Source organism: Pararobbsia alpina (assembly GCF_902859895.1).
GTDB lineage: Bacteria > Pseudomonadota > Gammaproteobacteria > Burkholderiales > Burkholderiaceae > Pararobbsia > Pararobbsia alpina.
Window position 1 is genome coordinate 1 of sequence record NZ_CADIKM010000004.1, and the last position, 54,660, is coordinate 54,660.

Here is a 54,660-nt window from a genome sequence, read left to right on the forward strand (position 1 = left end):
GATGACCGCATCGAGCCTCTTCTGGTCACTCGGACCGTCGATCGTGGGAACCGTGTTCGACGGCGGCCAACATGAGGCCAACCTGCGCGGCGCCAACGCGCAATACGACATGGCAGTGGCCGACTATCGCCAGACTGTCCTGACGGCGTTTCAGCAAGTCGAAGACGGCCTGTCCGCGGCCCGCGTTCTGAGTCAGGAGGCGCAAAGCCAGCAAAGCGCGGTCGATGCATCGGGCCAGGCGCTCGATCGCGCGATGAACCGCTTCAAGGACGGCGCAATCTCCTACCTAGATGTCGTCAACCTTCAGGCCATGGCGCTCACCGACAGCCGTATGGCGGTCGACATCGAGAAGCGGCGCATGGACGCCGATGTCCAGTTGCTCGAGGCACTCGGAGGGGGATGGAAGGCGCCCGCGTAAGTGCGGCACGCCCGGCGCAATAGGTCATTGACGTCGTGCCGCAAGGAAGGCATGAGGGAAATAATCTACTGGGCAATTTTTTAATCCGAAAAGAAAACCCGCCATTGACAGCGGGCAGACGGTACCCCACGTCCACTTTCATATCATTCCAAACTGGGCGAGCACGCCATTGCTTCCGCATGCTCGCGTTCCCGCGGAACCGGACAGGCTTGAGGAACTCGCCTCCAAAATTCGCGCGTAGCTGCTGCAGGCAGTCTAGGTCTCTTCGTCGCGCGTCCGGGGCAGCAACGAAACGCCGTCGAGTCAAATTGCGATTGCAGGGGACGCTGGGCTTGTAGGATTCGAACGCGAACGGTTGATTGGGCAGGCGGTCCGAGAACACATCTGTTGGTGTGCGTAAAATCAGCGTTGGTGTTGGTTTCCGCGTTCGGGTTTGTGGACGTACTGGGACAGAGGAATGTCGTCGTCGACCCATCGCGGGTCGCCGCACAAGTCGTCTCTGGCATCGGCTTTCTCGGCGCACGATATTCTGCGGGATGAGATCGTAGGCGGGTCTCACGACCGTGGCGAGCCTATGGTCTCTCGCTGGCGTGGGACTCGCCGTTGGCGGTGGCATGTACACCGTCTGCGGCTAGAGGCAAAAGGTCCCCTTTGGTCTGCGACCTCGCCTTGTGGCATGAAAGACCCGTCTGCCCGCATCTCGGATGACCATAAAAAAACATTCACGGCGGCGAGATGCTTGCGACAGCTGCGTTCAATTAGACTGACAATCAGTTCACCTTAATCCTTCCACCCGGCGGGGTCATCTATCCAGCCAAGCAGGAGGCACGATTGAAACTCATCTTTACTTCCTTAATATGTAGTGGGTTGATGATCTTGAGTACTAACGTGTTGGCGGGAACGCGGCTTACCGCCGCGCAATGCAATGACTATCCATTTACGCCGCTTAAAGGAAAGGTCACGCGTGCTCAACTGGTACAGGTGCTGGCCGAACTCGAATCCGTTGGATATGATCCGGGAGCAGTCAGCGGCTACTATCCTTTGGACCTCCAACGTGCGCAGTCACGGCTACGAGCGAAATATGCCCGCGAATGCACAGATAGCCCCAAACACATTAAAGCACAGAGTTCACAATAAGCGATATCCGATCCTAGCGTGGCCGCCAGGGAGGACGCGATAGCGAAAAAGCAGCTGCAGTCTGCGCTCGACCCGCTGTCGACACGCGAGGAGAACACATAGTCATGTTCGATTGGTTATGCCCTCGATGCAGAGCTTCGCCCGAGCTTCAGGAGTGGACTGCCAAAGCGAAACACCTATACGGTTGCTGTCGCGGCACTCCAAGGTCTCCTTCCCGTGTCACGAACTGGCGGTGCTTTTAAAAGGGTTTCCTGAATCCGTCAGGCAAGAGGTGATCAAACAGGAATGTCGCAGCTAGAGTAAGTGTCCCAATCGCAACAGAGAGGACAAAACTTCAGCCCGGCCGCTCCATGATCTGGGGCAGGAGGCCAACAGCATGCGCCGGTGGAACATGAAGGCGCAGCACACGAAGCGCGACGATTCCGAGCAGGATCGCCGCGACAACCGAGGCTGGGCCTGGACCGACTGCGGATTCGCAGGTCCACCGCCCGTCGTTGCCAGCCAGCTTAAGACTCGCTTGAGAAAAGCGGCACAAGCTCGCTTCGAAACTGAGGTTCTGCCTATCAGCTAGTTCCCGGAGCCTGGGCCTTCCCATGGCATCGCAAGCGGCTTGAGCTTTGAGAAACGACGCACGTGAATGGTCCATAATTTGCATTTTAAACACAGCAGCCGCGTGTCCAGTAGGGGAGAGAATGAAAGATAGAGCGACCATCATATGCAGCCGGGATGGCAAAGTACTTTTGGTCGCCCGCGCGCGGACACGGTGGTCGCTCCCCGGTGGCACCATAAAGTGTTCCGAGTCGCCATTGGACGCCGCCCGGCGCGAGCTTGAAGAAGAGACTTCCCTTGCTGGCGCGGAATTTACGTACCTATTCCAGTTTGGCGGCCTCAGCAAACGGCATTTCGTTTTTTTCGTCGATCTTCCTCAGGACGCGTCCCCCGAACCGCGTAACGAAATTTCGAGGTGTAGGTGGTTCAGCCCGACCAAAATATCGACGCTTGTCACGAGCATACCGACACGGGCAATCGTCGATCTCTTCCTTACGCACGAGAATCGCGGCGAAACGCCGTCAGCGGTCATTGACAAATTGGACGGGCGCGTTAAGGGGACGGGCCAGCCGTTCGTTGGTGTTGCCGACACGGCTTCACAAGGGGTTTGACACCAAGCTATCAAGGAGTAATTCGTGATCGGCAATATCGAGCTTCTATTTCGCCTCGTCCTGGCGGCTCTACTTGGCAGCGTCATCGGCTTTGAGCGCGAAAGAATGAACTGGGCGGCAGGGTTGCGGACGCACATGCTTGTATGTGTCGGTTCGGCGTTGATCATGCTGGTTTCTGCGTTCGGCTTTGCCGATGTGCTGGGAACGAAGAACGTCGTGCTCGATCCTTCCCGGATCGCCGCCCAAGTAGTGTCGGGCATTGGTTTCCTGGGAGCGGGGTCGATCCTTTTGCGTGGCGAAATCGTGCGTGGTTTGACCACCGCCGCCAGCCTCTGGTCGGTCGCAGGAATCGGTCTGGCGATCGGTGGCGGGATGTACATCGCAGCCCTCGGCGCGACAGGTATTATCCTGACCATTCTTGCAGGGGTGAAGCCGCTCGAACGTCGCTTCATTTCGGTCAAACAGCAGCGCAACATAACCCTGCTGGTCGAACGCGGCAGCGTATCACTCGACAGTGTTCATAACGCTCTGGGTATGGGAAGTGTTCGAGTTAAGCAGTTTATCGTCCAGCAATCTGAAGACGACCCAGAACTCGACGACGTGCAGATTGGGCTATCGCGCGCGACAGCCAGCGAGTTCGCGACGATCCGTACGCGGCTGGCAGCAATGTCGGGAGTCCGTGAGTGCCGGAATGGCAGTTGAAAGCAGAGTAGGCCATGACGGGTACATATGAATATCACGGCTATACCCTTGTTGTGGCCGTCGAATCCGACTTAAGCTGGCGGCAGGCAGGCGGAACCGCGGCGCGCGTGGGCTACGTGGCAATAGTCAGAATTTTTTCAGGAGTTAATGCCATGGCGGTATTTTCACCGCTGCGTTTCGGTGAGGCCGGCGGTCACCCGTTTGCGACAGAAGCAGATGCCTTGATCGGCGGTTACAGCGCTGCACGGCGAATTGTCGATGATCTTTTTAACCAGGAAGGCGAATATTGTTCGAGCGCTAGTCTGCGAGCTTTGGGTTAAGGAGGGGCTGAACAATGTGCATCGAGTGGTACGCTTGACGAGCGCATAGACGCGTTAATCGGGAGACGGGTCCCGCGGCTGCTGGGTCCAGGCCGGCACAAGCCTTCGCAGGCTTTTGCGAGAATTTGAGCGCTCAAGACGCACCTCGGGAAGATCAATCCCTTGTTCTCGAACATGAGCGACTCGAAAGCGGGCAACTCGGTGCGGTGCCCTGCGAGCGAATCGCGACGATCAGCTCGCCCGCGTCATTTCGTAAACGTACCTCGCGGTGGATGCCGGCCTGGAGGCAGCGCGCCGCTGGTCTGAGCGGCATGCGTTCTCGGTCCGAGACTGAAGCGCTACAGCAAGCGATGGCCGAGCCACCAGCCGGCCGCGGCGATCACCGCCGAGGCCGGAATCGTCAGGATCCACGCCCAGACGATGCTACCGGCCACGCCCCAGCGTACCGCGCTCAACTTCTGCGTCGCGCCGACCCCGACGATCGCGCCGGTAATCGTGTGCGTGGTAGACACCGGAATGCCGAGCCATGACGCAATAAACAGCGTGATCGCACCGCCCGATTCCGCGCAGAAGCCGCCCACCGGCTTTAGCTTGGTGATCTTCTGCCCCATTGTGCGGACGATCCGCCAGCCGCCGAACAGCGTGCCGATTCCCATCGACAGATAGCAGCCGCCGATCACCCACAGCGGCGGCACATCGGCGATCGACGACGTATAGCCGGTCGCGATCAGCAGCATCCAGATGATGCCGATTGTTTTCTGCGCGTCGTTGCCGCCATGCCCAAGGCTGTACAGGCCCGCCGACACCAGCTGCAGGCGCCGGAAACGCCGGTCGACCTTGCTCGGCGGCGAGCGGAAATAAATCCACGACACCGCCAGCATGAAGAACGAGCCGAGTACGAAGCCAAGCAGCGGCGAGATGAAAATGAACGCAACCGTCTTCATCAGACCGTCGACATTCAGCGCGCCCCAGCCCGACTTGGCGAGTGCCGCACCCACCAGACCGCCGATCAGCGCATGCGACGAACTCGACGGAATGCCGTAGTGCCATGTGATGACATTCCAGCCGATCGCGCCGATCAGCGCGCCGAAAATCACATAGTGGTCGACGATATGCGGGTCGATCGTGCCCTTGCCCACGGTCTGCGCGACTTTCAGATGAAACACGAAAAAGGCGACGACGTTGAAGGCGGCGGCGAACGCAACAGCCTGTTGCGGTTTAAGTACACCGGTCGACACGACCGTAGCGATCGAATTCGCCGCATCGTGAAAACCGTTCATGAAGTCGAACACGAGCGCGACGGCAACCAGGGCGGCAACCACCCAGATGGCAAGTTGTATCGCTTGCATTATGCGTTTTCCAGCACGATGCCTTCGATGATGTTCGCCACGTCTTCACATTTGTCGGTGATTGTTTCGAGCAGTTCGTAGATGGCTTTCAACTTGATGAGCGTCTTGACGTTGTCCTCCTCCCGGAAGAGTTTGGACATCGCCGCGCGCAGCACGCGGTCGGCTTCCGACTCCAGACGGTCGATTTCCTCACAGGCCTTCAGAATCTGGCTGGCCTGCTTCATATCGGACAGCAAGCTGACCGCGAACTGCACGCGCTCGGAGGTCGCGGTGCAGATATGCGCCAGTTGGCTCGCTTCCGAGGTCACCGCCTGCACGTCGTACAGCGAGATGGCGGTGGCGACGTCCTCCATCAGGTCGAGGATGTCGTCCATCGTGGTGATCAGCTTGTGGATTTCATCGCGGTCGAGCGGCGTGATGAAGGTCTTGTGCAGCATATCGATGGTTTCGTGCGTGAGCTTGTCGGCGGCCTTCTCGGCCTCTTGCACGTTCTTCATATGAATATCGGCATCCTGCAGATTGTCGATCAGCAGTTCGAGTTCGTGGCTCGCCGAGACGATGCACTTTGCGTGCGCATTGAAAATTTCAAAGAACTTGCCCTCAGTGGGCATGAATCGACCGAACATTAGGATCCCAGAAATTGGTCACATCATGGATGACATACAGCCGCAATATTGTACCGTTACCGGATGAGGGCATCGGTTCTGCCCTCCTGAAAAAGCCCACCGGCTGCGCCCGTAACAGCTCATCGCTACCGCAGTGACAGCATTCGCAATGCGGGCCACACCGACGACGACACGGTCGAGCTGGAGATTCCGCGAGACCGAAATGGCACGTTCGACCCGGTATTGATTGTCAAGGGGCGAGCGCCGCTTCGCGGGCTTCGACGACAAGACTACGAGGGCGCTTATCGTCCGCAATAGGAAGAAGCATCGGTCATTCGCTTGCGCAGCGCCAATGCCCCTTGATGGCCGAACGCGGTCCCACGGCGAACTTCCGAGATCGACCCACTGCGGCCCTTCGCAATGCACCGAAGCGGACGTACGAACCGACCATGACCAGCTTCGAGGCGACTGACTAAGGTGCGACCTCGCCGGTCAGCTCTCGGGGTCGTACCCGAACTCGCGGAGCTCCTGCGAGCAGCGGCAGGCTTTGGCGATCTTCGCGGCCCATTGGACGGCGGCTTCGCGCGACGGGAGTTCCAGGACACAGAAGCCGCCGTCGAACTCCTTGGTCTGCGGGTAGGTACCGTTCGTGACGGTGCCGTCAGCGGCGACCATCAGCGGCGCGACGTCCTCGTTGATACCACCGCCGAACACATAGACGCCGGCATCCTTCGCCTCGCGTATGACCGCGTGTGCCGCTTCGCCGACCGCAGCTATGTCTTCGTCGGAGATGTCCATCGCCGATCCGGGGAAGGAGATAAGGTACTTCGTCATCGTTCGGTTCTCCGGGTGTGAGTTTGCTCGTCAGTCGGGCTATCTCGCGCCGGAATGCGAGCGGATGATTCGGTACTCCTTTACGGCCAGTTCTCGTCGGTGCTTCTGTTGTCAAAGTAGTCCCCCTACTCGATGTGGCGGGGGCTACTCTGGCGACTTCTGATTGGAGCGTCTGTACGCCGTACTCGCTTACGGATCGTCGGCGATCTACGTCTCCGTGTCGAACGTCTCTTGTTGGCCGAACGCTGCCTCATGCAATGGGCATATGCGGCGCGTGCCTCTCGATGCAACGAGCGGCAGCACGCGACCCCGGAGTGGACCTTCGCATCGGCAATCGCCTTGTCTGAAAGCCGTCATTCGGCTGTTCACCCAGACTGCGTTGCCGGAGCCATACAGGGGACCTCCGGGTGGATCGAGATCGGCCCCCGCAATCCTCAGGATGCCAGTTCGAGCCCGTGGCGTTTCATCACGGACTTCATCATGTCCATATTCGGTGGGCCGCCAGCGCCCAACACACCGGCCACCTCGCGAAAATAGTCAGGCCCGATGTTGGCAGGCGAAAACACCACCAGCGCGCGAGCGGGAACATCGCCCGGATTGGAGAAGTGATGAACGCTGCCGCGCGGTTGAGAAGCAAGAGTCGCCCGCCTTCAGGACGCGTCTGCAGTCGTCGACCCGGTAGGTCAGCGATCCCTCCAGGACTTGGATTGTCTCGTCAACGTCGACGTGGCGATGAGGAGGCGGGACTTTGGCGAGCGGCTGGATGACCATTTCCGCCATCGCCATATGGCCCGCAGTGTCCCGACCATCGACCAAGAACCGCATCGACAGTGAGCCAATGGTGATCAGTTCACTACGTGTCGAATTCATCGCGAAACTCCATCGAGTTGTGGTAAAGTCACTTTACCATATGCGAACCAACCGTCAATCCTTTTCTCCCCGGAGATTTTCCGACGATCCGAACCCCGATGATCCGCTCATCGGGGCCCGGCTGCGCTATTGCCTCGCCCAAGTGGAACAGCGCCTGGGCCAGGCATTGGCCTCGGCCGGCTTTGGCGACATCCAGGTTGCCCACTTCAAAGTGTTGCGTTTTCCTCCTCCCGAGAACGAGCGCCCCATTGACTTGGCACAGCGCGCTGGCATGTCCAAGCAGGCGATGAACTACCTGCTGCTGCAACTTGAAGAGCTGGGTTATGTGGAGAGGGGCGCGATGGGGGGATCGCCTGCGCGCCTTGTTTCTCTAACCGAGAGGGGCTGGAAAGTGGCCGAAATACAGCGCGCCACGGTGCACCAGATCGAACGCGAATGGGAGCGGCAGATCGGCGCACAGCGCTTTCAGACGTTTTACGCGGTGCTCAAGGAACTGACGGATGGTTGATAACTTGTCGGACGTCAGGGGGAAGGCGACAAGCCACAGGGCCGCTGTCAAGCGATATTGAAGTGCCGTATCACCGTCCCCAAAGCAGGCGTTCGCCACCGTCGCTTCATGGCCGGATTGAGAAGTTCACGCCGGATTGGAATTGACCAGGCGTCGCCTCGTGCTGAACTTCCGTTGACGGCCCGTTACGGTCGCTCGAAGGGCACTCGTGAACGACTCAAATTGGAACGCAAGCGGCCGCATTGAGTGGTCACTCGTCCTGTGTTGAGAGCAATCTTCGCAAGGCCGTGCGCGACCCTGTGATCAATAAACATTGCGCCTTTGGCGAGGATTGTCGGGACGCTGCCCAGGAGGGCTAGTACTCGGCACGTGGAGAGATGACTGTCGACACGGTCACACGAGAGGATGCCTACGACGGGTGCTCGATGTATCAACCTTACCCATGGTCATGGAGACCGTTTTCGCATCCTTCATGAAAACCGTTGTCACATCCTTCCTGAGAAAGGCTCCCACACGAAGGGCCCGTACTCCAGCAGAGCTCGACTACTTCTTCCGGGCTCTTCACCCGCTCGTACACGCGCGGACACCGTGCTACCCGCATGCCCAACGATAGTCATGGATGCGGGCAGACTCTCAACCGAGTCTTGAAAGGCGCCTGTCGGCGCCCTTCTAGCGGTCTAACGTCCCACGAGGTATAGCCCGGTAGGGGTTAGAACCGATGGCGCATGCCAACTGCCGCGACCACCTGCTCGTCACCCGAAGACTGCGTCATGTTGTAGATGCCAGCGTTAAACGCCTGGATGCCATTGCCGCCGCTGACTTTCTGATAGGCCGCCGCCAGGTAGATGTCGGTGCTACGCGAAAGGAGGTAATCGGCCTCAACCGTAACCTGATTCCAATGCGGCGTGGCCGCACCGGCCGAGGTCATCGTGCTGCCTAGCCCAGAGGTCCCTCCCGAATACGAAGCCATGGTGTACGTGTAGGCTGCCCCGAGGGAAATATCGGGCCGCACGAAATAGCGACCGTTAATTTCGAAGTTGTCGAACTTCAAGGAGCTGCCCGTGAGGCCGTAGGAGCTACCGTATAGGCTGGTGGTGGCACCGGTACCGGCGGTCGGGTTCATGAGGTCGTACGTAACGGAATGGCTCCATACGAAGCCGATCGACGACTTGTTGGGGAACTTGTACCCGGCACTGACGCTGTAGATTTGTTGGTCGCCACCATACGACAGCGCGTTCCCATCGATCGAGCTCGCTGCGCCTGCCGTGTTCATGGAGCTGGCGTTACGGTTAACTTGGTCGTACGCAGCCGCAACAGTGAATCCGCCGTACACATAGTTGGCGCCCACACTGTACGCGTTGTCGTTACCGGATTCCCCCGCCGCGTCGGAGAACGCATACATCGCGCCGACCTTGATGCCAGCGTATGTGGCGCTGCTGAACTTGATCGAATTGTTCAGGCGCAGGCTGTCGTCCATATTGTCATTGTCGAACGGGTGGGCGAATAAGTTGCCACCCCAACCTGCAGCCGTCGCACTCTGCGGTGCAACGTATTCGAAAATGAAATCGTATTGACGACCCAGCGTAACCGAACCGTACTGGTCGGAACTCAGACCGACCCAGGCCTGCCGGCCGAACAAGTCGGGGGTTTGCCCTGTCTCGGAATTTTTCAACGCGCCACTGTTGAGCGCGAAGCCGTTTTCCAAATCGAACACGGCGTGCAGACCGCCGCCGAGATCCTCACTGCCTCTGATGCCCCAGCGCGAGGTGTTCAGGAGTCCAGAAAACATCTGATATTGAGCGCCACCTTGGGCGGTACCTGTGGAGATGCCCTTGCTCGTGTTCACGCTATTTGTATAGGCCACGCTCGCGTCGAGGAGGCCGTACAGCGTGACGCTGCTTTGTGCATGCGCTTCCCCCGCCAACAGCACGAGCGTCGCAATGGTCAAACCCTGCAGTTTCATAAGTCCCTTTCACTAGCATTTTTATGACAAAGCTTTCACGTCGCCAACGACCCAACGGCCCAGCGACGGAGCGTCGCAGTATAAGAGTTAGGATCGCTCTTCTCGTTTGTGAAGCTGAAAGAGTGTCTTTCAAAAAATTGATGGACTCGTCAGCAAAAAACCATTACCGATGCGCCAGTCAGCGGTTCGGCACGCTGGTCGCCGTCGTGCTGCTTGCCGTCGAATTGCTGCTCTTCGAGCTGCGCCCGCGCAGTCTGCTGCCGGTCTCGCGGGCCTGCTGGCTGGAGGGCTGGCCTCGAGCCTGTTAGTCGCGCTGTACAAGATCGAGGACCTGTTCGCGAAGCTGCCGCTCCATTGGGCATGGTGGCCCGCGCTGGGTGGACTGCCAATCGGTGTCGGCGGACTGATCGAGCCACGTGCGCTCGGCGTGGGTTACGACGTGATCGGCGATCTGCTGTATCAGCATATCGCGGTGCAGGCTGCGCTCGCGCTGTTTGCCGTGAAGGCACTGATCTGGGTCGGCTCGCTCGCCTCCGGCACGTCCCGCGGCGTACTCGCCCCGTTGCTCATGCTTGGCGCCGGTCTTGGCGTCGTGCTGTCACATGCGCTGCCGGGTGGCGAACCGGCGCTATGGCCGCTCGTCTGTATGGCGGCCGTTCTCGGTGCCACGCTGGGCGCACCGCTGACCGCGATCGTGTTCGAGTTCGGCGTCACGCACGACAGCAATGCGCTGCTGCCGGTGCTCGCCACAACACTTACCGCGTACGACTTCGTGACTCTTGCTATGCGCCGTTCGATCATGACCGAGAAAATCGCACGACGCGGCCGGCATATCTATCGCGAGTACAGTGTCGATCCGCTCGAACGTCATCAAGTCGAGGATGTGATGACGACCGAGGTCGAGGCAATTGAGCGTGCGCGAAGTGCTCGCGCGCTACTTCGACAGCGCGCAGCGCTTTCGCGCGCACCCGGTGGTTGGCAACGGCGCGGTGCTCGGCACCGCCGACCGCGCCCTGTTCGAAGACGCGTGCGCAAGTCACGGCACGCCGCTCGACGAGATACCGCCAGCCCACATCATGCCGCCTTACCCAGCCGCATTCGCGCTGCCGCAGGAAACCTGCCGCCTCGTCGCGACGCGGCTTGCGATACAGCAAGCCGAGCGGTTCGCGGTTGTCGACAGCCTCGATACGCGCCGGCTAGTCGGCATCGTCACGCGCAGCGATCTGATCGAACAGGCACGCGCACCATGACGAGGAGCATCGACTCGAACGGATGTTGGATCGGCGACGCCATGCACGCGATGCTGAATGACCTGCTGATCGAGATTGCGGCGGCGAAGGCGCGCGAAGAGTATGAGCTTCGCCGCGATCGAGCGGCGCAAGGGGTTGACCGACGTAAGGCACGCGACGCGGCCGGCGAAACAGACTCCAAGGGCTACGCGGGCCGCAAGGCGGATGCGGACATGCACGTGCGCATTGTCGAGCTTCGTACGGCGGGGTTCTCGTACTCGAAGATTGCGGCGACCTTGAAGACTACGCGACCGACCATTGCACGGGCGCTCCGCGCGGCGGGCATGCTGGAGGGCGGCAAGGCCGAGGCAGGGCCGGTCGATGGGGCAACTGCCGGATTAGTCTGATCCGCCTCAGGCTGGGCAATCGGAACATTCACATCGAGGCCCGCGCATGCGGGCTTTGTCATTTCTGACCCCTTACAAAACCCACTTATGTGATTTCGGTAGCCCTCAGCAGACACACAAACGACACAGCTATAGGAAACTGGGACGGACAAGAGCCGGCCGCGGTGCCCCGGCCGGTTGCACAGCGGATCAGCATTTGTCACGTGCGCTAATCACGCTGTCGAGCGCCGTTATCTGCTGCAGCCGCTTGCGCCCGAACTGCGCCCGAGAAAGAAAGCGACACGCTGAGAACCCCGCCAGCATTACCTTCGCCGCCTCAACCAACACACTATCTGATTTTTAACAAAACCCTTTTTAAACAAATACTTGCCCAACATTTCGCACTTTCATACAATCTGCCGATGCGACCTCCGCGACATTGCGGCCCAACCAAGGAAAGACAGCATCGTGAGCATTATTGAGATAGATATCCCGACAACGATCGAGCAGGACACTGACTACACCTTTGACTGGCGCAAGTACGCACGAGCACCCCAGGAAGGTGCGTCTGCAACGACCGACGAGCCGTACGACTTAGCCCTTCTCGCCATACGGATCGATCGGCTCATTGATGCATTCGAAAGGCCGCGACTCTCGCCCGAACAAACGCTATGGAGTTCCGAGCAGATCGCGAACTGGCTTGGCCTGTCGAAGCAGACCGTAGAGCTACGCGTCGTTACGCGCCCGGGTTTCCCTGCAGCGCTGCGGCCAGTGGATTCAAAGCAGGCGCAACGCCGCTGGTTCGCGGGCGACGTCATGGAGTGGGCGCGCAACACGGCCGGCACGATTCCGGCGTCGCGGCCGGGACGCCGGCGCAAGGCGGCTTAATCGAGGCGCGCTGCCAATTCGGCAGCCGTCTCGTCGTAGTAGATCATCAACGACTGGATGTCGCGGTGGCCGATCATCTTCGCCAGCGCCAGCACATTCAGCTTCCGCGAAAGCCGCGTCGTCGCTTCGTGCCGCGAATCGTGAAAATTCAAATCCGCAAACTGCGGTTGCCCATTCGCTACCTTCTTTCGAACCTTGCGCCAGAGCGCGTCGACGCTCGCTTGTGATACAGGGAAGCAGCGCGGCTCGCCCTTGATGTCCGGCAGTCGATCAAACAACGCCATCGCCCGCGCCGATAGTGGAACGTCGCGCGCATCGCCATTTTTCGATTTCGGGATGTGCACATAGCGCTGAGCCAGATGCAGATTCGGCCGTGTCGTTCCGATGATCTCGCCCTGCCGCATGCCCGTCTCGATGGCGATCAGGAACGCCACAGCAGCGTACTGCTGCGTTGTCTGGATAGCACTGCCATCCGTTAACCCTAGCGCGGCAGTCATTACCTGCGCTTCTTCGTCTGACACGCGCCGCCGCCTCGGAGGCGGATCCTTCGGGCGTTTCACCTCATGTACCGGATTGGTGTGGATCCATTTCCACTCGTTGCGCGCCCCCTCAAACACCGCCGACAGCAGGTTGAGATCCCGGTTGACAGTGGATTCCTTGACGACCTTCAGCCGCGAGTCCCGCCAATCGGCGATCTGCTCGGGCTTTACGTTGCGCACCAAAGCGCCGACGAAGTTCATCTGCTCCTTGAAGAAGGCAATGCGCGTCGTATTCCATTCATGCTTTCCCTTCTCGGGCGAAATCTTTTCAAGGTATTCGTCCATGGCATCGGCCAAGGTCTTCTGCACCTTAGAGTATGATCGACGGCGCCCGGCGTCTATCTCAGCTTCAAGTTTCGTCGCCCATGCGACGGCTTCGGCTTTGGTGTCGAACGTGCCCGACTCGCGGATCCCGGCCTTTGCGACCTCCGCCCGCCATGCCGAGCCGCGTTTCCGGTACGAGGCCATATCCCTTCCACGTTGGCGTAAATTTGGCGTAAAGGATACAGGAAATTTGAAGGATTTTGGAGGTATTAAGGGATCGAATCCACGTCACGGAACCGGCCACAAATCGTTATCGGTAAAGGCTTTTAGCAGTTTTGGTGGATTTTGTCGAAATCTGAAGGATGAGATGGCGATTCCTGCCGGGGGGACCATCTTGGTTCCCAACACTTCCCAAGTTGGCATAGAAAGCCCCGTCCAGCCTTGCGCAAACGGGGCTTTTTTGCTTTTCCGTCAATCAAACGGGTTCAATAGACGAACCCCCGTGTGTGAAAAATCGTCGACGTTTCGCGTCACGACAGTCAGATCGTGAATCAGCCCCGTCGCTGCGATCAGCTTATCCAGTGCATGCTCCGGGTGCGGTACGCGTAGGCGCCCCCACAATTGCCCGATGTCCTCGTCTACGGGAAGGATGTTCTGCGCGAACTCGTTGAGCACCGCCGTCAGCCACGTTTCGAGAGTGGCTGCCTGGGCCGTATCGCCCCGATGCCGAACTATCTCGACGCCGCGCCGCAACTCACCTACGGTGACCACGGACAGATACAGGTCGATGCTCTCTTTCGCCGCTGCGCGGAAAAAAGCGCGAACGCCTTTGTTCGCGCGCTCCTTCTTCCTTATCTCACTGACGACGTTGGTATCAACCAAATACACGCGGCGCCTCATCCAAACCATTCACCCGTTCAAAGTCCGCGTCCTCGCCGACATTCGGCATACTCATCAACGCCTCGGCAAAGCTGCGCTTTCTCGGGCGACTCAACGCACGCGCAAGGATTTCCCGATGCTCTGCCTCCGCGCTGCGCCCATGCGCGGCGGCTTGCTCCCGCAGGCTTTGCACCAGCGCGTCATCCACTCCACGAACCAAAAGATTTGCCATTTCACCCTCCTGCAATGAATGCTATCAATGATAGCGATCGTGCGGAGAAGTGCAAGCATTGATATCACCTCGGCCGTGCTCTATTTGCCCTGTTTATCCGCCACGTTCCCGCATACTTGAGATCGACTCCCGTTGCATCAAGGACAATCTGTCATTGTTCATCGCCTTACGTCGGACTATCGTGGATTCGCAGTCGCCGCACGGTGTGACGTTCGAGGGAGAAATCCATGGCGGCAAGAACCATCCCAGTACTCGGAAGCACCGACAAGACAGGGCGTCGTGCGTCGGATCGTCTGGCGGCACGAGAGACCGCCGCGACCGGCGTCTGGAAGATCGGTCTACGATCATGACGACGACTAGCCTGATCGATCTTGCCGTGTTCCTGTGCGCGCTAGGTTGGGGCCTCATGGCGGGGTTCTTCTTCGCCTTCTCGATCTGAGTGATGAGGGCGCTCGGAGCCATCCAGCCGGCACACAGCATCTCCGCGATGCAATCGATCAATATCGCCGTCATCAATCCCTGGTTCTTGACGCCATTTTTCGGCGTGGCCGCGCTGTGCCTGCTTCTGGTCATCGCGGCGGTCCTGCGCTGGCAAGAGCCGGGGACCGCGTATGTCCTCGCCGGCGGTTTGCTTTATGTTGTAGGGACGCTCCTGGTGACGATGCTCTTCAACGTGCCGCGAAACAACGCGCTGGCAGCGCTTGCTGCGACCAGCCCGGAAGGCGCCGCACAATGGACGGACTATCTCATCGTCTGGACGAAGTGGAATCACGTGCGCACGATCGCGGCCCTGGCTGGCGCGGTCTCATTCATGATCGCGCTCACGCGTTAGCTTCTGTTGGACATAAGCGGTGGCAAATGCACGCCAAACTGGGTGCGCTACGGAAAGATCGATGGACGGGGCTCAAGGCGATGAAACTCACCGGGATGTTGCTGCGCCTCGCCATTGCATACCTGATTGTGATCGCAGGAGTCGCCATCTTGCAGAATCGTTTTCTCTATTTCCCTGAGAAAGCTGCAACCGAGGACGTCGTTTCCGACGGACTTCGCGCATGGCCGACACCTGAGGCGTTCCGGGGCCTCGTGGCCGAGCCTGTCGGATCTGCGCGCGCCACAGTCATCGTCTTTCATGGCAATGCGGGGCATGCCGGACACCGTTCGTACTACGCCGCGGCACTCACCCAGCTCGGGCTGCGCGTCATCCTCGCCGAATATCCAGGCTACGGGCCGCGCGACGGTACGCTGGGCGAAGAGAGTCTGGTCGCTGACGCCCAAAAGACCATTGTGTTGGCGCATCGCCTCTATGGCGCGCCGCTGCTGCTCATCGGCGAGTCGCTCGGGGCCGGCGTGGTGGCCGCGGCCGGAGTGCGGGAACGCGACAAGACCGCTGGCTTGCTGCTCATCACGCCATGGGATCGGCTCGAGCACGTCGCCGCTTACCACTATCCGTGGCTGCCCGTGAAGTGGCTGCTGCGCGACCAATATGACAGCGTGACCCACCTGGCGTCGTTCGGCCGCCCTGTCCTCGTCGTGATTGCGGAACGCGACAGCATCGTCCCCCCGCGCTTCGGCGAAGCGCTCTACAACTCTCTGGCCGAACCGAGACGACTCATGGTGGTGAAGGCGGCGGAACATAACGACTGGATTGGCCGCGTCGACGAAACCTGGTGGCGGGAGGCGATCGACTTTCTGCTCACGCCTTCGCGTTGAAATATGAAATTACGGATCGAAGTCGACCCACTGAGGCCGGTTGGCTCATCAAGATGCAGACGTTCGCGCGACGGACTGACTGCGGTACTGTGGTTCTCGCGTTAGGTTGACGATCTGTAGCCAACTCGTAGCAGCTAAGGCGAGTTGGGAACCGTTGAGGCGGGGCTCCGAAAAAAGAGCTACATGCGATGACGCGGAGCCTTGGGGTTGAGCCCGACGCGCTCTGCTTCTGCTGAGCACGCGATTCTGATTGCGTCCCGGAGGTTTGCCCTCAACATCTCAATGCCGCCGACGTAACCGCCGATCGCTTCGTTGGCTCGGGTCTCAATTTCGTCTGCGGTCGTCAGACCGAGCCTGACGAGTGTCTCGATGTCTTCCCGGTCATTGTCGGCCAGCCGCGCAATCTTGCTGACCGCCAGATCCACAGGCGAGAGAACATTCACCCGGATATGCGCGAGGCCAAGATCCACCGGCTGGGAGTCCGATTGGTAGTCCTCGTGCATCAGCGCGAACGTTGGGTTGTAGTTGGTATCGAGATAGACGAGCTGACTGCTACCGTCCTCGAGGGTTATTTCAACAGCCAGGTCATTCGGGATAAGAACCCGACCAGCGAACTCTGCATCGACGTCAGTTGTGACACGCTTTGCCGTGTAGAGATGAACCGCCATTCCACCGGCCAGGTAAATCTGAAGCGGCTCTTTGAGAGCTAGCCGGTTTTCGAGCTTCTCGAGCAGCTCCCGGAGGCCTTGAGCCAACGCTGTCCGGACTTGGAAAGTAACGATGCCTTCCACGGACGATTACCCTTGACGAAGCCGCAGCGTCAGCATGTCGCGAAGCCGAGGAAAGCTGAAAATCCAGCCATTCCGAACGACGTCCTCCGCAGACAGACGTTCGCCAGGATAACGGCCGAAATAACGGTTACTGGCATCCATCAGGTGAGACGATTCTTGCGGGAAATTGTGCTGGACCACCATCGCAGCGACACGAAAAACATTTGCCTCGCGCTGATTCTGGGCAACCGAAAACTGGCCATGCGCCGCCGCCGCACACCGGGCCAGAAGGTTGCCTTCTAATTCTCGCGAGTCCATGGAAATTCTCCGTATGTCCCAGTGTAATCATGCTACAAGAGCGTGACAAGCCATCGCGTGTTGTCAATCTGTGGTCTGGCGCTGCACGAATCCTTCGCGCCAAAGGACTGCGCCGCCCCCAGTCAGCAGTGGGAGATCCTCATCGCCCAGCCGACTCCACCTTCCGGCAAGCCATCCCGCGAATCCAGCGCGGGTACCGTCGAGCGGCGGACCGGCGCGGCCCTCCACACTCCATCTTTCTAAGATCGCGATTGCGTCCCCGGCGTGCATGATCCGATTCATGCGGCCTAGGTGTTCAAACGACGACCTCGAACACTGCGATCACATCATCGGAAAGCGGTGCATCGAAGTCATCCGCAATGCGGACCTTGCCCTTGAGACCGCCGAAACGCCGCGTGATCTTCGCCCGCTCCATCGGCACCAGGCGGGCGGCCGGCCTACCAGCCTTGGCAAATGACGATTTCCTCGCCGCCGGCTGCGGCGTCGACCAGTCGCGAAAACTGGTTTTCGCTTCATGAAAATTGACCGTCTGCATAGCTGCTCCTAGTGGACTAAGCCCATTAGTGTGTTCGCCGCTCGCGATTAGCTCAACATTGCTCTTGCCCATTCGTATCCTTGAGGATACACTTGTTGCTAACGATCCGGGACTTCCTTGTGAACAGACTCATCGAAACCGAAGTCTTCGCAGACTGGCTCAATGGCCTGAAAGACCTGTCAGCGCGCGGCTTCATCGTGGGTCGACTCAACCGCGCCATCAACGGAAACTTCGGTGATCACCATGATGTGGGTGATGGCGTATGGGAAATGCGCATCGACAAAGGTCCCGGCTATCGCGTCCACTACGCGCGCGAAGGGCGTGTGGTCTACGTGATTTTGTGTGGGGGCGACAAGTCGACTCAGAAAGCCGACATCAAGCGTGCCAAGGCAATCTGGACTGAAATCAAGGAGCAATCATGACCGTCAAACTTCGCTCATTCGATGCAGCGGCCTACCTCGACAATGAAGAAACCATCGCAGCCTATATCAGCGATGCTCTCGAGAGTGGCGACAGCGACGTGCTGATGTCCGCCATCGCCGACGTCGCCAAAGCCCGCGGTATGGCACGCGTAGCTAGTGATGCGGGCGTGGGCCGGGAAAGCCTTTATAAGACGTTGGCGCCCGGATCAAAGCCTAAAGTCGAGACACTTCTCAAGCTTCTGGGTGCTCTTGACGTGCAGCTAATCGTCAAGCCGCGAGCAAAGTCCGCAAAAAACGCCGGGAAGCCTGTAACCACCAAGAAATCGACAAAATCGGCCGCCAAACCGAAAGGTTCTCGCGCTCACATGGGGCCCGTAGCCGCCTGAGTCCTAACGTTAGGAACTCAGCCCCGCTACGGAACAGTTCACCTTGCGCCACGGGGCCTTTTGCTGCCGCCATTACCCCAAACCGGCCCGCCCCCACCATCCGAGTCGCCAGTCGATCAGACCTGGCTCGCACCAAACGCTTTCACCACATTCACCCAATAAGCCGCGCCAATCGACAACGCCTCGTCATTGAAGTCGTAATGCGGGTTATGCAAAGGTGCGGACGGCTGTTCTCCATCCACACCCATCCAGATATACGCACCCGGTCTGGCCTTGGCCATGAAGGCGAAATCCTCGGATGCCATCGACGGCTTGCATCCGAGCGTAACGCCACTTTCTCCCACGGTTGCGCGGGCGGCTGAAAGCGCAATGTCCGCTTCCTGCGTTGCATTGACCGTGGCCGGATATCCATAGTGAAAGTCCACGGTCGCCTTCGCGCCGTGCGCCTGAGCCGTAGCCTCGCTGATCTCACGCAACAACGTGTGAATGCGCGCCTGCACGCTCGCCGAAAAACAGCGCACCGTTCCTCGAATCACCACGCGAGCGGGCAGTACGTTCCATGCATCACCGCCATGAATCTGGGTGACGCTCACCACGCTCGATTCCTTCGGCGACAGGCGGCGGCTGACGATCGTCTGCAAAGCGACCACGATATGACTCGCGCAGACCAGTGTGTCCGTGCCTTCTTCAGGCATCGCGGCGTGCGAACCGCTCCCCTCCACCTGGATCTCGAACGTATCGAGCGATGCCATCATCGGGCCATGATTGATCGCGAAATGGCCGAGCGGCAGTCCAGGCCAGTTGTGCAACCCAAACACAGCGTCACACGGAAACCGCTCGAAAAGCCCTTCCTCGATCATCACGCGGCCGCCGCCCGCCATCTCCTCGGCAGGCTGAAAAATGAGATGCACGGAGCCGCGCCAGTCCTGGTCGCGGCTCAACAATGCCGCCGCGCCCAAGAGCATCGCGGTATGCCCGTCGTGGCCGCAAGCATGCATCTTGCCGGCATTGCAGGACCGGTGTTCAAACGTATTGCTTTCCTCCATCGGCAGCGCATCCATGTCCGCACGCAGACCGATCCGTGGCCCGGCCCCGCGATGCAAAGTCCCGACGACGCCTGTCGTGCCGATTCCTTCATGTACGTCAAACCCCAGCCTCGACAGCACGGACGCCACCAGCCGCGCAGTGGAAACTTCCTCAAAGGCGGTCTCCGGATGCGCATGCAGCGATCGGCGCCACGTGATCATGTCGTTCAGCAACTCGTCATCAATCATCCATAACCTCGCGGTTGAATCGATCAAACAAACAGGAATGCGGAGCAGGCGCTAGCCGGCCGGACAAAATGACGTGGGCGCGAGAAACACGGATTCCTGGTGGACCAGGTAAGGCAGAATCAGCGGGGTGAATGCCTGCCAGCGCGGATCGGCCGCAAGCTTTGCTCGTTGCGCCGAGCGGTGCGCATAGTCTTCATAGGCCCAGCAGAAAACAATGGAATTCAACGTGCCGGACTCTTTCATCCAACAACCTTTCAGGGTGGCGTACTGCGTGATGATGCCAAGGCCTTCCCGCTCGTAGATCGCCAGGAATTCGGGCGCGGTTCCCGGCTTGAGTTCGTAGGTGCGCATTTCAACCAGCATTGTCCTTCTCCTTAACTATCGATTCAGGCAATCGCAACAGCGACCGGCACCGTTGGTGTCCGGTCCCTGCTTGCTTAACGTAACTTTCAGGCCGCGTGTCCGATGAAAAAACCGATCAGCAGGCCCGCCACTCCGGTGCTCGCACATAGCAGCCACACGGGCCAGCGGGTACCCGCCGGTTTGACAAGGCTCTGCGGACGCGGCTCGCGAGCCAGGGCGACCGGTTCCACATTCGCCGGGCTCTCTTGGCTGCCCGGCATCTCACGACTTGAAGCCTGTGCTCCCAATTCGTCCAATGGAGCTGCCGTCTCGGCCGCAGCGCCATTGATTCGATCGATCTCATTCTTGAGCGCATCGAAGAACGATTCCAGGTTTTTGGCAGCGGCGGACTGAATCAGCCGCGCGCCCACCGACATGAGCTTTCCGCCGATCTCGACGTCGGCATCGTATTGAAGCAAGGTAGCGTCGCCCTCTGATTCGAGCTGCACGCGTGCGGATATTTTCGCGAATCCGACCGCTCCGGCATTACCCTGGCCCGTGATGGTATAGGCGCTGGGGGGCACCAGATCCGACAGTTCAACCGTGCTTTTGAACGTCGCGGCAATCGGGCCGACACGGATCTGTATCACCGACTCGAAGTGCCGCTCGTCGGTCATCTCGAGCGATTTGCATCCCGGCAAGCATGCTTGCAGCACCGTCGGATCGTTCAAGGCGGCCCAGACAATTTCGGGGCGTGCGGGCAAGGTGCAGCTATTGGCGAGCTTCATGAGCGAGCTTACGGTTGATACAGTTTGAAGAGCGCTTGCGTGCCGTCGCGCGAGTTGCCTCCGTCAGCCAGCTGCTGGTACAAGCGGAAAGCGAGTTCGAGGCCAGGGAGTTCGCAGCCAATGTCGAGTGCTTCCTCCGTCGCGATACGCATGTCCTTGACGAAATGCTCCACGAAGAATCCGGGCGCGAAGTCTTCGTTCGCGATTCGGGGGCCCAGGTTGTTAAGCAGAAAACCTCCGGCCGCGCCGCCACCGATCGAGCTGAGGACGGTGCGCACGTCCAGCCCCGCGTTGCGGGCATACGTCAGACCCTCACAGACCCCCAGCATGGTGGAAGCGATCACGATCTGGTTGCACAGCTTGGTGTGCTGTCCGGCTCCCGGGCCGCCCTGCAGGACAATATTGGCCCCGAGACAGCGCAACACCGGCTCGATCCGCGCGAACCCCTCGGGCGATCCCCCCACCATGATCGACAAGCGGCCTTCGCGTGCCCCGATGTCACCGCCAGAAACCGGCGCATCGAGCACGTGCAGGTCTCGCTGCGATCCGAGAGCGGCGAGCTCGCGCGCAAGCGACGGGCTGGACGTCGTCATATCGACCAGCGTCGAGCTGGGGCGAGCGTTGGCAATCAGTCCTTCCTCGCCGAGATAAAGCCCGCGCACATCGGCAGGTGTCCCAACGATCGTCAGAACGATGTCGGACGCGGCAGCGAGCGTCGCCGGCGAGTCGTGCCACTTTGCCCCAGCGGCCAGCAACGGCTCGGCCTTCGAACGGGTGCGGTTGTACACATGCAGAGGGAATCCGGCGGCGGCGAGCCGGCCGGCCATCGCGCCGCCCATGATGCCCAAGCCGATAAAACCCACAGACGGCCGGGTGACAGATTCATTCATCGCAATGTTCTCCAATCAAAGTTTTTCGCGTATCAGGCCATGCACGAACATCGGGCTCAGCGGATGCCGGTCGGCTACCGCCCCGAAGGGTGACAGCGCGTCGTTGAGCGCGTTGGTCAACGCGCCGAGCGCACCCATCACTCCGCCTTCGGCCATCCCCTTGATGCCGGCAGGCGTGGTGCGGTTCCGTGTATGCATGGGAATGATTTCGAGGTTTGGCAGATCGGTCGCGGACGCGATCAGATAGTCGGCGAGAGAGCCCGTCAGGTTTTGCCCCGTCTCGTCGTAGATCACCTGCTCGAACAGCGCGCCTGACAGTCCCATCGCCACGGCACCATGCTGCTGGCCCTCGACCACGGTGGGGTTTAGCAGCGTCCCGCAGTCTTCCGTGATGACGTAGCGGGCTATGTGGATGTGACCGGTATCCACGTCGAGTTCGATCTCACAGGCATGCGTGGAGTTCGAATAGGTCATGGCCGGCGGGTCATACGCGAAATGAAATTCAAGCCCCGGCGTCAGCCCCTCGGGCAACGCAGTCGGATCCATGTAGGCACGCCGCGCCACGTCCGCGAGCGCCATGCCACTGTCCAGCCACGCATCACCATCGCGGCGTTCTATGCGTCCATCATTCATACGCAGAGCGTCATCGGGCACATCGAGCCAGCCGGCGGCGATCGCAAGTACCTTGCGCAGCGCCTGTTGCGCACACAGGTAGAGCGCGCCGCCACCAGCGGTTGCGCTGCGTGCCCCTCGGCTACCCATGCCGTAGGGTGCTATGTCGGTATGACCCAGGTGAATGCGCACCCGTGTCGGGTCGACGCCCAGACCCTCCGCGACGGCGTTGGCCATCGCGCTTTCATAGCCCTGCCCGGTCGGCCCGAGCCCGACCGATGCATTGACGACACCGCTCGGCTCGATCCGGATCCAACTTGCCTCGTGGCCGGAGCCGGGGATGCCGGCCGCCTTGTAGAAGCGTGAGCCGTAGGTCGTGGGCTCGACCACCACGCACAAACCGATTCCCAGATGGCGTCCAGAAGCCCGAGCGTCGCGCTGCCGTACCCGGAAACCTTCGTAGTCGATGGCCTTCAACACCGCTTCGAATGTCTCGGTCGGCGTGATGTCCGCGAGCACTTCGCCCGTCGGCGTCTGATAAGGCAATTCTTCCGGCGCAATCAGGTTGCGGCGGCGAACCTCGACAGGATCGAGCTTCAGCTCCCGCGCGATGGCATCGATGGTGCCGTCCATGACCCAGCTCGTCATCGACATCGGCGCGCGCATCGGTGCATTGCCGCACTTGTTGCTGAGCACGATCTTGACGTCGAACGCGTAGTCCTGCACCCGGTAAGGTCCGGTGAGAATCATGGCCACCACGCGGGCCAGGTAGTTGGCCGGAAAGAAGCAGTACGCGCCGAAGTCCTCGCGCATCTCGAGCTCCAGCGAGAGCAGCGTGCCGTGTTCATCGACCGCCGCGCGCGTGCGACAGAAGTCTTCACGCGAATTCGCCGCGGCCGTCAGGTTTTCCAGACGATCTTCCCGCCAGCGCACGGGACGCCTCAGGTGGCGAGCAAGCGCGGCCACAATGAGTTCTTCCCGATACAGCGCAATTTTCTGTCCGAACGCACCGCCCACATCAGGGGACATCACCGTGACCTGGGACTCGTCCAACTTGAGCCGGGCCGCCAGCTGCGTGCGCAGCGGATGCGGCACCTGCGTGCCGATGTGAAAGGTCAAGTGTTGGCGCCCCGCGTCCCAGACCGCGGCGCAACCGCGCGTTTCGATCGGCACATGCGTCTGGCGTTGCTGCGTAAAGGTCGACTCGACCACGCGAAAGGCGGTTTCGGCCACGCCCCGAGGATTCCCGTGCGCGAACGTCTGGTGCGACACCAGGTTACCCGGCACCATCGGGTCGACCTGGGGCGCCTGCGGCTCGAGTGCCTGCCACATGTCCGTCACCGCGCCAAGCGGTTCGAACTCGACCTGCACGCGCTCTGCCGCATCTTCAGCAAGGTATCGATCCGTCGCCACCACACAGGCCACAGGATCGCCCTGGAAACGTGCGGTCTCCACCGGCATGGCCTCGATCTCCACCGCCAGCAGCCCCTCGATGGGTGGCGCGATACGCAGCGGCTTGGTCCATTGCTGGAGGTCGCGCCCCGTCACCACGGCCACCACGCCGGGCATCGTCGACGCCTCGCTTGCATCGATCGAAACGATCCGCGCATGGGCATGCGGCGAGCGCACGAAACATACATGCAGCGCCCCCGGGATCTCAATGTCGTCGATATATCGGCCAGAACCCGTCAGAAGACGGAAGTCCTCCGTGCGCGGGGCCGCCTTGTCGAGGTAGCGAAAGCCCTGTTCAGACATGGGAGGCGCCCTCGCTCATGCGCTGCGCGGCCAACAGCACCGCGCGCACAATGTTCTGATAGCCGGTGCAGCGGCACATGTTTCCGGACAGCACGTCGCGCACCTGCGCTTCCGTCGGCCGCGGATTGTCTTGAAGATAGGCCTCGAAAGTCATGACGATTCCGGGCGTGCAGAACCCGCATTGCAAACCGTGACACTCGTGCAAAGCCTGCTGCAATGGCGAAAGCCGGCCATCCTTCGCGACCGCTTCGATGGTCGTGATCTGCGCCCCTTCGGCCTGCACCGCGTAGGTCAGGCACGCGCGAGTCGGGCGGCCATCAACCAATACCGTGCAGGCGCCGCAGACGCCATGCTCGCAACCCACGTGCGTGCCGGTCAGACGGCAGTCTTCGCGGATCGCATCCGACAACAGCTTGCGAGGCTCACACGTCACGTCGTAGCGAGCGCCGTTTACACTGAGGCAAATTACTTTCTTTTCCATTGGGTCACTCAAGAGTCTTGCAAGGCACACTGGATCGCGCTCGTCAGCGCGCGCTGCGTGAGCGTCTTTACCAGATCACGGCGATAGGCGCTGCTGATCTCACGGTGATCCTCCGGCTCGATCGCCTCCGCGGCATGCACGCCGAGCTCGGCCGCGGCAGCCGCGTCGGCCTGCCTGCCGGCATAGGAAGCCGCGAGATCGTCCAGCACGAGCGGTACGTCGGCGATACCCCCCAGGCCAATGCGAATATGCGCGAAGGTGTCCCCCGCCAGCACCACTGAAACGGCGCAGGATGCGATAGCAAAGTCTCCGTGACGCCGGCTGAACAGTTCGAACGCATGTCCCTCGAACTTCCGTCTGCATGGGAAGCGCACGAGCTGGATGATTTCGTCCGGCTCCAGCGCCGTCGTCATCACGGAGACAAGAAACTCCGCGGCCGGTATCTCACGGATTCCGTCCGGTCCCAACACCTCGATTCGTGCGTCGAGGGCGCAGGCGACGAGCGGAAGCTGCGCTGCGGGATCGGCATGCGCCAGGCTTCCGCCAATCGTTCCGCGCTGGCGGATCGCATAGTGGCCGATCGTGGCAGCCGCACAGGCCAGCAAGGGACACAGCTCGCGCACCTCAGGATTGACCGCCAGTTCGTGATGACGCGTCATCGCGCCGATCTCGAGCATGTCGCCGTTACGACGCACACCGGCGAGTTGCGGCAGCACATTCAGATCGATGAGATGAGTGGGTTGTGCGAAGCGCATATTCATCATCGGCACGAGACTTTGCCCTCCCGCGATCACCTTGGCGTCGAGCTTGTAACGTGCGAGCAGGGTCAAAGCCTCGCTCAGGGAAGTCGGCCGGTGATATGAAAATGCAGCAGACTTCACGATGCGTTCCCTCTCAGGTTCATTCCGCTCACCTGATTGCAGACTCCGGTGGCCGCAAGACCCGCACCGGCCGACAGACGCAGGAACCGCCGACGACCCTGCCTGAAAATTGTGCGTTCACTCATGATTCGCTCTTGAGCGCCTGCGCGGCGCTATGCTCGGTTGAGGTAGCCATACTTCATGGCGGCATGGAGCGAACGATATTTGCAAAACTATAAATCGTCAACTGACGACTTACGAGCACCCATTTTTTAAGCGAACGTATAAAAATTAGCGGGCGGGTCGATGAGGGGGGTGATTTGACGATGAAGGCGGCCGGAATGCCGCCTCACGCGTGATCTGCAGATCACGCTTATTCCAGGGTTACTTCGAGGATTCGATCTCGGGAAGTATCGCCGGGATGCTCGCGAGGAACGCTCTCACGTTCATTGCAATCACCGCTTCCGGAGGCGTGGCGCTGTCATTGGCATAGATCCGGCGGCGGATTGCCAGGTGCGAGACCGCGCCGTGCAGCAGCCAGCCAATTTCGGTCACTTGCGCCTTGTCGGTGGGGACCGCGCGCCCAGCGTCGTGCGCAGCCTCGGCAACCACAATCTCCAGCGCATGAGTGACGATCGCGTTCGTGTAGGTCGGGGCCATGCGTAGTCCGGCCAGTGACGAGAAAAGAAAGAGCCTGAGCCAGCGCCGGGTCAGCAGCGTTTCATAGTAGTCCCGGTAGAACGTGTTGAGCCTGTCCTCGAGCGCTACGCTTCGATCCTTCAGGGTGACAAACCACATGGCCTTGAAAAGCCCTGCAATCTCGCGGTTGTAGACCTCCTCGATCAATGCGGCTTTGCTGTCGAACAGGCTGTAGAGCAGTCGTTGCGACACGCCGCAGGCATCCGCGATGGCACGGGTCTGGGCGTCGAGGCCATGCTCGGAAAAATACTCCGCAGCCTTCGCGAGAACGCGCTCCTGTCGCTCAGCGCGAGGAAGCCGGCGAGGTGTTTTCTTCGGCGGCGGCTTGACCTTGCCGGGGCTGGATGCTTCGGTCCGAGGCGGCTGTGCCGCTGCACTTTTGGTGACCTTCATGGTGCTCCTGTGCAATCTCCCATGCGAATTTGTCGTCATCCGACGACTTATGTTTGTTGGAGTATAACTCGCATGTCCCGAAGCAAGCGCAGGCGGTGAACGCTCCGACAGACCGCTTTCTGCGGCGCCCGTACGCTGAGCTCCTCCCCCCATGCGTGCGGCCAACCCTGCCAACGCAATCCCGCGGTCCGTAGCGATTTTCAATCGTGCGTCGAGCGGGTCGGCGGCGTCGACAACGACGCTGCCGACCCGCCTTTGGCTAGCCCCCCCCCCCGACTGCTTAGGTGGCGCGCCGCACGGCTTTATCGCTCACTTATACCAGACCCGTCGAATAAAACACCGCGATCACGAGGAATGACGCCGCGATCTTGATGCCCGTCATGAAGAAGATGTCGCGATATGACTCCCGATGAGTCAGCCCCGTCACCGCCAGCAGCGTGATCACGGCGCCATTGTGAGGCAGCGTGTCCATGCCGCCCGCTGCCATCGACGCCACTCTGTGAAGCACCTCGGGGGGAATATTCGCCGCATGTGCCGCAGCGAGGAATTTGTCGGCCATGGCGGCTAGCGCGATGCTCATCCCCCCTGACGACGAGCCCGTGATACCCGACAGCAGGTTGATGGTGACCGCTTCATTGAGCAGCGGATTCGAGATTGTCTGTAAGGCCTTTGCCACGATCATAAAGCCGGGCAGCGAAGCGATGATGGCGCCGAAGCCATATTCGGAGGCAGTGTTCATCGTCGCAAGCATGGCGCCGGCCACGGCAGCTTTTGAACCCTCGGCGAACTTGTCCTTGATCGCCGAGAACCCGAAAATAAGCGTCACAAGGATGCCGCTGCATAGCGCTGCGAGCACCGCCCAGATCGCGGTGAGCTGAGCAATCTCAACGTTGACGGGGGACTTCATGCCCGGCAGAACGAGGCTATACGACGCCGGATACCAACGCGGAATGAGGAAGGTGAACGCCAGGTTGACGACACCCACGAGCACCAGCGGAAGCAAGGCAATCAACGGATGGGGCAGATTCACGCCTTCGGCAGTTGCGGGTTCGTTGCGCAGATTCGTTCCATAGCCCTCTCCTGCGCGAAACGCTCGACGCCGCTGATACTCCAGATACGCGACGCCGCTCGCGAAGACGAATAGAGATCCAATAATGCCGAGCCACGGTGCGGCCCAGGCGGTGGTCTTGAAGAAGGTGGTCGGAATGATGTTCTGGATTTGCGGCGTGCCCGGCATCGCGTCCATCGTGAACGTGAACGCGCCTAGCGCAATGGTCGCCGGCATCAGACGTTTCGGGATGCTGCTTTGCCTGAACATCTCGGCGGCGAAGGGATAGACCGCAAACACCACCACAAACAGCGAGACGCCACCGTAGGTCAGCAGCGCGCAGACAATGACGATGACGGGAATCGCACGCTGGCGGCCCATCACGTTGATGACGGCAGCGACGATCGAGCGTGAGAAGCCGGACAACTCGACGAGCTTGCCGAAGATTGCACCCAGCAGAAAAACAGGGAAATAGAGCTTGATGAACCCGACCATCTTGTCCATGAACAGCCCCGTGAAGGCGGGCGCCACGGCGGAAGGATCTGTCAGCAGGACGGCTGCGAGCGCAGCGATCGGGGCGAAGAGAATGACACTGTAGCCGCGGTAGGCCGCGAACATCAGAAAGCCCAGTGCCGCTAGCGCGATGATGACACTCATGGTGTTTCCTTCTTCTTCTCTTAAACACGAGCACGCCCAGCGAACGGCTTGAGCCGTCCGCTGAAGGCGGGTTCCCGCGTTTGATTACTGGCGCGCTACCGTCTATCGCGGCCGATCAGGCTCGCACTACGGTAGCGCTCGTCTCCGTTGCGCCAGGTACCGGTTTAGACGGCGGCGCCGCCGTAAGGCACGTCCTTGTGCCCATAGCGGCGCACGCGCAAATTGGCCTGCTCGCCGTGTCCGGCGAAGCCTTCCAGCGCGCACAGTCGCGATGTGTACTCGCCGACCATCGCGGATGCCTCGTCGGTCAACACCTTCTGGTAGGTGCAGGTCTTGAGGAATTTGCCCACCCACAGGCCACCGGTGTAACGCGCGGCTTTCTTGGTAGGCAGTGTGTGGTTGGTGCCGATGGCCTTGTCGCCGAATGCGACGTTGGTGCGCGGGCCGAGGAACAATGCGCCGTAGTTCGTCATGCGGCTGAGGAAGTAGTCCGGGTCCTTCGTGAGGACCTGGACGTGTTCCGATGCAATCTCGTCGGCGATCTTGACCATTTCCGCATCGCTCTCCGCGACAATGACCTCGCCGAACTTGTCCCATGATTTACGGGCCATGTCGGCCGTCGGAAGGATCTTCAGAAGACGTTCGACTTCCGCCATCGTCTCGCGCGCGAGCTTCTCCGAGGTCGTGAGCAGAATGGCCGGGGAGTCCGGACCGTGCTCGGCCTGACCGAGCAGGTCGGTCGCGCACATCTCGCCATCGACGCTTTCGTCGGCAATCACCAAGGTCTCGGTCGGCCCCGCGAACAGATCGATACCGACCCGGCCGAACAACTGACGCTTGGCTTCAGCAACGAACGCATTGCCGGGGCCCACCAGAATGTCGACGGGAGCAATGCTCTGCGTACCGATGGCCATGGCGCCGACTGCCTGAATGCCGCCGAGACAATAGATTTCCTTCGCCCCGGCCATGTGTTGTGCCGCGACGATCGCCGGAGCAGGCTTGCCGTTGAAAGGCGGCGCGCAAGTGATGATGCGCTGCACACCTGCAACCCTCGCGGTGATCACGGACATGTGCGCCGACGCGAGCAGCGGGTATTTGCCACCCGGTACATAGCAGCCGGCCGCATTCACCGGGATGTTCTTGTGACCGAGGATCACGCCCGGCAAGGTTTCGACCTCGATGTCGCGAATGGAATCGCGTTGATGCTTTGCGAAGTTTTCGACCTGCGTCTGCGCAAACTCGATATCGGCGATATCGCGGCGCGAGAGTTGCGACAGGCACGCGTCGATTTCCTTCTGCGACAGCCGGTAGTCCTCACGATCCAGCTTGTCGAAGCGAATCGACAGTTCGCGAATGGCCGTGTCGCCACGCGCCTCGATATCAGCCAGCGTTGCCTCAACCGTCTCGCGGACTTCCTTCGCCGCCGATTTGATGACTTCGACCTCAGCACCGCGTTTGAGCCATACAGCCATGCAACCTCCCCAAATGATTGAATCGCGTCGATTGAATGCGTGTACTCAATCGACGATGCATACGTATGCAATGCAGACAAAGATTAAGAGCATCTCGACGTCGCTGCAAGTTAAAGACGGATATGGTTAACCCTGAGGTTGGGCTTCAACCCGCGCGGGAAGCCGTCTGCGGGAGCGTCCAGATGCAGTTTCCATCCTGGGTGGACAAGCCGGATTTCGGCTTTCTGGCTGAATCGCGGACGATGAGTTGGCCACAGGTAACTTCCTGGACCGAGAGCGCGGCGTCTCCCGCGAGCTGACGAGCAACGATGTCGACCGTCCGTTCGACCATGCTGCCGACGGGCTGGCTGTACGTGGTCAGGCTGAACAGCGGCCAACTGCCCATGTCGATGTTGTCGAAACCCACAATCGACACATCCGAACCGAGCTGGAGTCCAAACTCCGCACGCGCGACGCTGATGGCCGCGAGTGCCATGTGGTCATTCGCGCAGAAGATGGCGTCAGGGGGTTGCTTCGAGCCCAGCAGTGCGCGGACGGCCTTTTCCGCTCCCGAGGCCGAGTAGTGACCGACCTGCCGCTCGACGTGCTTCACGTTGTGCCGGGCAAGACATTCCATGAAGCCCTCTTCCCGGTCACGACTCGTCGAGGATTGTTCGAGACCGGCTACGTACGCGTAACGGCGATGCTTCGCCGCAAGAAGAAATTCAGCGATGAGCTCAGCACCCAAACGGTTCTCGCCCGTCACGCTCGACGCCGCATTGCTATCCGTCTTTCGGTTGAACATGACAACCGGCAAGCCGACCTGGACGCACTCTTCCGCGAAGCGGGACGAAAGGCTCGTGGAGATGAGCACGAGCGCATCGACCCTGTAGCGCAAAACATCGTCCAGGATGGGATCGGAGTTTGCCAGCGGATCCGTGGTGAACAGCAACACCCCGTACCCCAGTTTGGCGAAGGCGACGGAAAGTGCCTCGAGAGCACGCTGATAGAACGGGTTGCCGTTACCGGGAACCACGACTCCGATGAGATTTGAACGCCGCGTAATCAGCGAGCGGGCGACAAGATTCGGCCGGTATCCCAACTGGCTCGCCGCGGCGACTACACGCTCTCTTGTGGCCGGTGCGACGCTCGCACCTGGGGTAAAGACGCGTGACACCGCTGACTGGGATACGCCAGCCAATTTTGCGACTTCGTGCGCGGTCGCGGGACGCCGGCCAGGCGCGCCATCAGTCATAGAGGACCGTCCTCTGCAAGTGTGACCCTTCACGGGCCGCGTTCGGTTTCACAGTCGTCTGGGATACACGTTGGCCAACCAGTACTCGGCCGGCGATAATACTACAGACGGGGTTGTCAAAAAGCCTGAGGCTCGCCTCGCGAACGTGATCTCGACGCATAAGCGGGAACATCAGCAGAGCATTAAACTGCCGAGTCATCGTCAAGCGTAACGCCGCTAAACAACGGAAGCTAGTAGTAATGGTATCGACGAGAGATACGCACACGTGAAGCTGATTTAGTTGCTTAGAAAATTGGACGCGCCACGATGAAATGCTGCCACGATGATGCGACTAACATCAACTCAGACAGGGCCGATGGCCCGACCGGCAGAGTGAATGGGCTGATTGGAAGCAATCGCCACCGCCCCCGGACATGACTTGATGCGGACCTATGACATCTCGGTAGCAAGCTATGGCATCTGAACGAGGCACGAGCGGCAGATTGATTGCACTGGTGGCGACACTTGCATCGCTGCTGACCGGCTGTGTGCCGGCCGGATACCGCTACGAAGGCGGAACCTTCATCGCCAATCCAGAAAGTCCGAGCGAATCAACCGCCGAACTGTTGGTTTGGTGCCAGCCCGCGGGGTTCGACCGGCCCGTGCCGAGATCTGTCTGCCAGGCGGCAACGGAGCGTTTGCCGCAACCATCGATTGAAGCCGTGGACGCGCAGAAGCTGGCTATCAGACAGTGCGTAGACCGAGTCACCGCCAGTGGCTACGTCGAGAACCGTGCGGGCGAGATCTATGGCCTTTGCACACGGGCCACGCCCGTTCAATGACCGAAGTCCACCGCGACCAGTCAAACCCACGCCTTCTCCGTGCTAATCTGCTCGTCGCCGAATTTGATCAGCCCAAAAGGTAAACCATGCACTTGAAACTTGTGAACGTGACGGTGAATCGCGAGGCGCATCCCCACGCTGTATTCGCTGTGCTGGAGAACGAAAAAGGTGAATCGATCAGCGTCAGGATCCATCTTGCCGCGAGCCAGAACGTCGACCATCTGACTTTGGAAGGGATCGAGACATTGGCCCACGAAGCGGCGCGACAATTGGTGCCGTGAAACGTTGGGCCGACCGTCTCGGACACCCTGCCCACCTCGACACATCAACCTCAATTCCCTGAAGCCTGCGTCCCGGCCGCCCAGCGTTCCGGTTCGCTCGACTTGCCGAATTGCAATTGATAGATGGCCTTGTTCTCGGCGATCTCGTCGGCGGTCAGGGGATACTGGGTGGGCGTATCTGGAATCACGCCGGCACGTTCCGCCGCGACCAGCTCCATGCGCACTTGAGCGCGAGTCAGGCCTGTGGGTGCGTCGGTGTCGGCAATGGCGCTGCCAGCGAAAGCGGAAATAAGCACAGCAACAGTGGTGATGGCGATGGTCTTCATGGCGTTTACCTCACAATGGGTTGGAAAGCGCGACCCTTACAATTTGCCTGGATCGCAACAGTCGTTGAAACTGTGAAGCCATGATGAGCGCCGGACCCCAACCCTTTTCTGACGCTCGAATGACAATTCGGTCATTCTACATCCATGCAATGCACCGCGATGTTTTGAGAAGGATACCTCATGATTCCATGAAAAACATAGGCATTCTCAATAGTCCAAAAACGGCAATCCCCTACCGACTGCCCGCCGCTGCATAGTAAGCAGCCGCCTCATCGATTTCAGCAGCGCTCATCTGACGCGCGACGTTACGCATCTGCCCGCTGATATCGTTGCGCCGCGTACCGGCCTTGAACGCCTCGAGCTGCGCTTTTGTATAGGCAGCGGGCAACCCGTATAACCAAGGACTGCCGACCTTGTTGTCGATGCCGCCATGACACGACGCGCACGGAGCGATATTGCGCATCGGCGCGCCGGTCATCACGATGTCGGGCCCACGATCCTCAGCCGACCTACGGGCTGCCGCCGGCCTCGGCAGATACGCGTAATAAGCGGCCAAGTCACGCATGTCCTGGTCGCTGAGGTTCACCACCATCGGACTCATGACCGCACTGGTCCGCGCGCCTGACTGAAAATCGAGCAGCTCTTTGTAGATCACCACCGGATACTGCCCGGCAAGATTCGGCGAATTGGCCTCGCTCATGCCCCGCTCGCCATGGCACATCGTGCATCGCATCGCGAGCGTCGCGCCACGCCCGATCGAAATCGGGCTGGCATCGCCGAGCAGACTCGATTTGAGCTCCACCTGGCTGGTCCGTACCGTCGAGGTCACGGGTGTACCAATCAGCCAGGTCTGGGGCACGCCGGCCGCGCTGCAGATGGCATTCCACAGGCCCTGGAACTGCGCGTCGGTCTGCGCCGACGGCAGCCAGACGAACCCGACGAGCGCCGAGAAAATGGCGACGCCGACGGTGGCTCCCACGCTAGCCGTGAACCACGGATTTCTCAGCGAGAACAGGCGTTCTTCACTCATCGCCCCGACCCTCCAATATGTACCGCCGGCACTGACGTTTGCGGCAGCACGAGCAACTGCGCAATCGGATAACCGTAGTTGACGAGGGTCAACGCAACCATCAGGGTCAGCCAGAGCGCAAAGCCATTGAGCGCAATCGGCAACGACGTCGCCTGGTGAACGGCTTTGCTGAATCGATACTCTTGCACGACGATCCGAGGTCCTCGATGAGCGCTGATCAGAATGATGAAGAACAGGATGGCGGAGATCACGAGCAACGCCCCGCCCACCACGGATAAACTGACCGAGACCGCCTGCGCGGCGATCTCGGGATGCGTGTAGTCGAAGTAGGCCATGCGCCGCGGCATGCCGAGAATCCCGACGTAGTGCCACGGGAACGTCAGGACGATCATGCCGATGAACCATAGCCACAACTGCCAGCGCATCATCTGGATACGCGTGACCGCGCGCCCGGTCAACTGAGGCCAGAGATCATAGGCAATCGCGAAATACATGATCACGATCGCACCGGCAAAGATCAAATGAAAATGGCCTGTGATCCACTGCGTATTGTGAATCGTCGAATCAAGCTGATAACTCATATTGATGATGCCGCCCGCGCCGCCGAATCCGAGCATCACGAATGAAAATGCGAGCGAAAGCATCATCGGGTTATCCCACGGAAGCGCCTTCACCCATCCGAACGCACCCTTGCCGCCACGCAGTCGTGCCGCGATCTCGACGGACGCACAAATCGTAAATACGGTCAGCAGCGTGGGCACCGCGACAAGCGCCGTGAACACCGACTGCATGAACTTGAAACCCGAGCCGACCTGCGGATCGGCAAACAGGTGATGGATCCCGATCGGCATCGAGACGACGAGGAACAGGATGAACGAGATGCGCGCCATCGAGTCGCTATAGAGCCTGCCACCGATCGCGCGCGGAATGATGGTGTAGTACGCGATATAAGCCGGCATCAGCCAGAAATAGACAATCGCATGCAAGGTCCACGAAAAGAATACGCGCGCGAGTCCTGCATCGATGGTCGACTTGAAACCGAACGCCACGGGCAGGATCTGGAACAGAATCTCGATGGCGGCGCCGACCGCGGTCCAGCCCCAGAGATACGCGCCGGCCACGCTCGCGAACATCGCCAGCGGCACGGGCTGCCCGGGGTGCTCGAGCTTCCACGCGCGCAGGTTGATCGCCATCAGCGCGACCCAGATCCACGAACCGACCACGACCAGCACGATGCCGAGGTAGTAGAACGCATTGCCGATCATCGGCGGATAAAACGTGTAGAGAACCGAAGCGAGTCCCATCGCCACCGGCACCATCGCCATCACCGTGCCCGCCACGACAAGCCAGAATCCCGCCCACGCCCAGACCCGTCCGAGCAGCGGCCTCTTGAGCGCGAGTTCGACGACGGCATAACCGAAACCCATCGCGACCAGGGTCGGAAACACATAGCCCATCGCCGACCCGTGCGCCGTCACCGAACGATAGTAAAGCTCAGGATCGCGCAACCACGCATGAAGCGGGCTGCGGATAAACATCTGCCACTCGCCGAGCAGCAGCGCGAGGCCGAATGCAACGAACGCCACCCAGAAATGCGCGAGAACCAGTCGTTTATTGAACACAGCTGAGCCTCCGCGCATTGACCGCCAACTTGTCGAACGCGTCTCGCTCGATCACCTTGACGTGAGCCCACATTCCTTCATGGCCGACGCCGCAGAATTCGTGGCAAGGCATGAGGTGATCACCGGGTTGATCGAATGTCGTCCGGAACGTCGAGACATAGCCAGGCTCGAGCATGGAATTGATATTGGTCCGGGTAATGAGGAAGCCGTGCACGACGTCAGCACTCGTCGCTCGGAATGTGATCGGCGTACTGGCCGGCACGAGGACACATTGCGGGGTGAACGAATACTGCTGGGCGATCAGCCGCACCGTGATCGAGCCATCGGCCTCCCTGGCGCTGCCGAGATTGCTCTCCACGAACTCGCCCGTGATGTGCAGCGTCAGGGGATCGATCGTCTCGACGCGCGAGGGCGGCATCATGGCCCAGTGCAGGCCAGTGAAGATGACCATGGCGATCAGCACGCAGACGATGCCGATCACGAGCATCGCCCAACGCTTCTCGATGCGCGCCGCGACGTCGTGCCCGTCGGTTCCGCCCGCGGGTTGGGGAACTTGAGTCATGAGTGGTCTCGTCCAGTCATCGAATCACGCCGCGCGGCAGGAACACCAGGAAATAAAAGGCGAACCAGAGGCCAATCACGATAGCTGTTGCGACACCGGCGACGGCTATCGCACCGCGCGGGCCGCCATGGACGATCACGTCGACCGCGTCGTCCTCGGCCGAACTCGCATGCGGCTGCACCGAAGGTGGCGAAGGCGAGACCCGATCGGGCTTCGGACCACGCGGTGAATCCAGATCGCTCATAAGATTCCTCAGTAAAGCAGCGCCGGGCGCAGGGCATTCGCGTCCTTCGCGCTGACCGGCGTGCCGTGATTGCCCCACGCCGTACGGATATACGTGACCACGGCGGCGATCTCCTCATCGGAAAGCGTCTGCGCGAACGGTGGCATGCCGTAGGGCGTCGGATTCTTCTTGGTACCCGGCGCATAGCCACCGTTGAGCACCATGCGGATGGGATTGACCGCGGAGGACATCTCGATCGCCTGATTGTTCGCGAGCGGTGGGAAATGCGGCGATTTTCCTTGCCCGTCACTGCGATGGCAGACCGCACACTGCGCCTCGTAGATCTTCTTGCCGAGCGGAAACAGCCGGTTCTTCTCTTCCGCGACTTCCTGCGTAGGCGCCGACACGCTCGTTTCACTGCGCGACGGCAGCGTCTTCAGATAGACGGCCATCGAACGTATGTCGTCATCAGACAAATACTGGAGGCTGTCGTGGACGACCTGGGCCATCGGCCCAAAAACTGCGCCCCGTTCGGACACGCCGATCTGCAGGAGATCGGAAATATCCTGGATGCTCCACTCGCCGAGCCCGGCTTCCTTGTTGGAGGTCAGCGATGGCGCATACCAGTCCTGCATCGGAATCAGGCCGCCCTCGAACGCCTTCGACGCGGAGCTGCCACCGAGTGCATTGATGGCCGTATGGCACATCGAACAATGTCCGAGGCCTTCGACGAGATACGCGCCCCGGTTCCACTCGACCGACATCGCCGGATCAGCCCGGTACTCGCCCTCGCGGAAAAACAAGGTGCGCCAGCCGAGCAGCATGGAGCGCTTGTTGAACGGAAAACGCAGATCATGCGGCCGGTTCGGTTGCGCGACCGCCGGGGTCGACTTCAGGAAGGCGAAGATTGCATCGGAATCTGCGCGCGTGACTTTCGTGTAAGCGGTAAAAGGCATCGCGGGGTACAACAGCATGCCGTTGCGCGACCTGCCGGTATGCAACATCTTGTAGAACTCGTCGGCACTCCAGCGTCCGATGCCGAACTCGTTGCTCGACGAGATATTCGGCGTGAATAGCGTACCGAAGGGAGTCCCCATTGCGAGACCACCTCCGAACGTCTTGCCGGTCGGTGTCGAATGACAGGCAATGCAATCGCCCGCGCGTGCCAGATATTCGCCACGGGCCAGGACCTCGGGAGCCGCTTTCGGAGCGGGTGCCTGAGTGCTCGCGGCGCGCGCGGACAGCACATGCAGTGCAGCGAGCGCACACAAGATCGTCGCCACGGCCAAGGCGGCGGAGGTAGCGAGGAAGTGCATACGAGGCATTCCGTTCCTCCGTCTAGTTGGCTTCACTGCCGCAGGCGAGCGGCATCTTGAGCGTGCCCTGCGCGACTGGCGACGCATTGGCGGGCACGGGCAGGGACGCAAGCCAAGCCGAGACGGCCGTGATATCGCGTTCCGCGAGCCTCGACGTGATCGTATGCATGCAATCGGGCGGCGCGGTGACGCGGGTACCGTAGCGCGACGCGCCGAGTTGCGCACTGATGTAGTCGGAATGCAGGCCGAGCAAGCCGGGAATCGTCGGCTCCATGCCGGTTAATGCCGCCCCATGACAGCTGACGCAAGCGGGCACCTTGCGTGAAGGATCGCCGTGCAGGGTTAGCTGCTGTCCATAGGCGAGGGTTTGCGCATCGACCCTCGGTGTTTCGGGCTCACGAGCGGGAGGACGTTCGGCCGCGAAATACTCGGCGATCTGCCTCAGATAGGCATCCGGCATGTAGGCCAGAAGGTAGTTCATCGGCGGGTACTTGCGGCGCCCGTCGCGAAAAGCCAGCAGTTGGTTGTACAGATAACCCGAGGGCTTGCCGGAGAGTCGCGGAAAATAGTCGTTGTCGGTTCCTTCTCCACGCGCGCCATGACAGGCCGCGCAGGCGAGCACCCGTGCCTCCATCGTATCGGGTGCGCGCTCGACCACGACGGGCCGCTCGTCGGCCCCCGCCATCGTGCAGACGAGCCAGCCCATCAGCAATGCGTTGCCCGTCTTGCCCACATCGCTTCTCCAAGTGGCGCTGCGCAACTCTTGGACCGATTGCTCGAATTGTAGGGGGGTTCTCCGCCGTCAAGCTAAGCGGCTAGGGTACTAACAGTTATCCCCGCATCGAGTCGGTTGGATGAGAGACCTCGATATGCGGCTCCATCGGCCATGCGACCGACCCGGACTGATGGCGGGATTCAGTCAGATACGTAAGAAAAGGAAATGCAGGAAACGCGCCGGATGCATTACAAACGCGTTGCCCGATGCGGTGTAGCGCCCACCCAAAGCAGACCTGCGCTAACATGACGGCTGCTCAGACTGCGCCAACCGCCTCAAATGCCGACCGAAATTGAAAACACCCATCCCCAAAGCGACTTCCTGAACGCCATGCGCAAGGAGCGCAAGACCGTACAGGTGTATCTCGTGAATGGTATCCGGCTTGTCGGGCGGATCGAATCATTCGATCAGTTCGTGGTCATGCTGCAGACGCCAACGGGCGTGCAGGCCATCTACAAGCGGGCGATCTCGACCGTGCAACTGGATACGGGCGCGCGGCCCGCGCCGCGTCCGCGCGAGGAATCGTCTGGAAGTCCCGTGGTTTCGACGCGCAAGCGCCGCCTCACGCCGACACCCCCGTCGGAATAATCCATCGTCACGCCTGCGGCCGTCCCCATCGCGCGACGCGACCGCTGACCGCTTACATCGTCAGAAAGATCTCAACGCGTCGGTTGCGCGCCCGCCCAGCCGACGAACTGTTGTCGTCGACGGGATCGGCTGCGCCGCGCCCCTCGACTGCAATCCGCGAATCCTCGACGCCATGGGCCGTCAGGTACTCGGCGACGCTGCGTGCACGATTTTTCGACAACGCCACATTGAAATCCGCATCGCCGCTGTTGTCCGAATAACCGACGAGCCGCGCGTGCAATTCGGGATGGCGGCTCATCGTCTGTGAAAGCTGATAGAGCGAGGGCTGCGCCGCGGCCTTGATCGCTGAACTGCCCTTGTCAAACGAGGCGTCGCCCTGCAGATTCGCTTTAAGGGAACCGTCGCTCGCCGACGCGAGCGCGATGCCCGACGAAGTGCCGGTCGGTGCCAGTTCGGCCTTGACAGCCTCCCAGGGGTCTTTGGGAGTAGCCGGACGGGCGGTTGCAACGGAGGGTTCTGGATTGCCCCATTGCGAGCAGGCTGCCAGCACCACAGATGCCGTCACCGCGATCAGCGTGCGCGAAAGCGTGTTCCCCAAGACGGATTCTCCATTTGTCCAAGTTATTCGAAAGGCAGTTCTGCGAATTCCGCGTCGCGCCCGCATCTTGCGGGGCGATTGAGTATAGCCGACCGTCGGCCCCGCTCCGATGAGCGGCTGCGCCCTAGCGGCTTGACCCTCATTTGCAGCAGCGGGTTATTCTGACATTGAGCCGTGAATAATGAAATGTTACCGGGGTCATCCTGCGTCTTTGGTCTGATATCTGGCCGAAAATGTCGAGTGCAGTCGGGCGGCGATCGGAATATGGCAGATGACGAGGAAACGGCGGCGACGGTCGATGGGTGTATTCGCCAGGAATCTATGGACTCGAGATGACTATCACCTGCCCGCCTCATTTCCGCTGAGCCGAGCCGCGCGATACCATCCATATTGAAGTGCCGCCAGCCGTGTTTCCACGCTGGCGGCTCTGTACATCCCGCCGAAGTGTGACCCCGGCGGTCGATCGCCGCGCTGTCGGAAACGCATCCTTGCGCCGGTGGCTGGATCCTGTTCGTTCGGACCCTGCCGGAAGCGAATCGGCCGACAAACGCTGCCGCGTGGGCGTATTTCCTTGACCGCGCCGCGCTTTTCCACCCGGCGCCTCACCGAGTGCGGTGAGACTCGATCAGGAACCGCGCTTGATCTCCTTCTTGACCTGTTCCTTGGTATCGCCGTATTTGGCTTGCTCTTTGCCTACGGCTTGTTGCACGTCGCCCTTGAGTTCCTTCGCCGGATTGTTGGTTACTTTGCCGACAGCTTCGTTAACCTTGCCCTTGACCTGTTCAACACGGCCGCGCGTTTGGTCTTTATTCATGATTCGCTCCCTCCAGAGGTTCGACAAGCCTGCATGAGTGCGAGGCATGAATCACAGTGTGCTTGCGGCAGGGGGCGGCTTGTAGTCGAAGAGAGACGAATCGATTGTAGGAGAGCGCCTGCACCGGCTTTCAAAACGGGAAAATACGCGTGAAACAGGCTGCAGTCATTGTCATAAGCGGTACAAAACACCGTCGATCAAGGTAGCGCTTACCGTGTAGTCGGAAAAGGAAAACCTGACCTGAAAGGTTAGCGAGGCCTGCGTGCGCGGCCAACGGGCCAACGACACGAACCTTGCAGGTGCCATCATGCGTTGGGCACATGAATTGCATGGGTGCGTCGGATTGCGACTTCCCGTCGAGGTTACCTTGGCAGACCGCCGCGCGTTCCTTATTCACTCTTGGCAAGGGTTCGTGCGCCGCGTTCGCGACCTCGCCGGCATTTGCAGTGGCGGCCGGGCGTTGGTCCTGGCAGCTTGTCTGGGTTTGCCCGCCGCGTGCGCGACGCGGCCGCCCGCAAGCGACTTCAAGCGCGAGATGTCGTTCGCGCTAGCTCAAGGCACGCCCACGCGGCTCGGCGACGTGCTGGAAGCCCGCGAACCCGCGCATCCCGGCGAGAACGGTTTCAAGTTGCTGCCGATCGGCAGTGCCGCGCTCCAGACGCGTCTCGCGCTTGCCAATGCAGCCCAGCGCACGCTTGATATGCAGTACTACATCGCAGCCGAGGACGACACCGGTTACCTGGTGTTCAATGCCGCCTTGCGCGCGGCCGATCGCGGCGTACGGGTGCGCTTTCTCGTCGACGACCTCAACTTCAAGGATCTTAGCGACGTGATGGCGACGCTCAACGCGCATCCGAATATCGAGGTTCGCGTCTTCAATCCATTCGCCACGGCGAGCCAGGGTCCGATGGCGCGCCTCACCAATGCGGTGACGAATCTCGACTCACTGACGCGACGCATGCACAACAAGGCGCTGATCGTCGACAATCAGGTCGCGGTGGTCGGCGGCCGCAATCTTGGCGACGAATATTTCGATGCGAGCCCCAACGTCGTGTTCCGCGACCTGGACCTCGTGGTCGCCGGTCCGCTCGTCTCCCAGATATCGGCGAGCTTCGACCTGTTCTGGAACAGCGAGGAATCGTATCCGCTGCGCGCGCTGAACACGCGCCAGTTCGACCGTGCGGACATCGAACGCGTACGCAAGGACCTCGACGCACACTGGCAAAAGGAATTTGCTGATATCGCCAACAAGCCGCTGTATCAATCGCCTTTGTCCGACCAACTGGCACGCGAAGCCGCCGGCCTGGTCTGGGCGCCCGGCGAACTGCACGTCGACACGCCCGCGAAAATCGATCCGGCGAATCCCGATTACGAGAGTCCGCCGGCCCGTCGCCTGGGACAACTCGTACGCGCCTCGCAATCGAGCGTCGACGTGATCTCGCCGTATTTCGTGCCGCATGACGAAGGGATCGGCCTCGTCGAGCAATTGACCAAGCGCGGCGTGCATTTCCGCATCCTGACCAACTCGCTGGCCGCCACCGACGCGGTCGCCGTGCACGCCGGCTATAGTCCCTATCGCGTGCCGCTGCTCAAGCTCGGCGTCGAACTCTACGAGTTCAAGCCGCTCGAAACCTCGGTTCGTGTCGGCGGCCTGACAGGCTCGCGTTCGCATGCGAGTCTCCACGCAAAGGCCTACGTCATCGACCGGAAAATCGCCGTCATCGGCTCGATGAACCTCGACCGCCGCTCGCTCGGCCTCAATACGGAACTGACTGTCGTGGTCCACAGCCCGGTCATCGCGGAACAGGTCGAGAAAATGTTCGAGCGGGCGATCGCACCTGATGTGAGCTATCACGTCACGCTTACGCCGGATGTGGAACTCTCGCAGATGCGTGCATCCGGCGTGACGCCCTCCCTCCTGCAATGGAGCACGGACGACGATGGCATCCACCGCGTGTATAACTACGACCCTGATGCGGGTTTGTGGCGCAACTTCGTAACGGGGATATTCTTCATGCTGCCGGTCCGCGACCAGCTTTGAGCGCGCGCGGCTTGCGCGAGCGGGAGCGACTTTCCCGCGCGCTCGCACCCCTATTTTTTTGTGGAGCTTTCCGATGTCTGAAGACAGTCGTTTCGAACGCGATACGTTCGGCGAAATCGCCGTGCCCGCCTCGCGCCTCTGGGGTGCGCAAACGCAGCGTTCGCTGCAGAACTTCAGGATTTCGACTGAGAAGCAGTCGCCCGAGCTGATCCGTTCGCTTGCGCTGATCAAGCGCGCGGCGGCCGAAGTCAACCACGCACTCGGGGTGCTGCCCGAAGACAAGGCCAAGGTGATCATCGGCGCGGCGCAGGAAGTGATCGACGGCAAGCATCCGGATGAATTTCCGCTCGCGGTCTGGCAGACGGGTTCCGGCACGCAGACCAATATGAATCTCAACGAAGTGATCGCGAACCGTGCAAGCGAACTGCTCGGCGGCGAACGCGGCGAATCGCGGCTCGTGCACCCGAACGACGACGTGAACCGCGGCCAGTCATCCAACGATGTGTTCCCGACGGCGATGCATATAGCGGCAGCTGAGGGTATCGCCAAGCATCTGATTCCCGCGCTGACGACCTTGCGCGAGACGCTCGCAGGCAAGTCGCGCGACTTCGCCGACATCGTCAAGATCGGCCGCACCCATTTGCAGGATGCGACGCCGCTCACGCTCGGCCAGGAGTTTTCAGGATATGTCGCGCAACTCGATCAGGGGATTCGCCATCTGCAATCGACCCTGCCGCATCTCTACGAACTCGCGCTCGGCGGGACCGCGGTCGGCACGGGGCTCAACGCGCATCCCGAGTTCGCGGTGAAGGTGGCGGCCGAGATCGGTCGTTTGGCCGTATTGCCCTTCGTGACGGCGCCGAATAAATTTGAAGTGATGGCCGCGGCCGATGCGCTGGTTTTTGCACATGGCGCCTTGAAGACCGTCGCGGCCGGACTCATGAAGATCGCCAACGATGTGCGTTGGCTGGCGAGCGGTCCGCGTTGCGGGCTCGGCGAACTGTCGATTCCGGAAAACGAGCCGGGCAGTTCGATCATGCCGGGCAAGGTGAATCCGACGCAGTCGGAAGCTGTCACGATGCTGTGCTGCCAGGTATTCGGCAACGACGCGGCGGTGAATTTCGGCGGAGCGAGCGGCAACTTCGAACTCAATGTGTTCCGACCGATGATCGCGCACAATGTCCTGCAGTCGATCCGGCTGTTGACCGATGGCGCACAGAGCTTCAACGATCATTGCGCCGTCGGGATCGAACCGAACCGGCCGCGCATCGAGGCGTTGCTCAACGAATCGCTGATGCTCGTGACCGCGCTCAATCCGCATATCGGCTACGACAAGGCCGCCAAGATCGCGAAGAAAGCGCACAAGGAAGGGACCACGCTCAAGGCAGCCGCACTCGAGCTCGGCTATGTGACCGGAGCGCAGTTCGACGAGTGGGTCCGACCCGAGCAGATGGTCGGCAAGCGGGACTGAGTGGTGAGGCTGAACGGTGGGGCTGAGCGGTGGGGCTGAGCGGTGGGGCTGAGCGGTGGGGCTGAGAAGTGGGGCTGAGAAGCGTGGTTGAGAGGTGGGGCTGAGAAGTGGGGCTGAGAGGTGGGGCTGAGAGGTGGGGCTGAGAAGTGGGGCTGAGAAGCGGGGCTGAGAAGCGGGGTCGAGGACCGGGGCTGAGAGCCCCGGCCTAAAACCCGGCCTGAAAGCCGGGACTGTTCTTTCAGACTCTTCCGCTGGCGACTCCGTCCGGCTTCATCTCGACAATCGCGTCGAGCGCGGCGCGCACGTCATGGGCATAGCGCGCGAGGTGCTTCTGTTCGTCCGTCACGGGTTCGAACGAAGGTACCGGCATCGGCCGGCCGTTGCTGTCGACCGCGACGAATACGACGAGGCAGTCGGTCGTCATTTCGAGTTCGCCTTCCTTCGGGTCGCCCGCATGCACGGAAACGTGGATGTGCATGCTCGTGCGGCCCGTCGCGACGATCTTGGCGCGAATCTCGACAAGATTGCCCACGTGCACAGGCCGGCGAAAGCGGATATTGCCGACGCTGACCGTCACCGCGTAACGGCCTGACCACATCGCCGCGCACGCATAAGCGGTCTCGTCGATCCACTTCATCAGCGCGCCGCCATGCACCTTGCCGCCAAAATTGACGGAGCTCGGCTCGGCGAGAAAGCGAAACGTCGTTTCCGATCGATCGGCGATCGCGGTTTTGGTCTGGGCGCCGCTGCTCTTGCCTGCCGCGGGTGACCCTTGTTGTTGCTGCTCGTCTGCGCGATTCATATCGGCCCGATCGTAATGTGGTGGTGAATAGGTGTGTTCGTGGCCTTCCTGGCTCGCTTAGCGCGTGACGGTCACACCCTCGTCGATCACGCCGTAAGCTGTCACTTTGCCGGTCGGCACCGCCGAACCGGCGTCATCCGTGCCAACCTGGGCGCAACCCGCGCACACCAGGAGACACAGCAGGCCAGCCAAAGCTGCGCCAAGAATTTCCGTCCGTCTTGTCTTCATAAAGCACCTGCAGATGCTGATCGAACGAACATTCTAGCGCGGCGGGCGCCGCACCCGAAATCGGTCTGGCTCGCTCAAACAGCCGCTTCCCGGATGAAGTGCTCGCGGTAGTACTTGAGTTCGTCGATCGACTCCTGGATATCGGCAAGCGCCGTATGCGCGCCGCGCTTCGTGAAGCCCTTGAGCAAGGCCGGTTGCCAGCGGCGGCAAAGCTCCTTGAGCGTGCTGACATCAAGGTTCCGATAGTGAAAAAAGGTCTCGAGCTCAGGCATATGGCGCGCCATGAAGCGGCGGTCCTGGCAGATCGAATTGCCGCACATCGGCGACTTGTTCGGCGGCACATAGAGATTCAGGAACGTCTTGAGCTCGGCGACCGCGCCGGCTTCGTCGACGCTCGATGCCCGTACCCGGTCGATCAGGCCCGAGCGGCCATGCGTATTCTTGTTCCACTGGTCCATGGCGTCGAGCGTCGCGTCGGACTGGTGGATCGCGATCACGGGACCCTCGACGGCCACGCTCAGTTGCGAGTCCGTGACGACCACGGCGATCTCGATGACCTTGTCCTTGTCGGGATCGAGGCCGGTCATTTCCATATCGACCCAGATCAGGTTCAGCTCGTTGCGCACGAGCGTCTGCGCAACGCTCGTGGCAGTCGCGTCTGCGGCCTCGGCCGAAGCTTGCGGAACGGTCGGCGGCGTAATGTCGATGGTCATGCTGTGGGCGGTATCCGGTGCGTTGATGAACGAAGGCAGGGAATCAAACAATGAACGAAACAAAGAGCAAAGCAGAGCGCAAAAGCGCTCAGGCCGGCTTTGCATTCCGCTGCCGCCAGCGCGTCCAGCCGGCAGCGGGATGAAACGTGGCGCAACAACCTATAATTGTCGCATAGCTCGATCGAGCCTTTTTTGAACGGAACGCCGGCAATGCTGACCTATCTTTTTATCATCGCGTTACTGGCGATGGTTGCGACCAAACTCTGGCTTGCCTCCCGTCAGATCCGCCATGTGACCGCGCACCGGCATGCGGTGCCCGCGCGTTTCACGGAAACCATCACGCTGGACTCGCACCAGCGCGCCGCCGACTACACCGTCGCACGCACGCGGCTCGCGATGGCCGAGATCGTGGTCGGCGCCGCGCTGCTCGTGGTACTCACGCTGCTGGGCCTGCTCCAATGGCTCAATATGACGATTACAGGCTGGCTCGGTCACGGTTTTGCCGCGCAGCTCGTTCTTATCGCGGCAGTCGCCGTGATCACGAGTCTCGTCGATCTACCTTTCGATTATTACCGACAGTTCGTCATCGAGGAGCGCTTCGGCTTCAACCGGATGACGCGGGCACTGTTTCTCGGCGACCTGGCCAAGTCGATCGGGCTCGGCGTCGCGCTCGGCCTGCCGCTGCTGGCAGCCGTGCTCTGGCTCATGGGCCGTGCGGGCGCGCTCTGGTGGGTCTGGGCCTGGGTGGTCTGGGTGGCCTTCAATTCGCTCGTGCTGGTGCTCTACCCGACGGTCATCGCTCCCTTGTTCAACAAGTTCAAGCCGCTCGACGATGCCTCCCTGCGCGCACGGATCGAGGCCTTGATGGCACGCTGCGGCTTTGCGGCCAAGGGCCTGTTCGTGATGGACGGCAGCCGCCGCTCGGCGCATGGCAACGCCTATTTCACGGGCTTCGGCGCGGCCAAGCGCATCGTGTTTTTCGATACCCTGCTCGCTCGCTTGAGCGGTGACGAAATCGAAGCGGTGCTCGCGCACGAGCTTGGTCATTTCAAGCGCAAGCATGTGCTCAAGCGGCTCGTGGTCACCTTCCTGATCAGCCTCGTCCTGCTCGCACTGCTCGGCTGGCTGGTCCAGCACGTCTGGTTCTACACCCAGCTCGGCGTGCGGCCGTCGATGGCAGGCGGCAACGACGCACTCGCGCTGATCTTGTTCTTCCTCGTGCTGCCGGTGTTCGTGTTCTTCGTGAGCCCGCTCGGCAGCCTGAGTTCGCGCAAGCACGAGTTCGAGGCCGATGCCTTCGCCGCGGGCCAGACGCGCGCCGAGGACCTCGTCAGCGCGCTCGTCAAGCTCTACCAGGACAATGCGTCGACACTGACGCCCGATCCGCTTTACACAGCGTTCTACTATTCCCATCCGCCCGCGTCACAGCGCATCGACCGGCTGTTGGCGCACGCATGAGCCAATACTCGAATCGAATCGCAAACGCGCAGAACGACGAGGCGGACACCGGCAAGCTAGCGGGCAGGCGCGGCCGGGGCAGTGCATCCGCCACGCTCGAGCAGGGCCGCGTGATTGCCTCGCACGGCCGGCACTACGTCGTCGCCCCGCAAGGTGGCGCGGCGGCCTTGCAGTGTTTTCCGCGCGGCAAGCGCAGCGAGATGGCGGTCGGCGACGAGGTGACGTTCGAGCGGCAATCGGCCGACCAGGGGGTGATCGTCGATATCCTGCCGCGGCGTAATCTGCTGTTTCGTTCGGATCAGTTCAAGTCGAAGCTGTTCGCCGCGAACCTCGACCAGATGCTGATCATGCTGGCGACCGAGCCCTGGTTCAGCGAGGACCTGCTCGGCCGCTCGCTGGTCGCGGCCGAGGCGAGCGGAATCGCCCCGCTGATCCTGCTCAACAAGGCGGACCTTCCCGAAGCGCTCGTCTTGGCGCGCGAGCGTCTCGCACCTTATGTCGGGCTCGGCTATCAGGTCGTGGAAGGGTCGGTCACCGCCCGCCCGGAAGAAGCCGAGTCCCTCGTCGGAGGCCGCCTGCGCGGCCGGACCACGTTGTTGCTGGGCCAGTCGGGGATGGGCAAGTCAACGCTCGTGAACCTGCTGGTGCCGGGTGCCGCTGTCGCGACGCGCGAGATCTCGGTGGCACTCAACAGCGGCCGGCATACGACCACCTTCACCCGGCTCTACCAGTTACCGGGAGGTGGCGCGCTGATCGATTCACCGGGCTTTCAGGAGTTCGGCCTGCATCATCTGACCGAGGGCATGCTCGAGCGTGCATTCCCCGAATTCCGGTCATTGCTGCCGCATTGCCGGTTCTACAACTGCCGTCATCTGCACGAGCCAGGTTGTGCGATTCTGGACGGGGTCGAAAAGGGGAAGATCGGAAAAACGCGTCACGCGCTGTACGAGCAACTCGTGCACGAGGCGAGCCAGATCGTCCGGTAGTCCGTGGTCTGGTTCGTTCAGCCGACCCAGAGCGCGATCGTGAGCATCAACAGCAGGAGCATCCAGAGGATCACCGCGCGCCAGACCAGGCCGATCGCCGATTGCAGCGTGCGCGGTGTGCAGTCTTCGCCGACCGGCAGCAGCCCCGCATCGCCGACATCGAGCGCTTCGACGCCGCTCACTTCGGCAAGCGGTCCGTTCAGGCGCGCACCGAGCGCCCCGCTCCCCGCGGCGAGCAAGACACCGTCGTTCGCGTCAGGCCATTGACGCGTGTAGTTGCGCCACGAGTAAATGGCGTCCTCGAAATTGCCGACGATCGCAAACCCCATTGCGGTGAGCCGCACCGGCACCCAGTCGATTACGAAGAAAGCCTGCCGTGCAAAATTCGAGAACGGGCCGCTGCGTTCGGCCAGTGGATCGGCCCAGGCGCGCGCCAGATACTCGGTGACGCGATAAAGCACGGCGCCTGCCGGCCCGATCGGCACGAGAAACCAGAAAAACACACCGAATACATGGCGATGCGAAGCGACCACCGCATGAATCAGGGTATGCCGGACGATTTCACTGACCGGCATGTCGAGCGTTTCGAGGCCAGTCCATTCCTGGAGAATTTCGCGTGCACGCGGCACGTCATCGCTATTCAGCGCGACGTGAATATCGGTGAAATAGTGGCTGAATTGCCGAAAGCCGAGCGTGAAATAGATGACGGCGACATTCCAGATAAATGCGAGCGCGAAATTGATCCGAAACAGCACGTAGTAGATGATGCCGGTGATGAGCGTCCAGGGCAGCACGACGCCGAGCCATGCGAGCACGCCATGCCGGGTCTTGCCCGCATCGACGCCCTGCGCCGCGCTCTGCGCATGCAGGCGTAGCAGGCGGGCCAGCGGATTTTCCAGCGATACGGCGCGAAGCTGTTCGAGAACCAGCGCAAGCAATACGGAAAAGAAGGTCATGCGGCAAGCCGTTGGTGTCTTTGTGCGGTAAACATAGCACAGCCCCCGACTCGGCCATCAGACCAATAGAAAGCGATACAAATTGCGCAACATCCTCGCCGTCGCCCCCCAGATGAAATAGGCGCCCTCGTTGTCCGCGCGCGGAAATGGCATGGAGAAAAAACGGCGGCTGCCGGTCTCATAACGGAATTCGCGAATCTGGTGATGCGCGGGGTCCATCAGGAACGCGAGCGGCACTTCAAAAATCTCGGCGACTTCGCCGTCGTCGGCCGTCACGGTAAAGGGCGGGTGAACAAGCGCGACAACCGGCGTCACGCAATAGCCGGTGCCGGTCAGCAGATCGGGAAGGCAGCCGAGCACTTCGACATGCGCGGGGTCGAGGGCCACCTCTTCATAGGCCTCGCGCAACGCCGTGGCGACCGCATCCCGATCACCGGGTTCGACACGGCCGCCCGGGAAGCTGATCTGCCCCGCATGATCGGTCAGGTGCTCGGCACGCTGGGTCAGCAGGACGGTCAGCCCGTCGCGGCGGTCAACGAGCGGAATCAGCACCGCGGCGACACGCGGGTCGCGCGCCGGGTCGACCCGGCTATCTTCGGCCGGCTCAGGCTCCCAGGCGTGATCGAGCGATGCAAAGCGCTTGCGCAACGCGGCGGGGCTCAGGCGCTCGGAAGAAACTGGCGGCAGCGCGTCGTCGATCGAGACGACGGGCAGGAGTTCTGGATCAAACAGCGGACGGGCCATGGAACCCACGAAAAACCACGAGACGGAGACAGAATAAAAAAAGCACCCCGGGGGGTGCTTTCTTCCTTGCGGGATTACGCTTCGACAGCGCGATCCTTGAAGGTGAGCTTTTCCTTGATCCGAGCCGACTTGCCCGAACGTTCGCGCAGGTAGTACAGCTTTGCACGACGCACATCGCCACGACGCTTGACGACGATGCTGGCGAGCAGCGGGGAATAGGTCTGGAAGGTCCGTTCGACGCCTTCGCCCGACGAGATCTTGCGGACGATGAACGACGAGTTGAGGCCGCGGTTACGCTTGGCGATCACCACGCCTTCATACGCCTGCACACGCTTGCGCGTGCCTTCGACGACGCTCACGCTGACGATCACCGTATCGCCCGGGGCGAACGACGGAATGGTCTTCTCACCGAGCGAGCGGGCGATTTCTTCCTGCTCGAGCTTTTCAATCAGATTCATTGCTGACTCCTGGATCCATCATGCCGGCGTTGATGCCTTGTTCCGCCGCTGTGCGGCCGCGAACTTCAGTGGCCCCGGTAGAGGATGGGTTTGATACAGGCACCGCTCGTGCGGTACCCCCGTGTTGCGCCCCGGCCGGTTGACCCGTTCCGAGACTGGCGAGCCATGCCTCATCGGCACGGCTCAACGTCTTGTGCCGGCGCGCTGCCTTGATCAGATCAGGGCGCTTCGCCAGCGTATTGGCAAGTGCCTGACGGCGCCGCCACAATTCGATTTCGGCATGATTGCCGCCGAGCAATACGTCCGGCACGCGCACACCTTCATATTCTTCCGGCCGCGTGTAGTGCGGATAGTCGAGCAGGCCATCGACGAAACTGTCCTGCACGGCCGACTGCGCATCGTTGAGCACACCCGGCAACTGCCGTACCACCGCATCCATCAGTGCCATCGCCGGTAACTCGCCGCCCGACAGCACGAAGTCGCCGAGGCTCACTTCCTCGTCGACGCACCGATCGACCAACCGCTGATCGATCGCTTCATAACGTCCGCACAACAGGATCAGACCCGCCTCGGCTGCGAACGCCATCACCTTGCGGTGCGTCAGCGGCGTGCCCTGCGGCGACATCAACAGCACACGCGGCTTCGCCACGCCAGCAGCTGCCTGCGCGGCTTTCGCCGCGGTGATCGCATCTTCAAGCGGCCGCGCCAGCATGACCATGCCAGGGCCACCGCCATACGGACGATCGTCGACCGTCCGATAGTTGTTCGACGTGAAATCGCGCGGATTCCACGTGCGCAGGGCAAAGCGCTGCTGCTTGACCGCCCTGCTCGTGATGCCGTAGTCGGTCAGGGCGCCGAACATCTCGGGAAAGAGCGTGACGACATCGAACTGCATCGCACTCTCCGAAAGGAGATCGTGACTAATAATCAAAGCCCCAATCGACCACGATCCGGCGCGCTTCGAGATCGACACCGCGCACATACGCATCGACAAACGGAATCAAACGCTCGTCAACGACAACCGCGGGCTCCCTGCCCTTGGCACCCTTGCTACCGTTCGTGCCTTTACCGCGCCGCGTATCGACGGCGGCTTCCGCCGGCAAGCCGGTTTGCCCGTCATCCTGTGGCCCGGCCGGCGCACGCACCGGCACAATCCGCATCACCGAGTGCGCGCCGTTATCGATCAGGCCCACGACCTCGCCGAGTGCTTCGCCCTCGGTGTTGATCACGGCCAGACCGATCAGGTCGACCCAATAGAACTCGTCCTGCGGCAGCTTCGGAAAGTCCGCGCGGCGCACGTGCACCGTCGTTCCCTTCGCTGCGAGCGCCTGGTCGCGATCTGCAATACCGGCCAGAAGCGCAACCACGCTGCCACTGTGCATCTTCGCGTCGCGCACGCTGACGAGCCGGAGCGGCGCCCGAGGCTCGTCACGCGAACCCGCCGACAGGCCCGCAGGTCTGCCCACTACGGGCAAGCGAGCCGCAACCCACCAGCGTCGCGAGCCGACCATGGCGTCGCCGCCGTGGCCGTCCTGCGCGTGCGGCTGGATCTTGACCCAGCCCTTGACACCGTACGCATCGACGACGACACCGACCTCGATGAGATCGTCAGGCAGCGTGCCTGTCGCGGCCCCGCTGGCCTGCGCCTCGGAGGCGGCTGTCAACGGTAAGTCGGCAGCCGTGTCGTCAGCGACGCTTTTCCCTGCAACGACCGTGTCGGCGACTTTGCGCTTCGCGAAATTGCCGAATGTAGCCAAAGACTGAACTCAGCTAAAACGCGTCTGCAGCTCAGGCAGCGGCAGCAACAGCCGGTGCCGCAGCTTGCGATTGCTTGACGAGGCGAGCCACCGTTTCCGACAGCTGGGCGCCCGTGCCCGTCCAGTAGGTCAGGCGGTCTTGCGCAATGCGCAGCGCCTCGCCCTTCTGAGCGATCGGGTTGTAGAAACCGAGCTTTTCAATGAAGCGGCCATCGCGGCGATTGCGCGAATCGGTCACGACGATGTTGTAGAACGGGCGCTTCTTGGCGCCGCCGCGTGCGAGACGGATGATGACCATGCAGAATCCTTGGTAGATCGGAAGTGATCGAATACGGAAACCGCGAAGTATAGCCTGAAAGATACGCCCGAACAAACACTTACCCCTGTTCGAACGTGTTTTTGTGTGGTTGGGACGCGAAAGAGGAGGGATTTCCCGGCCGACTCTCCGGTTTACCCTCTGCACACCCTTCCGTCAGGCGCGCGGCGTACAATCCGTGCCGGCCGTTCGAGCTTGCACCGAGGACCTGCGTTGCCGCTTTCAGCCGTCCGCCGCGGCCCGTCATCATTCGAATGCCGCATTGTTCCAAAGCCGCTTCAATGCCGCTTGCCACCTCTCCTTGTTTTTCCTTGTCGTCCTCATGTCCAACGCCGCCGTCCAGCCGTTCAAATCCAAGACCCTCACTGCTGCTCTTGCCTTCGTGCTCGGCTGGGCCGGTATTCATCGCTTCTACCTGCGCGGCGCGGCCGACCGCTACGGCTGGCTCCATCTCGCTGGCAGCGCGCTCGGCCTCGTGGGCATGTGGCTCATGTGGACGACCGCACGCGCCTCGATCGCAGGATGGATCCTGACCGCCATCGGCTGCGTATCGGTACTCGCGGGCTTCCTCGCGGCAATCGTCTACGGCCTGCGCCCAGACGAGCGATGGGATGCGAAGTTCAATCCGGGCAGCGTGCGCCGCAGCCAGTCAGGCTGGACGGTCGTGCTTATCGTGATCTTCGCGCTCTTTATCGGTGCCGGCTATCTGATGGCGGGACTCGCGTTTACGTTTCAGACCTACTTCGAGAGCCAGGTCGGAAGCGAGGGGTAACAGGAAACGACCGGTTCGCCGGGGCGAGTCTCAATCACCGAACAGCGACAACTGCGAGTCATCGAGCTTGCCGTCCGGGCCTCGCCTCGCACTGCGCCGGATGTCCGGCCGGGCGAATTGCGACATGTCCATGATTCCGCGGTGTCGTTCGTTCAGGCCCAGGCGTTTCACCGCCTTCTGGAAACGCTGCCGCAGCAGGTCGGCCCAAAGCCCACTGCCCTTCATCCTCGTGGCGAACGAGGAATCGTAGTTCTTGCCACCGCGCATGTCCCGCACGCGGTTCATCACGCGGGCCGCACGATCCGGAAAATGCGCGGCGAGCCATTGCTCGAACAATGGCGAGACCTCCCAGGGCAGGCGCAGCACGATATAGCTCGCCGCGCTCGCACCAGCCTCGGCACACGCTTCGAGCACATGCTCCATCTCAGGCTCCGTCACAAAGGGAATGACCGGGGCAATCGACACGCCGACCTGCACCCCGGCGTCGGCAAGCACGCGGATGGTCCGCAGACGCCGCGCCGGCGACGCAGCGCGCGGCTCGAGTGTGCGGGCGACGGCGGGATCGAGCGTGGTGATCGTGATCGCGGCGGAAAACAGATTGCGCTCGGCCATCGGCACCAGCAGGTCGAGATCCCTTTCGATCAGCGACGACTTCGTGATCGCCGCAAACGGATTGCCCGCCCGGCTCAGCACCTCGATCACGCCGCGCGTGATGCGCCGCTCACGTTCGACCGGCTGGTAGGCATCCGTATTCACGCCGAGCGCGATCGATTCGGGCTGGTAGCTCGGCCGCGCAAGCTCGCGCTCCAGCAGTTCGGCCGCATTGACCTTCGCATAGATCCGACTCTCGAAATCGAGCCCGGGCGAAAGACCGAGATAGCTGTGCGTCGGGCGCGCAAAGCAGTAGATGCAACCATGCTCGCAACCCCGGTAGGGATTGAGCGACACCTCGAATGGAATGTCGGGCGACTGATTGCGTGTAAGAATGCTCTTCGCATATTCATCAAAAACCTGCGTGCGAAGCTGCGGACCGTCCTCTTCGTCGTCATGGCTCCAGCCGTCGTCGAAGGCGCGGCGTTCGTCGAGCTCGAAACGCCCCTGCAAATTGACCACGGCACCGCGACCCTTGAGCGGTATGAGCGGCCGTTCGACGACCGGCGCCTCGCCGGGCAGTTCCGGATCGGCGCGGTCGACCTCCGTGCGGCCGTCCGCTTCGCCTGCATCGCGACGGCGCGGATCGGTCTTCGGAGGACATGCGCGGTCGTTATCGGGGCGATGGGAACTCATGGGCGACGGCAAGGCGGTTGACATCCTCCCCTGCCTTGAAGGGAGGGGACTCCCACTGCAAGAAAAGCGCCCCGACATCATCTCAAAGAAACTTCGGACTTACGCTTTCTCCAGGGGCCGACACCGCCAGTTCGGCGGCCAATCCATTTCGCGCAACGTTGACGACTCAGTAGTGGATCAAGACACACTCTGCAGACTTCAATTGGAGCACGGAAATACTGTATGAATATACAGTACACCACCCCGCCCTCGACCGCTAGTCTTCGATCGAGATTTCGAAGGTCTCCTTGATCTCCTCCATCACGACATAGCTTTTCGACTGCACGGCGCCGGGCAACTGCAACAGCATGTCGCCGAGCAGCTTGCGGTAGTCCCCCATTTCGCGGATGCGCGCCTTGATCAGATAGTCGAAGTCCCCTGACACGAGGTGGCATTCGAGCACTTCGGGAATCTTCGCGACCTCACGCCGGAACTGCTCGAACATGCTGCCGTTCTTGTGGTCGAGCGTGATTTCGACAAAGACGAGCAGCGCCGTGCCAAGCAGGGCGGGATTGACGCGCGCGTAATAGCCGGAAATCACGCCGTCGCGCTCCATGCGCTTGACCCGCTCGATACAAGGCGTGAGCGAGAGGCCGATCTGTTCGGCCAACTCCTTCATGGCCATGCGGCCTTCGCGCTGCAGCAATCGCAGGATCTTATGGTCGAGCTTGTCGAGCGTTCGAACCGCCTGGCGCTGTGTTCTCATGATTTTTCACCAAATATTGTTTTAGTACAGAAACCTTTGCT

The 54,660-nt window shown here is 61.1% G+C and carries 60 protein-coding genes and 7 pseudogenes; 24 read left to right on the forward strand and 43 right to left on the reverse strand.

The features are described 5' to 3' along the window. The 7 genes and pseudogenes from HV670_RS05715 to HV670_RS05740 all read left to right on the forward strand — a co-directional run. Positions 1 to 418: TolC family protein (locus tag HV670_RS05715; RefSeq protein ID WP_175103699.1), on the forward strand; the 418-nt coding region annotated here is incomplete at its 5' end. A 97-nt stretch (positions 419 to 515) separates the two neighbouring features. Continuing rightward, a pseudogene (locus HV670_RS30900) lies at positions 516 to 659 on the forward strand (HIT family protein); the annotation flags it as partial. Positions 660 to 725: 66 nt separating this feature from the next. Beyond that, positions 726 to 1,038: pseudogene (locus HV670_RS05720) on the forward strand (MgtC/SapB family protein); the annotation flags it as partial. 211 nt (positions 1,039 to 1,249) lie between these two features. Further along, positions 1,250 to 1,555 (forward strand): DUF4148 domain-containing protein, encoded by a 306-nt coding sequence (locus HV670_RS05725; protein ID WP_246257044.1) that lies wholly within the window; start codon positions 1,250 to 1,252, stop codon positions 1,553 to 1,555. A 692-nt stretch (positions 1,556 to 2,247) separates the two neighbouring features. Beyond that, positions 2,248 to 2,715 carry an NUDIX hydrolase gene (locus HV670_RS05730; RefSeq protein WP_175103700.1) on the forward strand — a complete coding sequence of 156 codons (468 nt, stop codon included), beginning with the start codon at positions 2,248 to 2,250 and terminating at the stop codon, positions 2,713 to 2,715. 24 nt (positions 2,716 to 2,739) lie between these two features. After that, positions 2,740 to 3,417, forward strand: coding sequence for an MgtC/SapB family protein (locus HV670_RS05735; protein ID WP_175103701.1), 678 nt, complete (start codon positions 2,740 to 2,742; stop codon positions 3,415 to 3,417). A 14-nt stretch (positions 3,418 to 3,431) separates the two neighbouring features. Continuing rightward, positions 3,432 to 3,737 (forward strand): hypothetical protein, encoded by a 306-nt coding sequence (locus HV670_RS05740; protein ID WP_175103702.1) that lies wholly within the window; start codon positions 3,432 to 3,434, stop codon positions 3,735 to 3,737. A gap of 338 nt (positions 3,738 to 4,075) precedes the next feature. Here HV670_RS05740 and HV670_RS05745 read toward each other — a convergent pair whose 3' ends face one another. After that, a complete protein-coding gene (locus HV670_RS05745) occupies positions 4,076 to 5,086 on the reverse strand; it encodes an inorganic phosphate transporter (protein ID WP_175103703.1) in 1,011 nt (336 codons plus the stop codon). Continuing rightward, complete coding sequence (locus tag HV670_RS05750) at positions 5,086 to 5,712, reverse strand: DUF47 domain-containing protein (RefSeq protein WP_175103704.1); 627 nt, start codon at positions 5,710 to 5,712, stop codon at positions 5,086 to 5,088. Before HV670_RS05750 ends, HV670_RS05745 begins: the two co-directional genes overlap by 1 nt. 177 nt (positions 5,713 to 5,889) lie before the next feature. On the opposite strand from HV670_RS05750, the pseudogene HV670_RS05755 reads away from it, so the two are divergent. Continuing rightward, positions 5,890 to 5,980 (forward strand): annotated as a pseudogene (locus HV670_RS05755) (transposase); the annotation flags it as partial. 203 nt (positions 5,981 to 6,183) lie between these two features. Here the strand turns inward: HV670_RS05755 and HV670_RS05760 are convergent. Together HV670_RS05760 and HV670_RS30905 are read right to left on the reverse strand one after the other, a co-directional pair. Further along, the gene (locus HV670_RS05760; protein WP_175103705.1) at positions 6,184 to 6,525 is read right to left on the reverse strand and encodes a YciI family protein; all 342 of its coding nucleotides are present in this window, start codon (positions 6,523 to 6,525) and stop codon (positions 6,184 to 6,186) included. A 537-nt stretch (positions 6,526 to 7,062) separates the two neighbouring features. Further along, positions 7,063 to 7,395 carry a cupin domain-containing protein gene (locus HV670_RS30905; protein WP_343054339.1) on the reverse strand — a complete coding sequence of 111 codons (333 nt, stop codon included), beginning with the start codon at positions 7,393 to 7,395 and terminating at the stop codon, positions 7,063 to 7,065. Between HV670_RS30905 and HV670_RS05770 the strand changes: the two genes are divergently transcribed. Beyond that, positions 7,289 to 7,903, forward strand: coding sequence for a MarR family winged helix-turn-helix transcriptional regulator (locus HV670_RS05770; RefSeq protein WP_175103695.1), 615 nt, complete (start codon positions 7,289 to 7,291; stop codon positions 7,901 to 7,903). The genes HV670_RS30905 and HV670_RS05770 overlap by 107 nt on opposite strands. A gap of 709 nt (positions 7,904 to 8,612) precedes the next feature. Here HV670_RS05770 and HV670_RS05775 read toward each other — a convergent pair. Next, the gene (locus tag HV670_RS05775; RefSeq protein WP_175103706.1) at positions 8,613 to 9,866 is read right to left on the reverse strand and encodes a porin; all 1,254 of its coding nucleotides are present in this window, start codon (positions 9,864 to 9,866) and stop codon (positions 8,613 to 8,615) included. A 185-nt stretch (positions 9,867 to 10,051) separates the two neighbouring features. Here HV670_RS05775 and HV670_RS05780 point away from each other — a divergent pair. The 3 genes and pseudogenes from HV670_RS05780 to HV670_RS05790 all read left to right on the forward strand — a co-directional run. Further along, positions 10,052 to 11,177 (forward strand): annotated as a pseudogene (locus HV670_RS05780) (chloride channel protein); the annotation flags it as partial. Continuing rightward, the gene (locus HV670_RS05785; RefSeq protein WP_246257045.1) at positions 11,158 to 11,502 is read left to right on the forward strand and encodes a hypothetical protein; all 345 of its coding nucleotides are present in this window, start codon (positions 11,158 to 11,160) and stop codon (positions 11,500 to 11,502) included. The pseudogene HV670_RS05780 and the gene HV670_RS05785, both read left to right, overlap by 20 nt. 447 nt (positions 11,503 to 11,949) lie before the next feature. Beyond that, the gene (locus HV670_RS05790; protein ID WP_246257047.1) at positions 11,950 to 12,369 is read left to right on the forward strand and encodes a hypothetical protein; all 420 of its coding nucleotides are present in this window, start codon (positions 11,950 to 11,952) and stop codon (positions 12,367 to 12,369) included. On the opposite strand, the gene HV670_RS05795 is transcribed toward HV670_RS05790, so the two are convergent. The 3 genes from HV670_RS05795 to HV670_RS05805 form a co-directional block, all read right to left on the reverse strand. After that, entirely contained in the window at positions 12,366 to 13,376 is a 1,011-nt protein-coding gene (locus tag HV670_RS05795; protein ID WP_175103708.1) for a tyrosine-type recombinase/integrase, read from the reverse strand. The two genes, HV670_RS05790 and HV670_RS05795, sit on opposite strands and share 4 nt — an antisense overlap. Before the next feature lie 267 nt (positions 13,377 to 13,643). Then, a complete protein-coding gene (locus HV670_RS05800; RefSeq protein WP_175104075.1) occupies positions 13,644 to 14,060 on the reverse strand; it encodes a type II toxin-antitoxin system VapC family toxin in 417 nt (138 codons plus the stop codon). Continuing rightward, a complete protein-coding gene (locus HV670_RS05805) occupies positions 14,047 to 14,283 on the reverse strand; it encodes a FitA-like ribbon-helix-helix domain-containing protein (protein WP_175103709.1) in 237 nt (78 codons plus the stop codon). Before HV670_RS05805 ends, HV670_RS05800 begins: the two co-directional genes overlap by 14 nt. Before the next feature lie 442 nt (positions 14,284 to 14,725). Between HV670_RS05805 and HV670_RS05810 the strand changes: the two genes are divergently transcribed. Then, complete coding sequence (locus HV670_RS05810) at positions 14,726 to 15,115, forward strand: anthrone oxygenase family protein (RefSeq protein WP_246257048.1); 390 nt, start codon at positions 14,726 to 14,728, stop codon at positions 15,113 to 15,115. An 80-nt stretch (positions 15,116 to 15,195) separates the two neighbouring features. After that, positions 15,196 to 15,993 (forward strand): alpha/beta hydrolase, encoded by a 798-nt coding sequence (locus HV670_RS05815; protein WP_175104076.1) that lies wholly within the window; start codon positions 15,196 to 15,198, stop codon positions 15,991 to 15,993. 179 nt (positions 15,994 to 16,172) lie between these two features. On the opposite strand, the gene HV670_RS05820 is transcribed toward HV670_RS05815, so the two are convergent. The 3 genes and pseudogenes from HV670_RS05820 to HV670_RS05830 all read right to left on the reverse strand — a co-directional run bounded on the left by HV670_RS05820 (position 16,173) and on the right by HV670_RS05830 (position 17,616). After that, positions 16,173 to 16,784 carry a DUF6036 family nucleotidyltransferase gene (locus HV670_RS05820; RefSeq protein WP_175103710.1) on the reverse strand — a complete coding sequence of 204 codons (612 nt, stop codon included), beginning with the start codon at positions 16,782 to 16,784 and terminating at the stop codon, positions 16,173 to 16,175. A 6-nt stretch (positions 16,785 to 16,790) separates the two neighbouring features. Further along, positions 16,791 to 17,081, reverse strand: a complete 291-nt coding sequence (locus HV670_RS05825) for a hypothetical protein (protein ID WP_175103711.1) — start codon at positions 17,079 to 17,081, stop codon at positions 16,791 to 16,793. A gap of 295 nt (positions 17,082 to 17,376) precedes the next feature. Continuing rightward, positions 17,377 to 17,616: pseudogene (locus HV670_RS05830) on the reverse strand (type II toxin-antitoxin system Phd/YefM family antitoxin). 119 nt (positions 17,617 to 17,735) lie between these two features. Between HV670_RS05830 and HV670_RS05835 the strand changes: the two are divergent. Further along, complete coding sequence (locus HV670_RS05835; protein WP_175103712.1) at positions 17,736 to 18,038, forward strand: type II toxin-antitoxin system RelE/ParE family toxin; 303 nt, start codon at positions 17,736 to 17,738, stop codon at positions 18,036 to 18,038. Continuing rightward, positions 18,035 to 18,424, forward strand: coding sequence for an addiction module antidote protein (locus HV670_RS05840; RefSeq protein WP_175103713.1), 390 nt, complete (start codon positions 18,035 to 18,037; stop codon positions 18,422 to 18,424). Before HV670_RS05835 ends, HV670_RS05840 begins: the two co-directional genes overlap by 4 nt. Positions 18,425 to 18,540: 116 nt before the next feature. Here the strand turns inward: HV670_RS05840 and HV670_RS05845 are convergent, their stop codons facing one another. From HV670_RS05845 to HV670_RS05895, 12 genes are all read right to left on the reverse strand, one after another. After that, a complete protein-coding gene (locus HV670_RS05845; protein WP_175103714.1) occupies positions 18,541 to 19,698 on the reverse strand; it encodes a M20 aminoacylase family protein in 1,158 nt (385 codons plus the stop codon). Positions 19,699 to 19,749: 51 nt separating this feature from the next. Continuing rightward, positions 19,750 to 20,061, reverse strand: a complete 312-nt coding sequence (locus tag HV670_RS05850) for an NIPSNAP family protein (protein WP_175103715.1) — start codon at positions 20,059 to 20,061, stop codon at positions 19,750 to 19,752. Positions 20,062 to 20,147: 86 nt separating this feature from the next. Beyond that, on the reverse strand, positions 20,148 to 20,828 hold the full coding sequence (locus HV670_RS05855) for an SRPBCC family protein (RefSeq protein ID WP_175103716.1): 681 nt from the start codon (positions 20,826 to 20,828) through the stop codon (positions 20,148 to 20,150). An 8-nt stretch (positions 20,829 to 20,836) separates the two neighbouring features. Beyond that, entirely contained in the window at positions 20,837 to 21,733 is an 897-nt protein-coding gene (locus HV670_RS05860; protein ID WP_246257057.1) for an NAD(P)-dependent oxidoreductase, read from the reverse strand. Further along, positions 21,734 to 24,085, reverse strand: coding sequence for a xanthine dehydrogenase family protein molybdopterin-binding subunit (locus tag HV670_RS05865; RefSeq protein ID WP_175103717.1), 2,352 nt, complete (start codon positions 24,083 to 24,085; stop codon positions 21,734 to 21,736). Beyond that, entirely contained in the window at positions 24,078 to 24,566 is a 489-nt protein-coding gene (locus HV670_RS05870; protein WP_175103718.1) for a (2Fe-2S)-binding protein, read from the reverse strand. The genes HV670_RS05865 and HV670_RS05870 overlap by 8 nt, the downstream gene beginning before the upstream one ends. Positions 24,567 to 24,574: 8 nt before the next feature. After that, a complete protein-coding gene (locus HV670_RS05875) occupies positions 24,575 to 25,447 on the reverse strand; it encodes an FAD binding domain-containing protein (protein ID WP_175103719.1) in 873 nt (290 codons plus the stop codon). Further along, positions 25,444 to 25,572, reverse strand: a complete 129-nt coding sequence (locus tag HV670_RS31835; RefSeq protein ID WP_281362366.1) for a hypothetical protein — start codon at positions 25,570 to 25,572, stop codon at positions 25,444 to 25,446. Before HV670_RS31835 ends, HV670_RS05875 begins: the two co-directional genes overlap by 4 nt. A gap of 238 nt (positions 25,573 to 25,810) precedes the next feature. Continuing rightward, complete coding sequence (locus HV670_RS05880) at positions 25,811 to 26,518, reverse strand: TetR/AcrR family transcriptional regulator (protein ID WP_175103720.1); 708 nt, start codon at positions 26,516 to 26,518, stop codon at positions 25,811 to 25,813. Between the two features lie 313 nt (positions 26,519 to 26,831). After that, positions 26,832 to 28,223, reverse strand: coding sequence for a GntP family permease (locus HV670_RS05885; RefSeq protein WP_175103721.1), 1,392 nt, complete (start codon positions 28,221 to 28,223; stop codon positions 26,832 to 26,834). A 164-nt stretch (positions 28,224 to 28,387) separates the two neighbouring features. After that, entirely contained in the window at positions 28,388 to 29,695 is a 1,308-nt protein-coding gene (gene hisD / locus HV670_RS05890; RefSeq protein WP_175103722.1) for a histidinol dehydrogenase, read from the reverse strand. A gap of 145 nt (positions 29,696 to 29,840) precedes the next feature. Then, positions 29,841 to 30,929, reverse strand: a complete 1,089-nt coding sequence (locus tag HV670_RS05895; RefSeq protein ID WP_175103723.1) for a LacI family DNA-binding transcriptional regulator — start codon at positions 30,927 to 30,929, stop codon at positions 29,841 to 29,843. Between the two features lie 452 nt (positions 30,930 to 31,381). On the opposite strand from HV670_RS05895, the gene HV670_RS05900 reads away from it, so the two are divergent. Next, on the forward strand, positions 31,382 to 31,750 hold the full coding sequence (locus HV670_RS05900) for a hypothetical protein (RefSeq protein ID WP_175103724.1): 369 nt from the start codon (positions 31,382 to 31,384) through the stop codon (positions 31,748 to 31,750). Positions 31,751 to 31,836: 86 nt separating this feature from the next. Beyond that, positions 31,837 to 32,031, forward strand: a complete 195-nt coding sequence (locus HV670_RS05905; protein ID WP_175103725.1) for a hypothetical protein — start codon at positions 31,837 to 31,839, stop codon at positions 32,029 to 32,031. Between the two features lie 50 nt (positions 32,032 to 32,081). Here HV670_RS05905 and HV670_RS05910 read toward each other — a convergent pair whose 3' ends face one another. The 7 genes from HV670_RS05910 to HV670_RS05940 form a co-directional block, all read right to left on the reverse strand. Beyond that, positions 32,082 to 32,357, reverse strand: coding sequence for a DUF4148 domain-containing protein (locus tag HV670_RS05910; RefSeq protein ID WP_175103726.1), 276 nt, complete (start codon positions 32,355 to 32,357; stop codon positions 32,082 to 32,084). A gap of 232 nt (positions 32,358 to 32,589) precedes the next feature. Continuing rightward, complete coding sequence (locus tag HV670_RS05915) at positions 32,590 to 33,387, reverse strand: c-type cytochrome (protein WP_175103727.1); 798 nt, start codon at positions 33,385 to 33,387, stop codon at positions 32,590 to 32,592. Further along, complete coding sequence (locus tag HV670_RS05920; RefSeq protein WP_246257060.1) at positions 33,384 to 35,009, reverse strand: b(o/a)3-type cytochrome-c oxidase subunit 1; 1,626 nt, start codon at positions 35,007 to 35,009, stop codon at positions 33,384 to 33,386. Before HV670_RS05920 ends, HV670_RS05915 begins: the two co-directional genes overlap by 4 nt. Next, a complete protein-coding gene (locus HV670_RS05925; RefSeq protein ID WP_175103729.1) occupies positions 34,999 to 35,571 on the reverse strand; it encodes a cupredoxin domain-containing protein in 573 nt (190 codons plus the stop codon). Before HV670_RS05925 ends, HV670_RS05920 begins: the two co-directional genes overlap by 11 nt. Positions 35,572 to 35,587: 16 nt before the next feature. After that, positions 35,588 to 35,815, reverse strand: coding sequence for a hypothetical protein (locus tag HV670_RS05930; RefSeq protein ID WP_175103696.1), 228 nt, complete (start codon positions 35,813 to 35,815; stop codon positions 35,588 to 35,590). 8 nt (positions 35,816 to 35,823) lie between these two features. Beyond that, positions 35,824 to 37,119: a c-type cytochrome gene (locus HV670_RS05935; RefSeq protein WP_175103730.1), complete on the reverse strand. Its 1,296-nt coding sequence runs from the start codon at positions 37,117 to 37,119 to the stop codon at positions 35,824 to 35,826. Between the two features lie 13 nt (positions 37,120 to 37,132). Next, positions 37,133 to 37,795 (reverse strand): c-type cytochrome, encoded by a 663-nt coding sequence (locus tag HV670_RS05940; protein ID WP_175104079.1) that lies wholly within the window; start codon positions 37,793 to 37,795, stop codon positions 37,133 to 37,135. A 369-nt stretch (positions 37,796 to 38,164) separates the two neighbouring features. Here HV670_RS05940 and hfq point away from each other — a divergent pair. After that, positions 38,165 to 38,416, forward strand: a pseudogene (hfq, locus tag HV670_RS05945) (RNA chaperone Hfq); the annotation flags it as partial. Positions 38,417 to 38,525: 109 nt separating this feature from the next. On the opposite strand, the gene HV670_RS05950 reads toward hfq, so the two are convergent. Together HV670_RS05950 and HV670_RS05955 are read right to left on the reverse strand one after the other, a co-directional pair. Beyond that, complete coding sequence (locus HV670_RS05950; RefSeq protein WP_175103732.1) at positions 38,526 to 39,071, reverse strand: OmpA family protein; 546 nt, start codon at positions 39,069 to 39,071, stop codon at positions 38,526 to 38,528. Between the two features lie 625 nt (positions 39,072 to 39,696). Further along, a complete protein-coding gene (locus tag HV670_RS05955) occupies positions 39,697 to 39,885 on the reverse strand; it encodes a CsbD family protein (RefSeq protein WP_175103733.1) in 189 nt (62 codons plus the stop codon). Between the two features lie 307 nt (positions 39,886 to 40,192). Between HV670_RS05955 and HV670_RS05960 the strand changes: the two genes are divergently transcribed. Further along, complete coding sequence (locus tag HV670_RS05960) at positions 40,193 to 41,926, forward strand: phospholipase D-like domain-containing protein (protein WP_175103734.1); 1,734 nt, start codon at positions 40,193 to 40,195, stop codon at positions 41,924 to 41,926. Positions 41,927 to 41,999: 73 nt separating this feature from the next. Continuing rightward, positions 42,000 to 43,397 (forward strand): class II fumarate hydratase, encoded by a 1,398-nt coding sequence (gene fumC, locus HV670_RS05965; protein ID WP_175103735.1) that lies wholly within the window; start codon positions 42,000 to 42,002, stop codon positions 43,395 to 43,397. 238 nt (positions 43,398 to 43,635) lie between these two features. Here fumC and HV670_RS05970 read toward each other — a convergent pair whose 3' ends face one another. The 3 genes from HV670_RS05970 to orn all read right to left on the reverse strand — a co-directional run bounded on the left by HV670_RS05970 (position 43,636) and on the right by orn (position 45,140). Next, complete coding sequence (locus HV670_RS05970) at positions 43,636 to 44,199, reverse strand: acyl-CoA thioesterase (RefSeq protein WP_175103736.1); 564 nt, start codon at positions 44,197 to 44,199, stop codon at positions 43,636 to 43,638. 57 nt (positions 44,200 to 44,256) lie between these two features. Further along, positions 44,257 to 44,427: a hypothetical protein gene (locus HV670_RS05975; protein WP_175103737.1), complete on the reverse strand. Its 171-nt coding sequence runs from the start codon at positions 44,425 to 44,427 to the stop codon at positions 44,257 to 44,259. 74 nt (positions 44,428 to 44,501) lie between these two features. After that, entirely contained in the window at positions 44,502 to 45,140 is a 639-nt protein-coding gene (gene orn / locus HV670_RS05980) for an oligoribonuclease (RefSeq protein WP_175103738.1), read from the reverse strand. A 210-nt stretch (positions 45,141 to 45,350) separates the two neighbouring features. On the opposite strand from orn, the gene HV670_RS05985 reads away from it, so the two are divergent. Then, positions 45,351 to 46,598, forward strand: a complete 1,248-nt coding sequence (locus HV670_RS05985) for a M48 family metallopeptidase (protein ID WP_175103739.1) — start codon at positions 45,351 to 45,353, stop codon at positions 46,596 to 46,598. Further along, complete coding sequence (gene rsgA / locus HV670_RS05990; protein WP_175103740.1) at positions 46,595 to 47,584, forward strand: ribosome small subunit-dependent GTPase A; 990 nt, start codon at positions 46,595 to 46,597, stop codon at positions 47,582 to 47,584. The genes HV670_RS05985 and rsgA overlap by 4 nt, the downstream gene beginning before the upstream one ends. Positions 47,585 to 47,601: 17 nt before the next feature. Here the strand turns inward: rsgA and HV670_RS05995 are convergent, their stop codons facing one another. The 6 genes and pseudogenes from HV670_RS05995 to rpsP form a co-directional block, all read right to left on the reverse strand. Next, a complete protein-coding gene (locus HV670_RS05995) occupies positions 47,602 to 48,540 on the reverse strand; it encodes a CobD/CbiB family protein (RefSeq protein ID WP_175103741.1) in 939 nt (312 codons plus the stop codon). A gap of 57 nt (positions 48,541 to 48,597) precedes the next feature. Continuing rightward, complete coding sequence (locus tag HV670_RS06000) at positions 48,598 to 49,284, reverse strand: CoA pyrophosphatase (protein ID WP_175103742.1); 687 nt, start codon at positions 49,282 to 49,284, stop codon at positions 48,598 to 48,600. Between the two features lie 74 nt (positions 49,285 to 49,358). Further along, positions 49,359 to 49,742 (reverse strand): 50S ribosomal protein L19, encoded by a 384-nt coding sequence (rplS, locus tag HV670_RS06005; protein ID WP_175103743.1) that lies wholly within the window; start codon positions 49,740 to 49,742, stop codon positions 49,359 to 49,361. 151 nt (positions 49,743 to 49,893) lie between these two features. Then, positions 49,894 to 50,637, reverse strand: a pseudogene (gene trmD, locus HV670_RS06010) (tRNA (guanosine(37)-N1)-methyltransferase TrmD); the annotation flags it as partial. A gap of 25 nt (positions 50,638 to 50,662) precedes the next feature. Next, positions 50,663 to 51,499 (reverse strand): ribosome maturation factor RimM, encoded by an 837-nt coding sequence (gene rimM, locus HV670_RS06015; protein ID WP_425511389.1) that lies wholly within the window; start codon positions 51,497 to 51,499, stop codon positions 50,663 to 50,665. A 31-nt stretch (positions 51,500 to 51,530) separates the two neighbouring features. Next, positions 51,531 to 51,797 carry a 30S ribosomal protein S16 gene (gene rpsP / locus HV670_RS06020; protein ID WP_175103745.1) on the reverse strand — a complete coding sequence of 89 codons (267 nt, stop codon included), beginning with the start codon at positions 51,795 to 51,797 and terminating at the stop codon, positions 51,531 to 51,533. Between the two features lie 340 nt (positions 51,798 to 52,137). On the opposite strand from rpsP, the gene HV670_RS06025 reads away from it, so the two are divergent. Next, on the forward strand, positions 52,138 to 52,587 hold the full coding sequence (locus tag HV670_RS06025) for an NINE protein (protein ID WP_175103746.1): 450 nt from the start codon (positions 52,138 to 52,140) through the stop codon (positions 52,585 to 52,587). Positions 52,588 to 52,617: 30 nt separating this feature from the next. Here HV670_RS06025 and HV670_RS06030 read toward each other — a convergent pair whose 3' ends face one another. Continuing rightward, positions 52,618 to 53,874: a PA0069 family radical SAM protein gene (locus tag HV670_RS06030; RefSeq protein ID WP_175103747.1), complete on the reverse strand. Its 1,257-nt coding sequence runs from the start codon at positions 53,872 to 53,874 to the stop codon at positions 52,618 to 52,620. A 256-nt stretch (positions 53,875 to 54,130) separates the two neighbouring features. After that, the gene (locus HV670_RS06035; RefSeq protein WP_175103748.1) at positions 54,131 to 54,619 is read right to left on the reverse strand and encodes an Lrp/AsnC ligand binding domain-containing protein; all 489 of its coding nucleotides are present in this window, start codon (positions 54,617 to 54,619) and stop codon (positions 54,131 to 54,133) included. Positions 54,620 to 54,660: the final 41 nt, after the last annotated feature.

What these genes read in the sequence shown, in the direction of transcription:
- HV670_RS05730 (WP_175103700.1), top strand. Translation starts at nt 2,248, where the DNA reads ATGAAAGATAGAGCGACCATCATATGCAGCCGGGATGGCAAAGTACTT.
- HV670_RS05740 (WP_175103702.1), top strand. Translation starts at nt 3,432, where the DNA reads ATGACGGGTACATATGAATATCACGGCTATACCCTTGTTGTGGCCGTC.
- HV670_RS05745 (WP_175103703.1), bottom strand. Translation starts at nt 5,086, where the DNA reads ATGCAAGCGATACAACTTGCCATCTGGGTGGTTGCCGCCCTGGTTGCC.
- HV670_RS05750 (WP_175103704.1), bottom strand. Translation starts at nt 5,712, where the DNA reads ATGTTCGGTCGATTCATGCCCACTGAGGGCAAGTTCTTTGAAATTTTC.
- HV670_RS05760 (WP_175103705.1), bottom strand. Translation starts at nt 6,525, where the DNA reads ATGACGAAGTACCTTATCTCCTTCCCCGGATCGGCGATGGACATCTCC.
- HV670_RS05770 (WP_175103695.1), top strand. Translation starts at nt 7,289, where the DNA reads ATGACCATTTCCGCCATCGCCATATGGCCCGCAGTGTCCCGACCATCG.
- HV670_RS30905 (WP_343054339.1), bottom strand. Translation starts at nt 7,395, where the DNA reads ATGAATTCGACACGTAGTGAACTGATCACCATTGGCTCACTGTCGATG.
- HV670_RS05775 (WP_175103706.1), bottom strand. Translation starts at nt 9,866, where the DNA reads ATGAAACTGCAGGGTTTGACCATTGCGACGCTCGTGCTGTTGGCGGGG.
- HV670_RS05785 (WP_246257045.1), top strand. Translation starts at nt 11,158, where the DNA reads ATGCACGCGATGCTGAATGACCTGCTGATCGAGATTGCGGCGGCGAAG.
- HV670_RS05795 (WP_175103708.1), bottom strand. Translation starts at nt 13,376, where the DNA reads ATGGCCTCGTACCGGAAACGCGGCTCGGCATGGCGGGCGGAGGTCGCA.
- HV670_RS05805 (WP_175103709.1), bottom strand. Translation starts at nt 14,283, where the DNA reads ATGGCAAATCTTTTGGTTCGTGGAGTGGATGACGCGCTGGTGCAAAGC.
- HV670_RS05810 (WP_246257048.1), top strand. Translation starts at nt 14,726, where the DNA reads ATGAGGGCGCTCGGAGCCATCCAGCCGGCACACAGCATCTCCGCGATG.
- HV670_RS05815 (WP_175104076.1), top strand. Translation starts at nt 15,196, where the DNA reads ATGAAACTCACCGGGATGTTGCTGCGCCTCGCCATTGCATACCTGATT.
- HV670_RS05825 (WP_175103711.1), bottom strand. Translation starts at nt 17,081, where the DNA reads ATGGACTCGCGAGAATTAGAAGGCAACCTTCTGGCCCGGTGTGCGGCG.
- HV670_RS05840 (WP_175103713.1), top strand. Translation starts at nt 18,035, where the DNA reads ATGACCGTCAAACTTCGCTCATTCGATGCAGCGGCCTACCTCGACAAT.
- HV670_RS05845 (WP_175103714.1), bottom strand. Translation starts at nt 19,698, where the DNA reads ATGATTGATGACGAGTTGCTGAACGACATGATCACGTGGCGCCGATCG.
- HV670_RS05850 (WP_175103715.1), bottom strand. Translation starts at nt 20,061, where the DNA reads ATGCTGGTTGAAATGCGCACCTACGAACTCAAGCCGGGAACCGCGCCC.
- HV670_RS05855 (WP_175103716.1), bottom strand. Translation starts at nt 20,828, where the DNA reads ATGAAGCTCGCCAATAGCTGCACCTTGCCCGCACGCCCCGAAATTGTC.
- HV670_RS05865 (WP_175103717.1), bottom strand. Translation starts at nt 24,085, where the DNA reads ATGTCTGAACAGGGCTTTCGCTACCTCGACAAGGCGGCCCCGCGCACG.
- HV670_RS05870 (WP_175103718.1), bottom strand. Translation starts at nt 24,566, where the DNA reads ATGGAAAAGAAAGTAATTTGCCTCAGTGTAAACGGCGCTCGCTACGAC.
- HV670_RS31835 (WP_281362366.1), bottom strand. Translation starts at nt 25,572, where the DNA reads ATGAGTGAACGCACAATTTTCAGGCAGGGTCGTCGGCGGTTCCTGCGT.
- HV670_RS05880 (WP_175103720.1), bottom strand. Translation starts at nt 26,518, where the DNA reads ATGAAGGTCACCAAAAGTGCAGCGGCACAGCCGCCTCGGACCGAAGCA.
- HV670_RS05885 (WP_175103721.1), bottom strand. Translation starts at nt 28,223, where the DNA reads ATGAGTGTCATCATCGCGCTAGCGGCACTGGGCTTTCTGATGTTCGCG.
- hisD (WP_175103722.1), bottom strand. Translation starts at nt 29,695, where the DNA reads ATGGCTGTATGGCTCAAACGCGGTGCTGAGGTCGAAGTCATCAAATCG.
- HV670_RS05895 (WP_175103723.1), bottom strand. Translation starts at nt 30,929, where the DNA reads ATGACTGATGGCGCGCCTGGCCGGCGTCCCGCGACCGCGCACGAAGTC.
- HV670_RS05900 (WP_175103724.1), top strand. Translation starts at nt 31,382, where the DNA reads ATGGCATCTGAACGAGGCACGAGCGGCAGATTGATTGCACTGGTGGCG.
- HV670_RS05905 (WP_175103725.1), top strand. Translation starts at nt 31,837, where the DNA reads ATGCACTTGAAACTTGTGAACGTGACGGTGAATCGCGAGGCGCATCCC.
- HV670_RS05910 (WP_175103726.1), bottom strand. Translation starts at nt 32,357, where the DNA reads ATGAAGACCATCGCCATCACCACTGTTGCTGTGCTTATTTCCGCTTTC.
- HV670_RS05915 (WP_175103727.1), bottom strand. Translation starts at nt 33,387, where the DNA reads ATGAGTGAAGAACGCCTGTTCTCGCTGAGAAATCCGTGGTTCACGGCT.
- HV670_RS05925 (WP_175103729.1), bottom strand. Translation starts at nt 35,571, where the DNA reads ATGACTCAAGTTCCCCAACCCGCGGGCGGAACCGACGGGCACGACGTC.
- HV670_RS05930 (WP_175103696.1), bottom strand. Translation starts at nt 35,815, where the DNA reads ATGAGCGATCTGGATTCACCGCGTGGTCCGAAGCCCGATCGGGTCTCG.
- HV670_RS05935 (WP_175103730.1), bottom strand. Translation starts at nt 37,119, where the DNA reads ATGCCTCGTATGCACTTCCTCGCTACCTCCGCCGCCTTGGCCGTGGCG.
- HV670_RS05940 (WP_175104079.1), bottom strand. Translation starts at nt 37,795, where the DNA reads ATGGCGGGGGCCGACGAGCGGCCCGTCGTGGTCGAGCGCGCACCCGAT.
- HV670_RS05955 (WP_175103733.1), bottom strand. Translation starts at nt 39,885, where the DNA reads ATGAATAAAGACCAAACGCGCGGCCGTGTTGAACAGGTCAAGGGCAAG.
- HV670_RS05960 (WP_175103734.1), top strand. Translation starts at nt 40,193, where the DNA reads ATGCGTTGGGCACATGAATTGCATGGGTGCGTCGGATTGCGACTTCCC.
- fumC (WP_175103735.1), top strand. Translation starts at nt 42,000, where the DNA reads ATGTCTGAAGACAGTCGTTTCGAACGCGATACGTTCGGCGAAATCGCC.
- HV670_RS05970 (WP_175103736.1), bottom strand. Translation starts at nt 44,199, where the DNA reads ATGAATCGCGCAGACGAGCAGCAACAACAAGGGTCACCCGCGGCAGGC.
- HV670_RS05975 (WP_175103737.1), bottom strand. Translation starts at nt 44,427, where the DNA reads ATGAAGACAAGACGGACGGAAATTCTTGGCGCAGCTTTGGCTGGCCTG.
- orn (WP_175103738.1), bottom strand. Translation starts at nt 45,140, where the DNA reads ATGACCATCGACATTACGCCGCCGACCGTTCCGCAAGCTTCGGCCGAG.
- HV670_RS05985 (WP_175103739.1), top strand. Translation starts at nt 45,351, where the DNA reads ATGCTGACCTATCTTTTTATCATCGCGTTACTGGCGATGGTTGCGACC.
- rsgA (WP_175103740.1), top strand. Translation starts at nt 46,595, where the DNA reads ATGAGCCAATACTCGAATCGAATCGCAAACGCGCAGAACGACGAGGCG.
- HV670_RS05995 (WP_175103741.1), bottom strand. Translation starts at nt 48,540, where the DNA reads ATGACCTTCTTTTCCGTATTGCTTGCGCTGGTTCTCGAACAGCTTCGC.
- HV670_RS06000 (WP_175103742.1), bottom strand. Translation starts at nt 49,284, where the DNA reads ATGGCCCGTCCGCTGTTTGATCCAGAACTCCTGCCCGTCGTCTCGATC.
- rplS (WP_175103743.1), bottom strand. Translation starts at nt 49,742, where the DNA reads ATGAATCTGATTGAAAAGCTCGAGCAGGAAGAAATCGCCCGCTCGCTC.
- rpsP (WP_175103745.1), bottom strand. Translation starts at nt 51,797, where the DNA reads ATGGTCATCATCCGTCTCGCACGCGGCGGCGCCAAGAAGCGCCCGTTC.
- HV670_RS06025 (WP_175103746.1), top strand. Translation starts at nt 52,138, where the DNA reads ATGTCCAACGCCGCCGTCCAGCCGTTCAAATCCAAGACCCTCACTGCT.
- HV670_RS06030 (WP_175103747.1), bottom strand. Translation starts at nt 53,874, where the DNA reads ATGAGTTCCCATCGCCCCGATAACGACCGCGCATGTCCTCCGAAGACC.
- HV670_RS06035 (WP_175103748.1), bottom strand. Translation starts at nt 54,619, where the DNA reads ATGAGAACACAGCGCCAGGCGGTTCGAACGCTCGACAAGCTCGACCAT.